The 57671-nt window shown below is 57.7% G+C and carries 52 protein-coding genes, 1 rRNA gene and 1 riboswitch (1 of these 54 running past the window's edge); of the genes, 23 read left to right on the top strand and 30 right to left on the bottom strand.

The genetic code is table 11. From position 1 onward, the window contains the following. Positions 1–24, top strand: partial view of a NosD domain-containing protein gene (locus CWM54_RS25210; protein WP_061156247.1) — the 3' end only. It extends 1350 nt beyond the left edge of the window; the window shows 24 of its 1374 coding nt (coding positions 1351–1374); the start codon falls outside the window, past its left edge; its stop codon occupies positions 22–24. A gap of 90 nt (positions 25–114) precedes the next feature. On the opposite strand, the gene rhaM is transcribed toward CWM54_RS25210, so the two are convergent. From rhaM to rhaB, 9 genes are all read right to left on the bottom strand, one after another. Beyond that, positions 115–429, bottom strand: a complete 315-nt coding sequence (gene rhaM, locus CWM54_RS25205) for an L-rhamnose mutarotase (protein WP_002882870.1) — start codon at positions 427–429, stop codon at positions 115–117. Beyond that, positions 426–1574 carry a lactaldehyde reductase gene (gene fucO, locus CWM54_RS25200; protein WP_061156246.1) on the bottom strand — a complete coding sequence of 383 codons (1149 nt, stop codon included), beginning with the start codon at positions 1572–1574 and terminating at the stop codon, positions 426–428. The genes rhaM and fucO overlap by 4 nt, the downstream gene beginning before the upstream one ends. A 156-nt stretch (positions 1575–1730) precedes the next feature. After that, entirely contained in the window at positions 1731–2735 is a 1005-nt protein-coding gene (locus tag CWM54_RS25195; RefSeq protein ID WP_100682020.1) for an ABC transporter permease, read from the bottom strand. Beyond that, positions 2732–3739: an ABC transporter permease gene (locus tag CWM54_RS25190; protein ID WP_165785847.1), complete on the bottom strand. Its 1008-nt coding sequence runs from the start codon at positions 3737–3739 to the stop codon at positions 2732–2734. The genes CWM54_RS25195 and CWM54_RS25190 overlap by 4 nt, the downstream gene beginning before the upstream one ends. Beyond that, on the bottom strand, positions 3736–5247 hold the full coding sequence (locus tag CWM54_RS25185) for a sugar ABC transporter ATP-binding protein (RefSeq protein ID WP_100698886.1): 1512 nt from the start codon (positions 5245–5247) through the stop codon (positions 3736–3738). Before CWM54_RS25185 ends, CWM54_RS25190 begins: the two co-directional genes overlap by 4 nt. A gap of 146 nt (positions 5248–5393) precedes the next feature. Next, positions 5394–6380 (bottom strand): rhamnose ABC transporter substrate-binding protein, encoded by a 987-nt coding sequence (gene rhaS, locus CWM54_RS25180; protein WP_100682022.1) that lies wholly within the window; start codon positions 6378–6380, stop codon positions 5394–5396. An 81-nt stretch (positions 6381–6461) separates the two neighbouring features. Then, positions 6462–7292, bottom strand: a complete 831-nt coding sequence (rhaD, locus tag CWM54_RS25175; RefSeq protein WP_100698884.1) for a rhamnulose-1-phosphate aldolase — start codon at positions 7290–7292, stop codon at positions 6462–6464. A gap of 151 nt (positions 7293–7443) precedes the next feature. Next, on the bottom strand, positions 7444–8703 hold the full coding sequence (gene rhaA, locus CWM54_RS25170) for an L-rhamnose isomerase (protein ID WP_100698882.1): 1260 nt from the start codon (positions 8701–8703) through the stop codon (positions 7444–7446). Beyond that, positions 8700–10166: a rhamnulokinase gene (gene rhaB, locus CWM54_RS25165; protein WP_100698880.1), complete on the bottom strand. Its 1467-nt coding sequence runs from the start codon at positions 10164–10166 to the stop codon at positions 8700–8702. Before rhaB ends, rhaA begins: the two co-directional genes overlap by 4 nt. Positions 10167–10476: 310 nt before the next feature. Here rhaB and rhaS (CWM54_RS25155) point away from each other — a divergent pair, with 310 nt between their 5' ends. Then, positions 10477–11313: an HTH-type transcriptional activator RhaS gene (rhaS, locus tag CWM54_RS25155; protein ID WP_061156241.1), complete on the top strand. Its 837-nt coding sequence runs from the start codon at positions 10477–10479 to the stop codon at positions 11311–11313. Between the two features lie 73 nt (positions 11314–11386). Continuing rightward, positions 11387–12232, top strand: coding sequence for an HTH-type transcriptional activator RhaR (gene rhaR / locus CWM54_RS25150; protein ID WP_002882891.1), 846 nt, complete (start codon positions 11387–11389; stop codon positions 12230–12232). A 32-nt stretch (positions 12233–12264) separates the two neighbouring features. Here rhaR and rhaT read toward each other — a convergent pair whose 3' ends face one another. Beyond that, a complete protein-coding gene (gene rhaT / locus CWM54_RS25145) occupies positions 12265–13299 on the bottom strand; it encodes an L-rhamnose/proton symporter RhaT (RefSeq protein WP_100698878.1) in 1035 nt (344 codons plus the stop codon). Positions 13300–13588: 289 nt separating this feature from the next. On the opposite strand from rhaT, the gene sodA reads away from it, so the two are divergent. After that, on the top strand, positions 13589–14209 hold the full coding sequence (gene sodA / locus CWM54_RS25140) for a superoxide dismutase [Mn] (RefSeq protein ID WP_004203668.1): 621 nt from the start codon (positions 13589–13591) through the stop codon (positions 14207–14209). Positions 14210–14281: 72 nt separating this feature from the next. Beyond that, the gene (gene yiiM / locus CWM54_RS25135) at positions 14282–14956 is read left to right on the top strand and encodes a 6-hydroxyaminopurine reductase (protein ID WP_100698876.1); all 675 of its coding nucleotides are present in this window, start codon (positions 14282–14284) and stop codon (positions 14954–14956) included. A 63-nt stretch (positions 14957–15019) separates the two neighbouring features. Here the strand turns inward: yiiM and cpxA are convergent, their stop codons facing one another. Continuing rightward, complete coding sequence (gene cpxA, locus CWM54_RS25130; protein ID WP_061156238.1) at positions 15020–16393, bottom strand: envelope stress sensor histidine kinase CpxA; 1374 nt, start codon at positions 16391–16393, stop codon at positions 15020–15022. Beyond that, complete coding sequence (cpxR, locus tag CWM54_RS25125) at positions 16390–17088, bottom strand: envelope stress response regulator transcription factor CpxR (protein WP_002882901.1); 699 nt, start codon at positions 17086–17088, stop codon at positions 16390–16392. The genes cpxA and cpxR overlap by 4 nt, the downstream gene beginning before the upstream one ends. 149 nt (positions 17089–17237) lie before the next feature. Here cpxR and cpxP point away from each other — a divergent pair, with 149 nt between their 5' ends. From cpxP to pfkA, 3 genes are all read left to right on the top strand, one after another. Next, entirely contained in the window at positions 17238–17741 is a 504-nt protein-coding gene (gene cpxP, locus CWM54_RS25120; RefSeq protein WP_004178004.1) for a cell-envelope stress modulator CpxP, read from the top strand. A 158-nt stretch (positions 17742–17899) separates the two neighbouring features. Then, positions 17900–18802, top strand: coding sequence for a CDF family cation-efflux transporter FieF (fieF, locus tag CWM54_RS25115; protein ID WP_008807873.1), 903 nt, complete (start codon positions 17900–17902; stop codon positions 18800–18802). A gap of 196 nt (positions 18803–18998) precedes the next feature. Then, positions 18999–19961: a 6-phosphofructokinase gene (gene pfkA / locus CWM54_RS25110; protein ID WP_061156237.1), complete on the top strand. Its 963-nt coding sequence runs from the start codon at positions 18999–19001 to the stop codon at positions 19959–19961. A gap of 61 nt (positions 19962–20022) precedes the next feature. Here the strand turns inward: pfkA and rraA are convergent, their stop codons facing one another. The 7 genes from rraA to priA all read right to left on the bottom strand — a co-directional run bounded on the left by rraA (position 20023) and on the right by priA (position 27999). Then, entirely contained in the window at positions 20023–20508 is a 486-nt protein-coding gene (gene rraA, locus CWM54_RS25105; RefSeq protein WP_002882913.1) for a ribonuclease E activity regulator RraA, read from the bottom strand. A 92-nt stretch (positions 20509–20600) separates the two neighbouring features. After that, complete coding sequence (gene menA, locus CWM54_RS25100; protein WP_061156236.1) at positions 20601–21521, bottom strand: 1,4-dihydroxy-2-naphthoate polyprenyltransferase; 921 nt, start codon at positions 21519–21521, stop codon at positions 20601–20603. Positions 21522–21590: 69 nt separating this feature from the next. Then, positions 21591–22925: an HslU--HslV peptidase ATPase subunit gene (hslU, locus tag CWM54_RS25095; protein ID WP_061156235.1), complete on the bottom strand. Its 1335-nt coding sequence runs from the start codon at positions 22923–22925 to the stop codon at positions 21591–21593. A gap of 9 nt (positions 22926–22934) precedes the next feature. Continuing rightward, complete coding sequence (gene hslV, locus CWM54_RS25090) at positions 22935–23465, bottom strand: ATP-dependent protease subunit HslV (protein WP_002882918.1); 531 nt, start codon at positions 23463–23465, stop codon at positions 22935–22937. Between the two features lie 91 nt (positions 23466–23556). Further along, positions 23557–24531: a cell division protein FtsN gene (gene ftsN, locus CWM54_RS25085; RefSeq protein ID WP_100682025.1), complete on the bottom strand. Its 975-nt coding sequence runs from the start codon at positions 24529–24531 to the stop codon at positions 23557–23559. A 93-nt stretch (positions 24532–24624) separates the two neighbouring features. Next, on the bottom strand, positions 24625–25653 hold the full coding sequence (gene cytR, locus CWM54_RS25080) for a DNA-binding transcriptional regulator CytR (RefSeq protein WP_061156233.1): 1029 nt from the start codon (positions 25651–25653) through the stop codon (positions 24625–24627). A 150-nt stretch (positions 25654–25803) separates the two neighbouring features. Continuing rightward, entirely contained in the window at positions 25804–27999 is a 2196-nt protein-coding gene (gene priA, locus CWM54_RS25075) for a primosomal protein N' (RefSeq protein WP_061156232.1), read from the bottom strand. A gap of 252 nt (positions 28000–28251) precedes the next feature. Between priA and rpmE the strand changes: the two genes are divergently transcribed. Continuing rightward, entirely contained in the window at positions 28252–28464 is a 213-nt protein-coding gene (gene rpmE, locus CWM54_RS25070) for a 50S ribosomal protein L31 (RefSeq protein WP_008807868.1), read from the top strand. Between the two features lie 102 nt (positions 28465–28566). Here rpmE and metJ read toward each other — a convergent pair whose 3' ends face one another. After that, a complete protein-coding gene (gene metJ, locus CWM54_RS25065; RefSeq protein WP_004107547.1) occupies positions 28567–28884 on the bottom strand; it encodes a met regulon transcriptional regulator MetJ in 318 nt (105 codons plus the stop codon). A 267-nt stretch (positions 28885–29151) separates the two neighbouring features. Here metJ and metB point away from each other — a divergent pair, with 267 nt between their 5' ends. Together metB and CWM54_RS25055 are read left to right on the top strand one after the other, a co-directional pair. After that, the gene (gene metB / locus CWM54_RS25060) at positions 29152–30312 is read left to right on the top strand and encodes a cystathionine gamma-synthase (RefSeq protein WP_061156231.1); all 1161 of its coding nucleotides are present in this window, start codon (positions 29152–29154) and stop codon (positions 30310–30312) included. A 2-nt stretch (positions 30313–30314) separates the two neighbouring features. Then, positions 30315–32747, top strand: a complete 2433-nt coding sequence (locus CWM54_RS25055) for a bifunctional aspartate kinase/homoserine dehydrogenase II (protein ID WP_049008645.1) — start codon at positions 30315–30317, stop codon at positions 32745–32747. Positions 32748–32784: 37 nt separating this feature from the next. Here CWM54_RS25055 and CWM54_RS25050 read toward each other — a convergent pair whose 3' ends face one another. After that, positions 32785–33156 carry a carboxymuconolactone decarboxylase family protein gene (locus CWM54_RS25050; RefSeq protein ID WP_100698874.1) on the bottom strand — a complete coding sequence of 124 codons (372 nt, stop codon included), beginning with the start codon at positions 33154–33156 and terminating at the stop codon, positions 32785–32787. 91 nt (positions 33157–33247) lie between these two features. Between CWM54_RS25050 and CWM54_RS25045 the strand changes: the two genes are divergently transcribed. After that, positions 33248–34156, top strand: a complete 909-nt coding sequence (locus tag CWM54_RS25045) for a LysR family transcriptional regulator (protein WP_100698872.1) — start codon at positions 33248–33250, stop codon at positions 34154–34156. A 2-nt stretch (positions 34157–34158) separates the two neighbouring features. Here CWM54_RS25045 and CWM54_RS25040 read toward each other — a convergent pair whose 3' ends face one another. Further along, positions 34159–35175 carry a substrate-binding domain-containing protein gene (locus tag CWM54_RS25040; RefSeq protein ID WP_032731553.1) on the bottom strand — a complete coding sequence of 339 codons (1017 nt, stop codon included), beginning with the start codon at positions 35173–35175 and terminating at the stop codon, positions 34159–34161. 91 nt (positions 35176–35266) lie between these two features. After that, complete coding sequence (locus tag CWM54_RS25035) at positions 35267–36766, bottom strand: PTS transporter subunit EIIC (protein ID WP_032736927.1); 1500 nt, start codon at positions 36764–36766, stop codon at positions 35267–35269. A 356-nt stretch (positions 36767–37122) separates the two neighbouring features. Here CWM54_RS25035 and metF point away from each other — a divergent pair, with 356 nt between their 5' ends. Beyond that, the gene (metF, locus tag CWM54_RS25030) at positions 37123–38010 is read left to right on the top strand and encodes a methylenetetrahydrofolate reductase (protein WP_002882952.1); all 888 of its coding nucleotides are present in this window, start codon (positions 37123–37125) and stop codon (positions 38008–38010) included. Positions 38011–38099: 89 nt separating this feature from the next. Here metF and gldA read toward each other — a convergent pair whose 3' ends face one another. From gldA to CWM54_RS25015, 3 genes are all read right to left on the bottom strand, one after another. Continuing rightward, positions 38100–39203 (bottom strand): bifunctional L-1,2-propanediol dehydrogenase/glycerol dehydrogenase, encoded by a 1104-nt coding sequence (gene gldA / locus CWM54_RS25025; RefSeq protein WP_016162055.1) that lies wholly within the window; start codon positions 39201–39203, stop codon positions 38100–38102. A gap of 54 nt (positions 39204–39257) precedes the next feature. Further along, positions 39258–39920, bottom strand: coding sequence for a fructose-6-phosphate aldolase (gene fsa / locus CWM54_RS25020; protein ID WP_008807861.1), 663 nt, complete (start codon positions 39918–39920; stop codon positions 39258–39260). A gap of 205 nt (positions 39921–40125) precedes the next feature. Further along, entirely contained in the window at positions 40126–41112 is a 987-nt protein-coding gene (locus tag CWM54_RS25015) for an AraC family transcriptional regulator (protein WP_165785969.1), read from the bottom strand. A gap of 24 nt (positions 41113–41136) precedes the next feature. Between CWM54_RS25015 and zinT the strand changes: the two genes are divergently transcribed. Continuing rightward, a complete protein-coding gene (gene zinT / locus CWM54_RS25010; RefSeq protein ID WP_100682027.1) occupies positions 41137–41787 on the top strand; it encodes a metal-binding protein ZinT in 651 nt (216 codons plus the stop codon). A gap of 48 nt (positions 41788–41835) precedes the next feature. Here the strand turns inward: zinT and ppc are convergent, their stop codons facing one another. Then, a complete protein-coding gene (gene ppc / locus CWM54_RS25005) occupies positions 41836–44487 on the bottom strand; it encodes a phosphoenolpyruvate carboxylase (RefSeq protein ID WP_061156227.1) in 2652 nt (883 codons plus the stop codon). A 258-nt stretch (positions 44488–44745) separates the two neighbouring features. Then, positions 44746–45897: an acetylornithine deacetylase gene (gene argE / locus CWM54_RS25000; protein WP_100632132.1), complete on the bottom strand. Its 1152-nt coding sequence runs from the start codon at positions 45895–45897 to the stop codon at positions 44746–44748. Between the two features lie 113 nt (positions 45898–46010). On the opposite strand from argE, the gene argC reads away from it, so the two are divergent. The 4 genes from argC to oxyR all read left to right on the top strand — a co-directional run bounded on the left by argC (position 46011) and on the right by oxyR (position 50446). After that, entirely contained in the window at positions 46011–47015 is a 1005-nt protein-coding gene (gene argC / locus CWM54_RS24995; protein WP_100698868.1) for an N-acetyl-gamma-glutamyl-phosphate reductase, read from the top strand. 6 nt (positions 47016–47021) lie between these two features. Continuing rightward, positions 47022–47798: an acetylglutamate kinase gene (gene argB, locus CWM54_RS24990; RefSeq protein WP_100682028.1), complete on the top strand. Its 777-nt coding sequence runs from the start codon at positions 47022–47024 to the stop codon at positions 47796–47798. Positions 47799–47896: 98 nt separating this feature from the next. Beyond that, positions 47897–49270 (top strand): argininosuccinate lyase, encoded by a 1374-nt coding sequence (gene argH, locus CWM54_RS24980; RefSeq protein WP_023340882.1) that lies wholly within the window; start codon positions 47897–47899, stop codon positions 49268–49270. Positions 49271–49528: 258 nt separating this feature from the next. After that, positions 49529–50446: a DNA-binding transcriptional regulator OxyR gene (oxyR, locus tag CWM54_RS24970; protein ID WP_008807853.1), complete on the top strand. Its 918-nt coding sequence runs from the start codon at positions 49529–49531 to the stop codon at positions 50444–50446. Here oxyR and sthA read toward each other — a convergent pair. Next, entirely contained in the window at positions 50429–51829 is a 1401-nt protein-coding gene (gene sthA, locus CWM54_RS24965) for a Si-specific NAD(P)(+) transhydrogenase (protein ID WP_032731557.1), read from the bottom strand. The genes oxyR and sthA overlap by 18 nt on opposite strands. 196 nt (positions 51830–52025) lie before the next feature. Here sthA and fabR point away from each other — a divergent pair, with 196 nt between their 5' ends. Together fabR and CWM54_RS24955 are read left to right on the top strand one after the other, a co-directional pair. After that, positions 52026–52661, top strand: a complete 636-nt coding sequence (gene fabR / locus CWM54_RS24960) for an HTH-type transcriptional repressor FabR (RefSeq protein WP_004151856.1) — start codon at positions 52026–52028, stop codon at positions 52659–52661. Between the two features lie 15 nt (positions 52662–52676). Further along, entirely contained in the window at positions 52677–53036 is a 360-nt protein-coding gene (locus tag CWM54_RS24955) for a YijD family membrane protein (RefSeq protein ID WP_061156223.1), read from the top strand. Between the two features lie 50 nt (positions 53037–53086). Here CWM54_RS24955 and trmA read toward each other — a convergent pair whose 3' ends face one another. Beyond that, complete coding sequence (trmA, locus tag CWM54_RS24950) at positions 53087–54187, bottom strand: tRNA (uridine(54)-C5)-methyltransferase TrmA (RefSeq protein WP_100698866.1); 1101 nt, start codon at positions 54185–54187, stop codon at positions 53087–53089. Positions 54188–54301: 114 nt separating this feature from the next. After that, a riboswitch (cobalamin riboswitch) is annotated at positions 54302–54489 on the top strand. Positions 54490–54553: 64 nt separating this feature from the next. Between trmA and btuB the strand changes: the two genes are divergently transcribed. The 3 genes from btuB to CWM54_RS24935 all read left to right on the top strand — a co-directional run. After that, positions 54554–56392, top strand: a complete 1839-nt coding sequence (gene btuB, locus CWM54_RS24945; protein WP_100698864.1) for a TonB-dependent vitamin B12 receptor BtuB — start codon at positions 54554–54556, stop codon at positions 56390–56392. Beyond that, entirely contained in the window at positions 56337–57188 is an 852-nt protein-coding gene (gene murI / locus CWM54_RS24940) for a glutamate racemase (protein ID WP_008807849.1), read from the top strand. Before btuB ends, murI begins: the two co-directional genes overlap by 56 nt. A 396-nt stretch (positions 57189–57584) precedes the next feature. Then, positions 57585–57671, top strand: a 16S ribosomal RNA gene (locus CWM54_RS24935); the annotation flags it as partial.

Here is a 57671-nt window from a genome sequence, read left to right as displayed (position 1 = left end):
CCCGGCAATGTGGAAATGGAATAATCCGGCTGTAGACGCGACGGCGCAGAATAAGTCGTCCTACTCAGCGCTGAAAACGGCTGCCCCACTCAGCACAGCGAGGCAGCCATGATTTCACGCCAGATAAAACACTTCTTTGAGCTCCGCGCTCAGCGGGCTGTTATCCGGGTTGCTGGGCATCACCTCGCGCATGTATTTCCACCAGCGCTGGCACACTTCCGTGCTGGCGACCGCCTCCCAGCGGGCTTCCGACTCAATCTCCACCGTCGCGAACAACAGATGGCGTTCTTTATCGAGATAAATGGCGTAATGGTGCGCGCCGTGGTCCTTCAGCACTGCCTCCAGCTCCGGCCAGATGGGATTATGGCGGCGCTGGTACTCCTCGTGCGCGTCGGGGTTCACCTGCATGACGAAGGCTTTACGGATCATAAGGCCTCCAGATAGAGCTCGCGAACCTCATCGCGGCTGGCGGGGCGCGGGTTACACGGCGCGCACGGGTCGGCCAGCGCTTTATCCAGCCAGCCTTCGATATCGGCTTTGCTGACGCCAAGCTGGCTGAAGCCCTGGGGGATCCCCACACGTTTGCTCAGTGCGCGGATGGCGTTGATGGCCTCCATGCTGGCAGCTTCATCGCTCATGCCGCGGGTATCGACGCCCATCGCCTGCGCCACGCGGGCGAAGCGCGCCACCGCGTTCGGGCGGTTAAAGTTTTCGATGATCGGCAGCAGGATGGCGTTGCACACCCCGTGCGGCAGGTTGTGGGTGGCGCCAGGCTGATGGGCCAGGGCGTGTACCAGCCCGAGACCGGCGCTATTGAACGCCATGCCCGCCAGGTATTGGCCAAACGCCATCTGCTCGCGGGCCTGCAGATCGTGACCATCGTCTACCGCTTTCGGCAGCCACAGGTTGATCAGGCGAATGGCCTCGAGGGCGTTGGCGTCGGTCAGCGGATGGGCACCAACGGAGACAAAGGCCTCGATGGCGTGGGTCAGGGCGTCCATGCCGGTGGCGGCGGTAACGGCTGGCGGGATGTCGAGCATCACGCTGGCGTCGTCGACGGCGATATCCGGGATCAGGTTCGGGTCGATAATCACCTCTTTCACCTGCCGCTCGCTATCGATAATCACTGCGTTGCTGGTCATCTCCGCCGCCGTGCCGGCGGTGGTGTTGATGGCCACCAGCGGCACGCCAGCGTTTTTCACTTTGCCGACGCCGGAGTAGGCTGTGGAGGGGCCAGGGTTGGCGGTGAGGATTTTTATCGCCTTGGCGGTATCAATCGGGCTGCCGCCGCCGAAGGCGATCAGGTAATCGCAGTGTGCCGCCTGGTACGCCGCGTAGCCTTGCTGCACCAGCGCTTCGGTGGGGTTGGGAAACACGTCGTCAAACAGCTGGTAAGCCATCTGCTGTTCATCCAGCGCGGAAAACAGGCTGTCCAGCAGGCCCAGCTTCACCAGCTGGCCGTCGGTAACGATCAGCGCTTTGCCCCACTGTTTACCGGCCACCAGCCTGACCATATCGCCGATAGCGCCTGCCCCGTGGAGGCTGATTTTTGGTAATGCCAACATAAAACTCATGATAATTCTCCTTAATGTTGATTTTGGGAAATCCGTTTCCCCTCACCCCGCCCCTCTCCCGCAGGGAGAGGGGAAAACCGGTCCCGGACTGCAGGCTGTCTGCGTGCGCCGGGCAGTATCCTCTCCCTTGGGGAGAGGGCCAGGGTGAGGGGGAAATTAACATCGTCTTCGCTGCATCATCCGCCGGGTAATAATCGGCAGGGAGATCACCACGATCAGCATGGCGCCGATAATCACCGACATCACGATACCGGGGACGTTTAGCAGGCTCAGGCCGAAGGTCACCAGCCCCATTAGAAAAGCGGCAATGATCACCCCGGGCATGCTGCCGGAGCCGCCGAGAATATTGACGCCGCCGAGCACCGCCATGGTGACAACCGCCAGCTCCCAGCCCATCGCCAGGGTGGGGCGGGTACTGCCGAGCCGTGAGGTCAGCAGGACCGCCGCCAGCCCGGCCATCAGCCCGACCAGCGCGAACAGCACCAGGTTATGACGCTTAACATTGATCCCGGAGAACCAGGCGCCAGTCGGGTTATTGCCGATGGCGTAGGTCCGGCGGCCAAAGTTGGTTTTATGCAGCAGGAAGGTGAAGGCGGCGGCGAGGAGGATAAACAGCGCAAACTCAAAAGAGAGCGCCCCCCATACGTACCCCTGGCCGAACCAGGCAAAGCTCTCCGGGTAGTGGTTGAGTGCCTGATCGCCCAGCAGGATATAGGTGATGCCGCGATACAGGCTCATGGTGCCGATGGTGATCACAATGGACGACAGGTTAAAGCGAGTCACCAGCAAGCCGTTGAACAGGCCGCACAGCAGACCTACGCCCAGGCCGATGACCACCAGCAGCGGGGTATCCATCCCCGCCGCCGCGCAGAAGCCCATCACCGTTGAGCTGAGCGCCATCGTCGAGGCCACCGACAGATCGATTTCCCGGGCGATAATCAGCATCGCCATCGGCAGGACGACGATCGCCTTCTCGGTAAAGGTAAAGGTCGCGTCCGACAGGTTCCAGATATTGAGGAAGTACGGGGAAGCCATCGCGTTGCCGATAAATACCGCCAGGGTGACCGCCAGTAAAAACCCTTCCCAGCACAGCAGGCGGCGCAGCGGCGACGGCGCGACCGGAGTGTTTTTCATCTCTTCAGATACCATCATTTTGCTCATGATTTCACCGCCTGTTTCTGCCGGGCTAACGCCGCATTGCGCAGGATTAACCGCCCGTGACTGCGATTGCCGCGCTCGTTGAGCAGCACCGCCATGACGATCACCGCCCCGGAAATCGCCATTTGCCAGAAGGGCGAGATGCCGATCACCGGCAGGGCGTTATTGATGACCCCGAGGAACAGCGCGCCGCACAGGCAGCCCAGCACCCGTCCGCTTCCGCCCATGGTGCTGATACCGCCGATTACGCAGGCCGCTACCACCTGCAGCTCAAAGCCGTTCGCCACGTCGACATAGGCGACAGCGAAGCGCGAGATCCACAGATAGCCGCAGAAGCCGGCCAGCGCGCCGGAGAGGCAGAAGCTGACGAACTGCATTTTTCCGGCGTTAATGCCGGTGTAGTACGCCGCCGTCGCGTTGCCGCCCGCGGTGTACAAGGCCCGGCCAGTGCGGCTGTAGCGCAGGAAATAACCTACCAGCAGCAGCGCGGCGATGGCGCACCAGCTCAGAAGCGGCAATCCCATGAGCGTGCTGCGCGGCAGGCTGAGAAAATCAGCGCTCATCTGATGTGAGTTAACCCAGCCGCCGTCAGTCAGCAGGAAGATAATGCCGCGATAAATGCTCATGGTGCCGAGGGTTACCACGATGGCGGGAATGCCGAGGCGCCAGACCAGCAGGCCGTTAATCATCCCCATCAGCAGGCCCAGCAGGGTTGCCAGCGCCAGCAGCGCCACCACCGGAATACCCGGATAGTGGGCGTTAAGCAGGGCGACGATCATCCCGGTCAGCGCCAGGTTGGCGGCCATCGACAGATCGATGCCTTTGGTGAGCAACACCATCATCTGGCCGAGGGCGAGGATGATAAGGATGGCGGTATCGTTAAACATCTCCACCAGATTGGCCGGTGAAATGAACGACGGCGCCCGGCTGCCGATGGCGCCGATCATCAAAATGATGACCACCGCCAGCAGCGCTTCGCGATGTTTAAGCCATGCGTGTCCCATCATGCCGCCTCCTGGCCGATGCCGCTGGCGGCGCTAACGATAGTTTCCGCTGTTGCTTCACCGGCCTGGTATTCGGCGACCATCAGCCCTTCGTGCATCACGATAATCCGGTCGGCCATGCCCATCACTTCCGGCAGCTCTGACGACACCATAATCACTGCCAGTCCCTGGCTGACCAGCTCGGACATAAACTGATGCACGGCGGCTTTTGAGCCGATATCGATGCCTTTGGTCGGCTCATCGAGGATGATCACCTCGGGCTGGGTCGCCAGCCATTTGCCGATCACCACTTTCTGCTGGTTGCCGCCGGAGAGGGTCTCCACCGGCTGGCGCCAGCTGAAGGCCTTAACCTGCAGGCGCGAGGCGTACTCGTCCGCCAGCCGCCATTCCCGGGCGTCGTTCAGAATGCCGTTAGGGTTGAGTTTACTGAGCTGCGGCAGACTGATGTTCTGGGCGATGGGCAGGGCGATGATCGCCCCCTGTTTCTGCCGCTCTTCCGGCACGCAGACGATGCCCGCGCGGATGGCATCGGCGGGCTGGTGAAAGCGCATGGTTCTGCCGTTCAGCCGGATCTCGCCGGAGGACGGACGCGACACGCCGGAGAGCGCCTGCATCAGCTCGGTGCGTCCGGCGCCCACCAGGCCGTAAAAGCCGAGAATTTCTCCCTTGCGCAGGCGGAAGCTGATATGAGCAAACTCGGTAGGATGACAGAGATCGGACACCTCCAGCACCGTTTCCCCGGGCGTGCAGTCGACTTTCGGGTAGGTTTGGGTGATCGCCCGGCCCACCATCATCGACACCATCCGCTCTTCGGTGATGTCGCTTATCGCCCCGGAGCTGACGTACACCCCATCACGCAGGATGGTGTAATAATCGGCCAGCTCGAAAATTTCATCGAACTTATGCGAGATAAACAGGATCGCTTTGCCGTCCTGCTTCAGACGCTCAACGATGTGATAAAACTCCAGGATTTCATGCTGGGAGAGGGCGGCGGTCGGCTCATCGAGGATCACCACCTGGGCGTCGAAAGCCAGCGCCCGGGCAATCGCCACCATGTGCCGCTGGGCGATGCTGAGGGTTTTCAGCGTGGCCCGCGGGTCGATCTGGACTTCCAGCCGGGCGAGGATCTCGCTGGCTCTGCGGTGCATCGCTGGCCAGTCGAGTGTTTTTAACAGTCCCTTATACAGATACTGGCCGACGAAAATATTTTCACTGACCGAGAGTTCGTCAAACAGCACGGTTTCCTGGTGAATGGCGGTGATCCCTACCTTATGCGCCGACTCCGGCGTTGGCAGATGAATGGGGATCGCTTTATAGAGGATCTCGCCCTCTTCGGGCTGATAAATACCGGTCATCACTTTGACCAGTGTGGATTTCCCCGCGCCGTTTTCGCCGATTAAGGCGGTCACTTTGCCGGGCCAGAGATCAAGCTGCACGTTCTCAAGGGCGCGCACACCGGGAAAAATCTTGGTGATCCCCTTCAGCGACAGCAGTGGCGTTGATGCTGACATGATAGTTCTCCACAAAAATCACCCCTCACCCTAACCCTCTCCCCAAAGGGGCGAGGGAACGGCCCGGCGTCCGCTGGCCACATCGTGCAGAGGGCCAGCCTTTCCCCCTCTCCCTCCGGGAGAGGGCCGGGGTGAGGGAACAAGGGTTAGAAAATTTTCGAGAACTTATCGATGTTGCTCGCATCGTAGACGAACGGCTCGGCCATCGCACCATTCCCCTCAGCATCCAGCTTCACTTTGCCCAGCTTGCCCATACTGGCTTCGGTTTTGGTCGCCGTGCCTTTGACTAAATCGTCGGCCAGATAGGTGGCGGCGTAGCCCAGGTCAATCGGGTTCCAGATGGCGAAGCTTTTGCTGGCGCCGGACTTGATCGCGCCGGCCATTTCCGACGGCAGCCCCAGCCCGGTGACATAGACTTTGCCGATTTTGCCCTGGTCCTTCACCGCCTGCGCGGCGGCAACAATGCCCACCGATGACGGCGAAACAATGACTTTCAGGTCCGGATATGATTTCAGCAGGCCCACCGCTTCGCGGTAGCTTTTATCCGACAGATCGTCACCGTAGGCGACAGTGACCAGCTGCACGGACGGATACTGCGGCAGCACCTTTTTCATCTCCTCAATCCAGATGTTCTGGTTAGTGGAGGTTGGGGTGGCGCTTAACACGGCCACTTCGCCTTTCTCAACGTTCAGCGCCTTCAGCGCATCGGCGGCGAGCTTGACGTTGGTTTCGCCAATTAAGGCGTTATTCGAGGGGTTAAGATGGATCTGGCGGCCTGCCGGCGCCACGCCGGAGTCCCACGAGACCACCTTGATGCCGCGCTGCATCGCTTTTTTCAGCACCGGCACCACCGCGTCCGGATCGTTGGCGGAAATGGCGATCGCATCCACCCCCTGGGCGATCAACCCGTTCAGCACGTCGATCTGCGCTTCGGCGGTGGTAGTGGTCGGGCCGGTGTAGATCACTTTGACATCACCTAACTCTTTGGCTGCCTGTTGGGCGCCAACGTTGGCGGCTTCGAAGAAGCCATTTCCCAGCGATTTCGCCACAAGGGCGATTTTAACTTCTGCTAAGGTGGAACCGGACAACGCCAGGGCGGCAACGGTGAGGATCAAGCTTGTCTTTGTTTTCATTGCTTTTACTCCACATGAGTTAGTTTTGTAGGGTTTGCAGGTGATGTTTCGCCCCGTCTCGGTGAGCGGGGCGCGATGTTGTTATGGATAAAGATCTAAAGCGGACTGCAGCGGCTGCACGTTGAAGCGTTTGCCAAGGGCGATAAGCTCTTCGCGGGTGATGGTCTGCTTCATCCCTCCCATCGACAAGACTTTCACCAGCACTTCGGCGGACTTCTCGGCGGTGTCGATCAGGCCGAAGGTCTCATCCAGCGTGGGGCCGCTGCCGAAGATGCCGTGGAACGGCCACAGCACCAGCGAGTGCTTTTGCATGGTTTCGGCGGTCGCCTGGCCGATTTCATCGGTGCCCGGCACCATCCACGGCAGAATGCCGACGCCGTCCGGGAAGACCACCAGACATTCGGTGCTACCTTCCCACAGCTTGCGGGTGAACAGATCGCTATGGTTCTCCAGAACATAGGTCAGGGCGATCAGGTTGGTGGCATGGCAGTGCATGATCACCCGGTCTTTGCCGCCGGTCAGTTTGATACGCTCGCTGTGCGACAGGAAGTGTGCCGGCAGCTCGGAGGTCGGTACGGCATCCTCGGTGAGGCCCCACAGGATATGGTATCCCGCGCCATCGCTGTCGACCTTTACCACGCCGAGGTTAGCGGCCGGGTCGAGCTGGACGTTACGGAAGAATTTGCCGGAGCCGGTGACGATAAATGGCTGGTTGGCCAGGATTGGCATCGGCTGGCTGAGGGCGATGTAACGCGGTTTGGCGTGGAAATCCGCCGCATAAGGTTCGATATCCGCTTCATCCAGACGCAGCGTCAGGTTGCCGCCGTTGCGTTCGTCCCAGCCTTTCAGCCAGGCGTCGGAGGTGGCTTTGATCATGCCCTGGACGAACCAGGCGTCGATAATGGTCTGCATAGTCTTGTCTTTCCTGTTGATTCGGTGGGGGTAGCCCCTCACCCTAACCCTCTCCCCACAGGGGAGAGGGAACTGTTCGGTGCGCTCTGGCAACATCGCGCAGTTCGTAGCCCGGGTAAGGCGTCAGCCGCGACCCGGGGGAGCCCGTGCATTACCCGCGCTGGCTCAGAACCGCATTCTCATAAGCCCGTACGTTGTCCAGCCACTGACTGCCCGCCGGCGTGTCGTGACGCTGACAGTACATCTCCCAGATGGCCTGCCATGGCAGCGATTTTTGCTCTTCGAGCAGCGCCAGGCGGGCGGTGTAATCGCCGTCGTTCTCCAACTGACGAAGCTGAGCGGTCGGTTCCAGCAGGGCACGCAGCAGCGCTTTTTTCATATTGCGGGTACCAATCACCCAGGCCGCGATGCGGTTGATGGAGGCATCGAAGAAGTCGAGCCCGATGTGCACGCGGTCAAACAGGTTGTGGCGAATGATTTCGCTGGCGATGGCCTGAGTCTCATCATCCAGCAGCACCACATGGTCGCTGTCCCAGCGCACCGGGCGGCTGACGTGCAGCAGCAGGCGCGGGATGTAGAGCATGGCGGCAGAGATTTTGTCGGAGATCACTTCCGTCGGGTGGAAGTGGCCGGCATCTAGGCACAGCGCGGTCTGGCGGCTGGTGGCGTAGCCCATATAGAACTCGTTGGAGCCGACGGTGTAGCTTTCGGCGCCGATGCCGAACAGCTTGCTCTCCACGGCGTCGATATGATGCGCCGGATCGAATTTCTCGCTGATCACCTCATCAAGGGCATTCAGCAACCGCTGGCGCGGTGCGAAGCGATCAACGGTAATATCCTTCATCCCGTCCGGCACCCAGATATTCATCACCGAGGGGGTGCCCAGCTGTTCGCCGAAATAAGCCGATACACGGCGGCTGGCTTTGCAGTGGTCGATCCAGAACTGGCGGATCTCATCGTTGGCGTGCGACAGGGTAAAGCCGTCGGCGCTCAGCGGATGCGAGAAGCAGGAGGGGTTGAAATCCAGACCCAGTTTGTTGGCTTTCGCCCACGTAACCCAGTTTTTAAAGTGTTCCGGCTTAATCTCATTGCGCGCTACCGGCGCGTCGGATTCCAGGTAAATAGCATGCAGGTTGAGACGCTTTGGTCCCGGGATCAGGCTCAGCGCCTGCTCAAGGTCGGCGCGTAGCTCTTCCGCATTGCGCGCTTTGCCCGGGTAGTTGCCGGTCGCCTGGATGCCGCCGGTCAGGCTTCCCGCCGGGTTTTCGAAACCGGCGACGTCGTCACCCTGCCAGCAGTGCATGGAGACGGGCAGACGGTCCAGCTGGCGCAGGGCCTCCTCGACATCCACGCCGACGGTGGCGTAGCGCTGCTTAGCAATTTCCCAGGCTTGTTCAAGTTGAGTGGTCATGCGCAAAGCTCCTTGGTCTGTTGTGGCTGAAACTGCGCCACGAAACGGGCAATTTCACTATCAGGATTGGGGGTAAAAGCGGTGAGCGCCGCGTTGTCGCGCACCACCTGACGAAACTCATCGACATTGGCCAGCTCGTCGAGGGTCATTAACTGGATGCCGATATTGCCGAGGGTGGAGGCCTCTATCGGTCCGGCCACGACGGCGATCCCGCAGGCGTCAGCGCACAGCTGGTTGAGCAGCGCGTTCTGGCAGCCGCCGCCGACGATATGCAACTGGCTGAAGGGCTGGCCGCGCAGCGTCGCCAGCTCGTTAAGCACCCGGGCGTAGAGCAGCGCCAGGCTGTCGAAAATGCAGCGCGCCAGCTCGGCATCGCTTTCAGGAACCGGCTGCCCGGCATCGCGACAGGCGGACTGGATCTCGGCGCTCATACTGGCCGGATTGATAAAGCGGTCATCGTTGCAGTCAATCATGAAGCGGCACGCCGGTAGCGCGGCGGTGCGGGCGATCAGCCCCTGCAGGTCGCTGACGTTTTGTTCTTTCAGCACCCGCTGCAGCAGCCACAGGCCCATGATATTTTTCAGCACCCGATAGCGGCCTTCGGCTCCGCCTTCGTTGGTGATATTGGCCTGCAGCGCCGCGTCGCAGGTGTATGGGGTCAGGCTTTCAAACCCCATCAGCGACCAGGTGCCGGAGGAGAGATAGGCGGCATGGCGGTCGGCCAGCGGGGAGGCGATCACCGCGCTGGCGGTGTCGTGGCTGGCGACAGCGACCACCGGAATACGGTTGCCCTGCGGGCAGATCCAGTGACCAATCACATTGCCGGGGTGGGTCGGCTTTCCGAACCACGCCAACGGCGCGCCGGTCCAGTTCAGCAGCGTCTCATCCCAGCTATCGCTATTGATGTTAACCAGCTGGGTGGTGGTGGCGTTGGTATATTCCCAGTTCAGATTGCCGGTCAGGCGGAAGCTGAAATAGTCGGGGATCAGCAGGGCATGCGCGGCCTGACTGACCAGCTCCGGCTGCTGCTCCACCAGGGCGCGCAGCTGGTAAAGGGTGTTAAACGGCAGAAACTGAATACCACTGCGGCGATAGATCTCCGCCCGGCCCAGCTGTTCTTCAGCGTGACGTAGCAGGCCCTGGGTGCGGTCGTCACGATAGGAGATCGGCAGTCCGACGCGCTGGCCCTGCTTATCCAGCAGGACATAATCCACCCCCCAGGTATCGATGCCGATACTGTCGATCAGGATGCCCTGCTCACACACTTTCTCCAGCCCGCGACGGATCTCGCCTTCCAGGCTATCCACATCCCAGCAGTCGAAGCCATCCACCTTCTGCAGGCTGTTGGTGAAGCGGTGCATTTCGCGCAGGGTCAGGGCACGCGGCCCGGACTGATAGCTGGCGAGCATCACCCGCCCGCTGGAGGCACCTAAATCGACGGCGACACAATGACGAATACTCATGGAAAGACCCTTCTTAAAATCATTGTCCGCAGTCTAAAAAAGGCCGCTCACTGACACCTTCTCGCTACGGACAGTCAAAACTGGCCGCTGGCAAGAAAGCAAAGGTGACCGTGAGGGAAATCACAATTTGTGGTTTTAGGGGGTGGCGAGGGGGATGTGATGGCGTCCGCAGTTCCGTATCTTTCCGGCTGATTCTTGAAAAAGCGGCAGGATTTACGAATTTCATGGTCAAAAATTGAAGGCCGGATAGCCAACCCTTCATTACTATCAGCCGGTGACTGATAATTTTTCTCATTACGAGGGTGGCATCATGACCATATTGCACAGTACGGATTTCTTTAAGGCCGGGATCTCGACGGTGGCTATTGAACCCCGCCTCCCTCAGTCGGCCTTTCCGGAACATCACCATGATTTCCATGAAATTGTCATCGTGGAGCAGGGCACGGGTATTCACGTCTTCAATGGTCAGCCCTATACCATCGGCGGCGGCTCAGTCTGCTTTATCCGCGATCATGACCGGCATCTTTACGAGCATACGGACAATCTGTGTCTGACCAATGTGCTCTATCGCGCGCCGGATGCGTTTCGTTTTCTCGCCGGGGTCAACCAGCTGCTGCCCCAGGAGCAGGAGGGGAACTACCCGTCGCACTGGCGGGTGAACCAGACGGTCCTGCAGCAGGTTCGGCATATCGTGGCGCAGATGGAGGCCATGGGGAGCGAAACGGATACCCATGCCGTCGCCAGCCGTGAGATCCTGTTTATGCAGCTGCTGGTGCTGTTACGTAAAAGCAGTCTTGCGGAAGAGGCTACCAACAATGATGCGCGGCTGAATCAGCTGCTGGCCTGGCTGGAAGATCATTTTGCCCAGGAGATCTGCTGGGAGGAGGTGGCGGCGCAGTTTTCGCTGTCGCTGCGTACCCTGCACCGCCAGCTGAAGCAGCAGACTGGCCTGACGCCGCAGCGCTATCTTAATCGGGTGCGCCTGATGAAGGCCCGGCACCTGCTGCGCCACAGCGATGAAAGTGTGACTGATATCGCTTTTCGCTGCGGCTTCGGCGACAGTAACCACTTTTCGACGCTTTTTCGCCGCGAATTTGACTGGTCGCCGCGCGATATCCGCCAGGGCCGCGACGCCATTCTTCAGTAACGCGAGAAGAGTCAACGTATTGCGGGTTAAAAACGCGAATAATGCGCCGTTATCCGCGTTTGGAGTGTGAGCCGTGGCCGGTCTGATTCTACGTAAAGAGGAGTTTTTCCCTTCCGCCACACAGGCAGTGGCAGTGGCCGACCGCTACCCGCAAAACGTTTTTGCCGAACATACCCATGAGTTCTGCGAGCTGGTGCTGGTGTGGCGGGGCAACGGGCTGCACGTCCTTAACGATCGCCCCTGGCGCATTACCCGCGGCGATCTGTTCTATATTCGCGCCGAAGATAAACACTCCTATGCTTCGGTCAATGATTTAGTTCTGCAGAACATCATCTATTGCCCGGAGCGGCTGCAACTTAATTTTGACTGGGCGGGAGCGATCCCTGGCCTCTTTGGCACGCCGTGGAAGCCCCACTGGCGCATGGGTAGCACAGGTATGGCTCAGGCGCGCCAGGTGATTAGCCAGCTTGAGCATGAGTGCGCCCGGCGCGACGCGCAGGGAAATGCGATGGCCGAACTGCTGTTTGCCCAGCTGGCGCTGACGTTGCAGCGCCATCGCTACGCGACGGATGATCCCGCGGCGACGCAGCGCGAAGCGCTGCTGGACAAACTGCTGGCCGCGTTGGCGGCCAGCCTCAGCCGCCCCTTTGTTCTGGAGCGTTTCTGCGAGCAGGAGGGCGGCAGCGAGCGGGCGCTACGCCAGCAGTTTCGCCAGCAAACCGGGATGACCATCAATCACTATTTACGCCAGCTGCGGATCTGCCACGCGCAGTACCTGCTGCAGCATACCGAGCGCTTAATCGGCGATATCGCCATGCAGTGCGGCTTTGAGGACAGTAACTACTTTTCGGTGGTTTTTAGCCGGGAAATCGGCATGTCGCCGGGGCAATGGCGGCAGCGCAGTCGCGCCGCCGCCTGAAAACCGTCGTTGTCTGGCTGATGAGCCGGTGGTTAACTGGCCATCCCCAGACCGACGATATTGGCGGCGATGATGATCACCACGCAGCCGAGGCTCAGGACGCTCACCGGACGACGGCCGGCGTTGTTCCACTCCTTCAGCACCAGACCCACCAGACCGCCACACAGCACGTAGAAACTCATGTGCAGCATCCAGCTCATATAGTCATACTGCGCCGGAATGCTGGCATGGCCCCAGGCATAGAAGAAGAACTGGAGATACCACATCAGGCCGCCGAGGGCGGAGAGCAACAGGTTGCTGATGATGAGCGGTTTAGCCAGCGAAAAATCGGCTTTGACTGACAGACTCTTCACTTTCGCCAGACGAATAAAGCAGAAGCCGAGATTGACCAGCGCCCCGCCGCCCATAATGACTACGTAGCTTGGCAGCGCCGCGTACAGCGGGTCGACGCCGAGCGCCGCGGCAGCGTCATGCATCGGTTTGGCGGCGTTCATCGCGAACGACATCCCTGCCGAGAAGATGCCGCACATCACCGCCAGCAGAAGCCCTTTCTTCAGATTGAACTCTTCGGCTTTGATGCCCATTTTGCGCTCTTTCAGCTGGCCCGCGCGGGTGACGATACTGACGCCAACCACCGCCACCAGCACGCCAAGCAGCGTCATTTGACCGCCCTGGGTGTGCATCAGCACCGAAAACTGACCATTAATAATCGGCGTCATCAGCGTGCCGACAATCAGCGTGATGCCAATGGCGATGCCTATTCCCATCGACATGCCGAGATAGCGCATGGTCAGGCCATAGTTGATATTACCGATACCCCACATGGCGCCGAACAGAAAGACCGGCAGCAGCGTGGAAGCGCTAAAAGAGCGGTAGTAGGCCCAGAAATCGGGTAACAGCGTGGCGCTGATGGCCCAGGGCAGGATCAGCCAGGAGACGATCCCTCCAACCGACCACATGGTTTCCCACGACCAGTGTTTTACTTTTTTGAACGGGGCATAGAAACAGGCGGCACTGGCGGCCCCTATCAAATGCCAAAAAATACCCATCGTAATCGCGTGGTTCATTGATTTTATCCTCATCTTTTTTTATCGGAGACGGCGGCTTCCGATGTGATGAGTGTAAAAATTAGCCGCTTTGGCCGCCTTCAAGCCGTTGCCACAGGATGGCGAACCCTGGCAACCATGGGCTTAATTAGTTGTTCTACATCACAAAATGGCGGGTATTTCTTCTGGTTATATCCATATGAAAAATACGGCATTGATAAGCATTTTCAATACCATTTAATTAACTATAATGGACAAACTGCTTACGCGGCGTTAACACTTGAGCCGCTCGACAATAATGGAGATGATTATGAGCTATACCCTGCCATCCCTGCCGTACGCTTACGATGCTCTGGAACCGCACTTCGACAAGCAGACGATGGAGATCCATCACACTAAACACCATCAGACCTACGTGAACAATGCTAACGCCGCGCTGGAAAGCCTGCCGGAGTTCGCTAACCTGTCCGCTGAAGAGCTGATCACCAAGCTGGATCAACTGCCGGCTGACAAAAAAACCGTACTGCGTAACAACGCGGGCGGCCACGCTAACCACAGCCTGTTCTGGAAAGGCCTGAAAACCGGCACCACCCTGCAGGGCGACCTGAAAGCGGCTATTGAGCGCGATTTCGGCTCTGTAGACAATTTCAAAGCGGAATTCGAAAAAGCCGCTGCGACCCGTTTCGGCTCCGGCTGGGCGTGGCTGGTACTGAAAGGTGACAAACTGGCCGTTGTCTCCACCGCCAACCAGGATTCCCCGCTGATGGGCGAAGCCATTTCCGGCGCTTCCGGCTTCCCGATCCTGGGTCTGGACGTGTGGGAACACGCTTACTACCTGAAATTCCAGAACCGTCGCCCGGACTACATCAAAGCCTTCTGGGACGTAGTGAACTGGGACGAAGCTGCAGCGCGTTTTGCCGCTAAAAAATAAGGTTGCATTGCGCTAAGAGAGAAGCGAGTCTGATGACTCGCTTTTTTTATATCTGTAGCAAGGAGAGCAGCCATGCATTATCCGGTGAATGTCTTTGTCGGCAAAATCAGGGACTACGCGGGCAGTCGCCCCAGCGCGATCGGCAAAATCCAGGTTGATGGCGAATTGCAGCTCGACGATCTCGGCCTCGATGGGGACGAGCAGGCGGAGAAGAAAATTCACGGCGGGCCGGACCGCGCGCTGTGCCACTATCCGCGCGAACACTATGCCGACTGGATCCGTGACTTCCCTCAGCAGGCCGAGCGCTTCTGCGCTCCGGCGTTCGGCGAAAACCTCTCCACCACCGGGCTCACCGAGCAAAATGTTTATATCGGCGATATCTTTCGCTGGGGCGAGGCGCTGATCCAGGTCACCCAGCCGCGATCGCCGTGCTTCAAGCTCAATTTTCATTTTGCGATCGGCGATATGGCGCAGCTGGTGCAAAACAGCGGGAAGACCGGCTGGTTGTACCGGGTGATTGCCGGGGGGCAAGTCTCCAGCGATGCGCCGCTCGAGCTGGTTTCCCGGCTGAGCGATGTCAGTGTCCATGAGGCCGGGGCGATTGCCTGGCAGATGCCGTTTGATGATGATCAGTACCACCGCTTATTGTCGGCTGCGGGCCTGTCGGTGAGCTGGAGCCGAACCATGCAGAAGCGGCGTTTAAGCGGCAAGATCGAGGATAGTTCGCGGAGATTGTGGGGGAACTAATCCCCCCCTATTGAGTATTTCCGGGGATACTCCCGGCTTAGCGCAGCGCAAGCCGGGATAGCATCAGGTGCGCTTATACAGTGGTAGCCAAAGGGTTAAGCGCAAACCACCCAGCGGACTGTCGTCGGCCTTCACCCAGCCGCGGTGCTGCTGAATAGCGGTTTCGACAATCGCCAGACCCAGGCCGGTGCCGCCGGACTCGCGGTCGCGCGCCTCGTCGGTCCGGTAGAATGGCCGGAAAATCTGTTCGCGATCTTCCGGGCTGACTCCCGGGCCGTCGTCGTCGACGTTAACCGTAATCCCGTCTTTATCCACCGAGAAGCTGACGGAAATCTTCGTGTGCGAGTAGCGCAGAGCGTTGCGGACGATATTCTCCAGCGCGCTTTCCAGCGCATTGGGGTTACCGTACAGCGGCCACGGGCCCGGCGGATACTCAACGGTGAAAGATTTACCCATCTGCTCGGCTTCAAACGCCGCGTTGTCCAGCACTTCGCCCCACAGCTGATTAGCTTTCACTGTCTCGCTGACCAGGGCATTTTTTGCCTGATTACGCGACATCACCAGCAGGTCGTTGATCATGCTGTCCAGCCGGTGCGCCTCGGTTTCGATACGCTCCAGCTCCTTGCTCTCACCGCTGCGGCGACGCAGCAGGGCGGTACCCAGCTGCAGGCGCGTGAGCGGCGTGCGCAACTCGTGCGAGATATCAGACAGCAACCGCTGTTGGCTGGTCATCATCCGCTCCAGCGCGGTGACCATCTGGTTAAAGCTGGCGCCAGCGGCTAAGAACTCCTGCGGCCCGGCTTCCAGTTCCGGATGCTGGCGCAGGTTGCCCTGGGCGACTTCGTCGGCGGCGTTTTTCAGCTTACGCGCCGGTTTCGCCAGGCTCCACGCCAGCCACAGCAGCAGCGGAGCGCTGACCAGCATCGTGACGATCAGTAGCAGCAGGGGGCGGTCAAACAGCAGGTTGATAAAGTCAGATTGTGAGGTGCTGGCGGGACGAATGAGATAGAGCTGATAGTTATCCTCCCCGTCCCTGACGGAAAACGGCCCCACCATTTCCAGGCGGCCATAGCGTTTTTTCTGCGGATGATCGGCATTATCGGCCTGGCCGATAAAGTTACGAATGATCTGCATCTCGTTGCGTTCTGCGCCGATCACGCGGCCTTCGCTGGTCACCAGCAGCAGGCGTTGTCCCGGAGGCGCCCATTTATCGATGGCGCGAAACAGACGACGCCACCACATCAGGTCGTTTGGCGGGTCGGTCGCCAGCTCGGCCTCGACGTGCTGTTCGATCATAATGCCCTGACGCTGCTCACTTTCCAGCAGCTCGGTCATCTGCCGGGAGTCCAGTTTGGGCAACATCAGCACCAGCATCAACACCAGCGCCAGCGTGAGCCAGAAGATGGCGAAGATGCGTGCAGTCAAACTTCCTATCATGAAGCGGAAACCATCAGATACCCGCGACCACGCAGCGTTTTAAACCATGGATGACCATCTTTGCGCTCCGGCAGCTTACGCCGCAGGTTGGAAATATGCATATCGATGGCGCGGTCGAACGGCGTCAGGCGCTTGCCTAACACTTCCTGGCTTAAATGTTCACGCGACACTACCTGGCCGAGATGCTGCGCTAACAGATAGAGCAGGGTGAACTCGGTACCGGTGAGCTCCAGCGTCTGACCATCGAAATTGGCTTCCTGGCGGCCCGGATTCAAGCTTAAGGCATCCACTTCCAGCGTTGGCGATCCGGCTTCGGTCGTCTGCTGCTGCTCGCTCCAGTGGGAACGGCGCAGAATCGCGCGTATACGGGCCACCAGTTCACGATCGTTGAACGGCTTAGGCAAATAGTCATCCGCGCCCAGCTCAAGGCCGAGAACGCGATCCAGCTCGCTCCCGCGCGCTGTTAGCATGATAACCGGGGTCTGGTGTGTCTGACGCAGCTCTTTCAGCGTATCGATACCGTTTTTCTTCGGCATCATCACGTCGAGCAGCAATAAATCAACGCTGTCGTCCAGAAGGGCCAGCGCCTGTTCCCCATCATGGGCCACCAGCACGTTAAAACCTTCCATATCGAGCAGCTCTTTTAACAGGGAGGTGAGCTCCCGGTCATCATCAACTAACAGGATTTTATTCATCTTTTAAATACCTCCGAGGCAGAAATTACGTCATCAAGGCCCGCTAATCCATGACTTTACGTTGTTTTACACCCCCTGACGCATGTTTGCAGCCTGAATCGTAGACTGTCTCTCGTTGAATCGCGACACAAACGTTTTGGGAGTATGTGATGCGCAATGTTATCGCTGCCGTCATGGCCTCAACGCTGGCGCTAAGTGCATATAGCCAGGCCGCTGAAGTCGTTACCAGCGTTAACTGGCTCCCCGGAGACGAAGGGGGACAGCGCGGTAGCCAGAGCCATATGTTTGACGGCATAAGTTTAACCGAGCAGCAACGTCAGCAGTTACGGGATCTTATGCAACGGGCACGCCATGATAGGCTCCCCGTTAATGTTAGCGAAATGGAGACAATGCATCGCCTTGTCACCGCAGAAAATTTTGATGAAAACGCTGTGCGCGCTCAGGCAGAAAAGATGGCGCAGGAACAGGTTGCTCGCCAGGTCGAAATGGCTAAGGTCCGCAACCAGATGTACCACCTGCTTACGCCAGAGCAGCAAGCGGTTTTAAATGCTAAGCACCAGCAACGTATGGATCAGTTGCGTGAGGTTGCAAGGATGCAGAAAGGCTCAGCAATGATGCTTTCGAGTAGTAGCAACACCCTGCAACCCCAGTAACAAACCCTGTTTTCCTTGCCATAGACACCATCCCTGTCTTCCCCCACATGATGTGGGGGTTTTTTTTGCCCTTTTTTCGGCAAATCAACTTCTTCGCGTATCCCGTGAGCGTCACAAGTTCAGGTTATACTAAGCGCATTGCAGGAGAAGGAGCCTATATGAATCAATCTTATGGCCGGTTGGTCAGCCGCGCCGCTATCGCCGCGACGGCCATGGCCTCCGCGTTACTTTTGATCAAAATTTTTGCGTGGTGGTATACCGGTTCAGTCAGTATTCTGGCTGCGCTGGTGGATTCACTGGTGGATATTGCCGCCTCGCTGACCAACCTGCTGGTGGTTCGCTATTCGCTGCAACCTGCTGATGAAGAACATACCTTTGGCCACGGCAAAGCGGAATCGCTGGCGGCGCTGGCGCAAAGCATGTTTATCTCCGGCTCGGCGCTGTTTCTGTTTCTCACCGGCATTCAGCACCTGGTGCGTCCGGAGCCGCTGCAGGCCGCCGGCGTCGGGGTCGTCGTCACGTTGATCGCCTTGTTCAGCACGCTGGCGCTGGTGACCTTCCAGCGTTGGGTGGTGCGAAAAACCCAGAGCCAGGCGGTGCGGGCAGATATGCTTCATTATCAGTCTGATGTTATGATGAACGGCGCTATTCTGGTGGCGCTGGGCCTTTCCTGGTATGGCTGGCATCGCGCCGATGCGTTGTTTGCATTAGGAATTGGCATCTATATTTTATATAGCGCGCTGCGGATGGGCTATGAGGCGGTTCAGTCACTACTCGACCGCGCCTTGCCTGACGAGGAGCGTCAGGACATTATCACCATCGTGACCGCATGGCCCGGCATCCGCGGGGCGCACGATCTACGAACGCGGCAGTCAGGGCCGACCCGCTTTATTCAGATTCATTTGGAAATGGAAGATAACCTCCCGCTGGTGCAAGCCCACGTGATTGCAGACCAGGTGGAGCAGGCGATTCTGCGCCGTTTCCCGGGTTCCGATGTCATTATCCATCAGGATCCCAGTTCTGTAGTGCCAGCGGCGCAGCAGGGCTTTTTTGAGCGTTAGGTTATAGTCTGTAAACTCGATGTAAAAATGTGGGGCAGATCGGCATTTTTTGTATAAATTACCGCCGTTTGGTCTGACCTGAATCAATTCAGCTTGAGGCGTTTGATATACTATTGTCATTAGCGTCGTGCACTCCTGGTGAGGGAGCGCTTCAGGCAACAGAATTATTTTTTGCTTCCTAAGTTCAGAGGTAGTCATGATTAAGAAAATCGGTGTGTTGACAAGTGGCGGTGATGCGCCGGGCATGAACGCAGCAATTCGTGGCGTTGTGCGCGCGGCATTAACGGAAGGTCTGGAAGTTTTTGGAATCTATGACGGTTACCTCGGATTGTATGAAGACCGTATGGTTCAGCTCGACCGTTACAGCGTTTCCGACATGATCAACCGCGGCGGCACCTTCCTGGGCTCCGCTCGCTTCCCGGAATTCCGCGAAGAACACATTCGCGCTGTGGCTATCGAAAACATGAAGAAGCGCGGCCTGGACGCGCTGGTGGTTATCGGTGGTGACGGGTCCTATATGGGCGCAATGCGCCTGACCGAGATGGGCTTCCCGTGCATCGGCCTGCCTGGCACCATCGACAACGATATCAAAGGCACTGACTACACCATCGGCTTTTTCACCGCCCTGAGCACCGTGGTGGAAGCGATTGACCGTCTGCGCGACACCTCTTCTTCACACCAGCGTATCTCCGTGGTGGAAGTGATGGGCCGTTACTGCGGCGACCTGACCCTGGCGGCGGCGATTGCCGGCGGCTGTGAGTTCATCATGGTGCCGGAAGTGGAATACACCCGTGACGATCTGGTCGCTGAAATCAAAGCCGGTATCGCGAAAGGGAAAAAACACGCTATCGTGGCGATTACCGAGCACATGTGCGACGTTGACGAGCTGGCAAGCTACATCGAGAAAGAAACCGGCCGTGAAACTCGCGCTACCGTTCTTGGCCACATTCAGCGTGGCGGTTCCCCGGTTCCTTACGACCGTATCCTGGCTTCCCGTATGGGCGCTTATGCGATTGAACTGCTGCTGCAGGGACAAGGCGGTCGTTGCGTCGGCATCCAGAACGAGAAGCTGGTGCACCACGATATTATCGATGCCATCGAGAACATGAAGCGTCCGTTCAAGAACGACTGGCTGGATTGCGCGAAGAAACTGTACTAAGTTGCGCGTCGGATAAACAAAAGGCCTTCTCATGGAGAAGGCCTTTTTTATGGCGGAGGGTTTATTCGATATCCAGCGGGTCTTCCGACAGGATCATCCCGGTGTTATCGGCATACAGATGGTCGCCGGAGAAGAAGGTCACCCCGCCGAAATTGACGCGCACGTCGCTTTCGCCGATGCCTTCGCCAGCTGCGCCGACCGGAATTGCCGCCAGCGCCTGGATGCCGATGTCCAGTTCCTCAAGGTCGTCCACCTGGCGCACCGCGCCATAGACCACTAACCCTTCCCATTCATTCTGTACGGCGAGACGCGCCAGGTCGGCGTCAATTAACGCGCGTCGTACTGAGCCGCCGCCGTCGATCAGGAGAATATGACCACGGCCATTCTGCTCGAGCAGATCATAGAGCAACCCGTTATCCTCGAAACATTTTACCGTAATGATTTGTCCACCAAACGACGACCGTCCTCCAAAGTTAGAGAACAGCGGTTCCACGACGTTGACATCTTCCTGGTAGATGTCACAAAGCTCGGAAGTATCGTATTTCATAGGCTTAACGTTCAGTTGCTGCGAGAGTTTTTAGTATATCCCGCGAATCCCATTGTTGGCAAAATCATCAATTGTTAATTGATATTTGTCAGTTAAGCCATCAGCTTACTGGCAATAATTCCGATGACAAACAGCAGGTTGGTCAGTAAGGCCCCTTTAACCGTCTTTTCGAGCATCGGCCGCATCGCTACCGGATCAGGTTCGCGCAGGACGTAGCGCGCCTGTTTGACCAGCAGCGGCGTGGCGAGAATAAACAGCCAGCCCCACACAGAATGCAGCGCCAGCAGATTAAACAGCGCCAGGCACAGCAGGGAGCCGAACAGCAGGCAAGCATGATAGCGACGGGCATTGACCGGCCCCAGGCGCACGGCGAGGGTGTTTTTTCCGTTCTGGCGATCGCTATCAATATCCCGCAGATTATTGATGTTCAGCACGGCAGTCGCCAGCAAACCGCAGGCCGTCGCCGGCAGAAAAATGGCGGCTTCCACATTGTGCGCTTGCAGATACCAGCTGCCAAGGACGCTCAACCAGCCGAAGAAAATGAGTACCGAGATATCACCCAGGCCAATATATCCATACGGGCGGGTGCCCACCGTGTAGGTGATGGCGGCCACGATGGACAGGCCACCCAGCACAAGGAAGCCGATAAAATCGCCGACGCTCTGCCAGGCGGCGCACAGCAGCGCCAGACCAAACAGACAGATGAGTGCGACGGTGACGATGAGGGCGCGCTTCATCTGCTGGGGGGTAATCACCCCTTTCTGCATGCCGCGCAGCGGCCCGATGCGATCGGGTTTATCACTGCCCTTGACCGCGTCGCCGTAGTCATTGGCCAGATTAGAAAGAATTTGCAGCAAGCCGGCGGTGATCAGCGCCAGCAGAGCAACCCAGGGATCAAAATGGCCCTGCTGCCAGGCAAGGGTGGTGCCAACAATAATCGCGGCAAACGCCAGCGGTAACGTTTTAGGACGCAGGCTTTCCAGCCACGCCTGAGAACGGCTGATATCAGTCATAGTTATTTTAGCCAATAAAAATGGGGGCTATAGCCCCCATCAACAGTGATGAAAATGCATTGCACCGGATTATAGGATAAAACGGCTCAGATCTTCATCTGCCACCAGAACATCCAGGTGTTTACTCACATATTCGGCATCGATAATGACGGTCTGGCCGTTCATCTCGCTGGCATCATAGGAAATATCTTCCACCAGACGCTCCAGCACGGTGTGCAGGCGACGCGCACCGATGTTCTCGGTGGTTTCGTTTACCTGCCACGCGGCCTGGGCGATACGCTTGATACCGTCTTCGGTGAAATCGATGCTCACCCCTTCGGTCGCCATCAGCGCTTTGTACTGCACGGTGATGGAGGCGTTCGGCTCGGTCAGGATGCGCTCGAAGTCATGGGTGGTCAGCGCCTTCAGCTCAACGCGGATCGGCAGACGCCCCTGCAGCTCAGGGATCAGATCGGACGGACTGGCCACCTGGAACGCACCGGAGGCGATAAACAGGATGTGGTCGGTCTTAACCATCCCGTGTTTGGTGGAGACGGTGCAGCCTTCAACCAGCGGCAGCAGATCGCGCTGTACGCCTTCACGAGACACGTCCGGGCCGGAGGAGTTGCCGCCGCGCTTACAGATTTTGTCGATTTCGTCGATAAAGACGATACCGTGCTGCTCTACAGCGTCGATGGCTTCCTGCTTCAGCTCTTCCGGGTTGACCAGCTTGGCCGCTTCTTCTTCAATCAGCAGCTTCATCGCGTCTTTGATTTTCAGCTTACGCGGTTTCTGCTTCTGGCCGCCGAGGTTCTGGAACATGGACTGCAGCTGGCTGGTCATCTCTTCCATGCCCGGAGGGGACATGATTTCAACGCCCATCGGCGCCGCAGCGAGATCGATTTCAATCTCTTTATCGTCCAGCTGGCCTTCACGCAGTTTCTTGCGGAACGCCTGGCGCGCAGCAGAGGGTTCCTGCGGCTGTTCAGCCTGGCCCCAGTTGTTTTTCGCCGGTGGGATCAGCACGTCAAGTACGCGCTCTTCCGCCAGCTCTTCCGCGCGGTAACGGTTCTTATCGATGGACTGCATGCGAACCATTTTGATCGCCGCATCGGTCAGATCGCGGATGATCGAGTCCACTTCTTTACCAACATAGCCTACTTCGGTGAACTTGGTCGCTTCAACTTTAATGAACGGCGCGTTGGCCAGTTTCGCCAGACGACGGGCGATCTCGGTTTTACCGACGCCGGTTGGGCCGATCATCAGAATGTTTTTCGGCGTGACTTCATGACGCAGCTCTTCGTTAAGCTGCATCCGGCGCCAGCGGTTACGCAGGGCGATAGCAACAGAACGCTTGGCGGCGTCCTGGCCGATAATGTGTTTGTCCAGTTCGCTGACAATTTCGCGTGGGGTCATTTCAGACATGGGAGATCCTTACGCTTTAGAAGGTAATTCTTCGATGGTGTGGAAATGGTTGGTATAGATGCAGATATCACCTGCAATATCCAACGCTTTCTCGGCGATGTCGCGCGCGCCCATATCGGTGTTTTCCAACAGCGCGCGGGCCGCGGCCTGGGCGTAAGGACCGCCGGAGCCGATAGCAATCAAATCGTTTTCTGGCTGTACCACGTCGCCGTTACCGGTGATGATAAGCGACGCGTTTTCGTCCGCGACGGCCAGCAGCGCTTCCAGCTTGCGCAACATCCGATCGGTTCGCCAGTCTTTGGCCAGCTCAACGGCGGCCTTCACCAGATGGCCCTGGTGCATTTCCAGTTTACGTTCAAACAGTTCGAACAGCGTGAAGGCGTCAGCGGTGCCGCCAGCAAAACCGGCAATCACTTTGTCGTTATACAGACGACGCACTTTCTTCACGTTGCCCTTCATCACGGTGTTGCCCAGCGTGGCCTGGCCATCACCGGCAATAACAACATGGCCGTTACGGCGAACACTTACAATTGTAGTCACGAGCAGACCCCTTGGTTGCAAAAGCGGAACAGGGGCCCCGCGCTGTCCGCGGGGCCGAATGCAATTATAGATGGGGGGGATTTTGAGGGTTTCAACCCCTGGCGGCGAGACGAATGCAGTTCGCGTGTCCGGCCATCTTCAGACGGGTGATCATCTCGTTGGCGCTTTCTTTGCCTTTCAGCGGACCAATGACTACGCGGTTCCAGCCGTTATTAGTGGTGATGTGCGAAGCGAACCCTTCGAAAGCCAACTGAGCGCGGACGGTTTCGGCCTGCTCGGCACCTTTAAAGGAGCCGCACTGGATCATCCAGCTACGATCGTCTTTCTTCTCGGCGGCTGCGGCTTTCGGCGCTTCCTCCACGCGGGTCACCGGCGCAGCGGCCTGCGTACGTGGCTGCGTGGTATTGGTATGCGCCGGCGTCTGCAACAGATCCTGGTACGGCTGCTGGTTCGACGCGGTCTGCTTCGGCTGTTGCTGCTGCACTGGCTTCGGCTGCTGGACGCGCGGCTGCTGCTGCACGGTCTGCGGCTGAGTTTGCGCCCACTGCTGCTGCTGTGCCTGCTGCTGTTGCTGTTGCTGTGCTAAACGCTGACGCTGCAGCGTCTGCTGGCGCTGCGCCGGGGTTTGTTCGTTCCACGGCACTTCGGTCAGCTGGGTTGGCTGCTGGCGCATATCGGCCTGCATCTGAGCGAGCAGCTGGCGCTGCTCGTCGGTCAGCTGTTCCGGTTTCATCACCTCGCCACCGGCAGTCGGTTCGGTCGGCGCGCGAACGCCAGGCTGGCGACTTTCCAGCTCTTTGATATAGCGCCAGCGCTCTTCCGGTTTTGGCGGCAAGCCGTTACCGGCGGCCTGGCGATTTTGCATCGCTTCCGCTTCTTCTTTCTTATGGTGCGTAATGAAATAAAGTCCACCGATAAAGGCCACCAGCACAGCCGCCGCGATCGCCACCATAGCCGGTGAAATCGCCGGAAGGCTGCTTTGCTTATTCCTTGAGCTTCGGGTCGTGCTCTTTTTGCGCCGCGAAGAAGCCGGTTGGCTGCGGCGTACATAATCTCGTTGTGCCACTATCGTTTCGCTGTCTTATATTCGTTCGTCAGCCCGCCATGTTACTTAAGCGGCGGGCCTTTGACCAGAAGAGCAGGCCCGAAAGCCTGATGGTTATCGTCTGATTTTTTGCGTACTGCCGCGAACAATCAGTTCGCAGTCGAGCAGACGCGAGCCGCTGTTCACGTTATGACCCTGCATTTGCTCAAGTAATAGCAGCATTCCTTCACGGCCGATATCAAAACGCGGCTGTGAAACGGTGGTCAACGGCGGATCGCAAAATTCAGACAACGCGATGTTATCGAAGCCGACAATCGACAGGTCGTCCGGCACCTTCAGGCCGCGGCGTTTCGCCAGCGACAAGGCGCCCAGCGCCATCACATCACTATGGCAGAAGACCGCGGTGGGCGGTATCGGCTGTGACAGCAGCTGCTCCAGCGCATTGGCGCCGGCTTCGAAGGTAAAGTTGCCGCGAGCGATATAGTGCGGATCGACGGTGATACCGCTGCGGCGCAGCGCCTGCACATAACCCTGCAGGCGATAATGGCACAGCGGCATATCTTCCGGGCCGGCGATACAGCCGATACGCTGGTGTCCCAGCTCGTGGAGATAGTTCACCGCGTTAAAGGCCGCCGTCAGGTTATCGATATGGACGGTGGGCAGTTCCAGCTCCGGCGCGAATTCGTTCGACATAACCATCGGCGGCAAATTGCGCTGCTCTTCCACGCTGGCGTCGAACGGCAGGCGCGAGCTGAGCAGCACCATGCCGTCGATCTGCTTGGTGATGATAAGGTCGATAAAGGTTTTTTCTTTCTGGTTCTGGTGGGCGCAATCGCCGATTAACACCAGATAACCGTGCTCGGCGGCAGTGACTTCAATTCCGCGGATGACTTCACTAAAAAAGGGATCGCAGATATCCGGCACGATCACGAGGATCGTCCGCGATTCGTTGCGCTTCATATTTCGCCCGAGCGACTGCGGTAAATAGCCGACTTCCAGCGCCGCCTGTTCGACCCGGCTACGGGTGGCTTGCGACACCTTATCAGGGTTCATCAACGCTCGGGACACGGTTGCCGTGGAAACGTTTGCTTTGAGAGCGACGTCTTTCATGGTGGCGGCAACCACTTGTTTTTTGGGCTTCACCTGGTTTCTCCTCGCTGAATGGCGCTGACATTTCCCTTGCGCGCTAACTGCTGCATCATTTTTATCAGATAGTCGCGGCAGTGAGTTACAGAATTTTCATGAAAAACGTGATGCTTGTTGAATTTTTCGATCCGGCTCGCAAGAGAAGCCTTACCCTTCAATAGGATCGACATCCAGCACCCATTTCACTTTTCTCGCCTCCGGTAGCGTATTGATTAACGCCAGCGTACCGCTGACGATGTGCTGCAGGCGCACCCGCGAAGGATGCTGCAGTAATATTTGCCAGCGCCAGCGGCCGCCGCGCTTCGGCGCCAGCGCCGGAACCGGACCGAGCACCCACAGTTTATCGTCGGCCAGCGGGCTGGCCTGCAGTAGATTGCGCAATTGCTGTAAAAACAGCGGCGCCTGCTGGTTGTTATGGTCTTCAGCGCGAATCAACACGTGGCTGGTCCACGGCGGTAGCTGCATTGTCTGCCGCTCTGCCAGCGCCTGCTCGGCAAAAGCGTCGTAGCCTTTATATAGCAGGGTCTGCAGCAGAGGATGCTCCGGATGGTGGGTTTGCAGGATCACTTCGCCCTGTTTTCCTGCCCTGCCCGCTCGTCCGGAGACCTGGGTATAGAGCTGAGCGAAACGCTCTGCGGAGCGGAAATCAGCGGAAAACAGTGCCCCGTCGACGTCCAGCAGGGAGACGAGGGTCACGTCCGGGAAGTGGTGGCCTTTGGCCAGCATTTGGGTGCCGATCAAAATACGCGCGCCGCCGCGATGGACCGCGGCGAGATGTTCCTCAAGCGCCCCTTTACGGCTGGTGGTATCGCGGTCGATACGCGAGATAGGCACGCCAGGGAACAGCGGCGTCAGGGACTGCTCCAGTTGCTCGGTGCCGATACCCACCGGCACCAGATGTGTGGAACCGCAGGAAGGGCACTGGCGCGGGATAGGGCGCTGACTGTCGCAATGGTGGCAGCGCAGATGGTGCTGCGCCTGGTGCAACGTATAGTAGCTGTCGCAGCGCGGGCACTCCGCGATCCAGCCGCAGTCGTGGCACAGCAGCGCCGGCGCAAAGCCGCGGCGGTTAAGAAACAGGATCACCTGGTTATCCGCCTGCAGATGCTGGCGCATGCGGTTGATCAGCGCGGGTGACAGACCCGCCTGCAGCACCTGTCCTTTCAGGTCGAGCACGTGCTGCTGGGCTGGACGCGCATTGCCCGCGCGTTTGCTTAAGGTTAACTGCCGATATTTGCCCTGGCGGACGTTGTGCAGGGTCTCCAGCGCCGGCGTCGCCGAGCCGAGAATAATCGGGATCTGTTCGCTGTGAGCGCGCCATACCGCCAGGTCGCGGGCGTGGTAGCGCCAGCCCTCCTGCTGTTTGTAGGAGCTGTCATGCTCTTCATCGATGACGATGACGCCGAGATCTTTAAACGGGGTAAACAGCGAGGAGCGAGTGCCTATCACAATGGCCGCTTCGCCGTTTTTCGCCTTCAGCCAGGCCGAGAGACGTTCGCTGTCATTGAGTCCGGAGTGCAGCACTTCCACCGGCGCATTAAAGCGCTGGCGAAAACGGGCGATAGTTTGCGGCGTCAGGCCGATCTCCGGCACCATCACCAGCGCCTGGCGCCCCTGCGCCAGTACATTCTCCAGCACGCTCAAGTAGACTTCCGTTTTCCCTGAGCCCGTGATGCCAGCCAGTAGCCAGGCGGAGAAGCGATCGGCAGCGCTGTGGATCGCCCCGACGGCGGTGGCCTGTTCGGTATTCAGACGCAGGCGCTCGCCGGCAACCGAATACGTGCTGCGCCAGTCGGTGAGGACGGGCGCTTCACAGGCCAGCTCCGCCAGCCCTTTGCCACGCAGCGCCTGCAGCGCCGCTTCATTAAATTCCAGTTCGCTAACCTGATGACGCCAGATCTTTCCCTGGCGCAGCGCCGCCAGCGCCTGCTGCTGCTTTGGGGAGCGTTTCAGAGCGTTGAGGTCGACAGCCTGCCCCTGCTCGGTGGCGAACCAGTACCACAGAGGCGTAGCGCTGGCGGGTTTGCCCTGGCGCAGCAGAATGGGCAGCGCATGGAACAGCACATCGCCAATCGGATGATGGTAATACTCAGCCGCCCACATCAGCAGTCGCCAGACGGTGCCGGAGAAGACCGGCTCGTCGTCCAGCGCTTCGGCGACCGGTTTGAGTTCATCCAGCGGCAGCTCGCTGCGCTCGCTCACCGCCGCGACAATGCCGATCCGCTCCTGTTTGCCGAACGGCACCCGCACCCGACAGCCCGCTTTGACCGCCATGCCATCAGGCAGCAGATAGTCAAAGGTGCGCGGTAGCGGAACGGGTAGGGCAACGTGGGCGACGGGCATGTCATCTTCCTGACTTGAAATCTGGCGGGATAGTATACACATTACGATAAGGCGGCGCGGATCAGTTTGCATATGCTGGTCAAATTCTGTATGATTCGCCGCCTTCAATGCACTTTATACCGCATTGGAGATTGACCATTACCGTACGCTTCGCGCTGTCAGCAGCGTGGAAGACGACGGGAAATTATTAATATCGCGTGGTGTCTGGCGTTAGGGCTGGAAGAGCGACGCGGCCTTAACTGAGGTTCTCCCATGAAAAAAGGTATTCACCCAAAATACGAAGAAATTACTGCTACCTGTTCTTGCGGTAATGTCATGAAAATCCGTTCCACCGTTGGTCACGACCTGAACCTCGACGTGTGCGGTAAATGCCACCCGTTCTTCACCGGCAAACAGCGTGATGTTGCTACCGGTGGCCGTGTTGACCGCTTCAACAAGCGCTTCAGCATCCCGGGCAGCAAGTAAGTTGCCAGAAGAAGCCGCCTCAGGGCGGCTTTTTTGTGCCTCTCGCCAGCCTGAGCGGGACACAAAAAAGGGCGGAAGATTGCTTCCGCCCTTTTTATCAACTCAGTATTCCCACGTATCCGGGTCGATCCCCAGTTCACGCATAATCTCTTTCGCCGCTTCCGGGATCTCATCGCTGCGCTCTTTACGCAGGTCTTCATCGTTAGGCAACGGTTGTCCGGTAAAGGCATGCAGGAACGCTTCGCACAGCAGCTCGCTGTTGGTCGCGTGACGCAGGTTGTTCACCTGACGACGCGTGCGTTCATCGGTGAGGATTTTTAACACCTTCAGAGGAATGGAAACCGTAATTTTCTTTACTTGCTCACTCTTCTTACCGTGCTCAGCGTATGGGCTGATATATTCGCCGCTCCATTCAGCCATGAGATACCTTAATCCTCTGTTTATTAGTGAAGGGCCAGAATATTCCGCCCGGGCTATAATTGCGCGTAGTTTACCGTATGAGCGCGCTTTCTAACATGAGATAAGCCGCTACCGACGTGCGCTAATGCATATAATTTTAACGGCTATTTGCACTTTGCTCAATCTATACGCAAAGAAGTTTAGATGTCCAGATGTATTGACGTCTATTGTGACAATGTTTACTCTGGAGCCTGACTTTTCACCGATTCAGCCCAGGAACTTCCCAACATGACGCGTAAACAGGCCACCATCGCAGTGCGTAGCGGTTTAAATGACGACGAGCAGTACGGTTGCGTTGTCCCGCCGATTCACCTTTCCAGTACTTATAACTTCACCGGCTTTAATGAACCTCGCGCTCACGACTACTCCCGCCGCGGCAACCCGACGCGTGATGTGGTGCAGCGCGCCTTAGCGGAGCTGGAAGGTGGCGCCGGCGCGGTGCTGACCAATACCGGTATGTCGGCGATCCTGCTGGTGACGACGGTGTTCCTTAAGCCGGGCGATCTGCTGGTGGCGCCGCACGACTGCTACGGCGGCAGCTACCGTCTGTTCGACAGCCTGGCGAAGCGCGGCTGTTATCGCGTCCAGTTCGTCGATCAAAATGATGAGCAGGCGCTGCGGGCGGCGTTGGCGGAAAAACCGAAGCTGGTGCTGGTCGAAAGCCCAAGTAATCCATTGCTGCGGGTGGTGGATATTGCGAAAATCTGTGGCCTGGCACGTGAGGCAGGCGCGGTGAGCGTGGTGGACAACACCTTCCTGAGCCCGGCGCTGCAAAACCCGCTGGCGCTGGGTGCCGATCTGGTGTTGCATTCCTGTACTAAATACCTGAATGGCCACTCCGATGTGGTTGCCGGGGTGGTGATTGCCAAAGATCCGGCGACTGTCACCGAACTGGCATGGTGGGCGAATAATATTGGCGTCACCGGCGGTGCCTTCGACAGCTATTTGTTGCTGCGCGGTCTGCGGACGCTGTCTCCGCGTATGGAAGTGGCGCAGCGCAATGCCCAGGCGATCGTTGAGTATCTGAAAACCCAGCCACTGGTGAAAAAGCTGTATCATCCGTCGCTGCCGGAAAACCAGGGGCATGAAATTGCGGCGCGTCAGCAAAAAGGTTTTGGCGCAATGTTAAGCTTCGAGCTGGACGGTGACGAGCAGACGCTGCGCCGTTTCCTGAGCGGGCTGTCGCTATTTACACTGGCGGAATCGCTGGGGGGCGTTGAAAGCCTGATTTCCCATGCGGCAACTATGACGCATGCCGGCATGGCGCCTGAAGCGCGTGCCGCCGCCGGAATTTCAGAAACGCTTCTGCGTATTTCAACCGGTATTGAAGATGGTGAAGATTTAATTGCCGACCTGGAAAATGGCTTCCGGGCAGCAAACGAGGAATAAAAATGAGTGTGATTGCGCAGGCAGGGGCGAAGGGTCGTCAGCTGCACAAATTTGGTGGGAGTAGTTTAGCGGATGCGAAATGTTACCTGCGCGTCGCGGGGATCATGAAGGAATATTCGCAGGCGGGCGACATGATGGTCGTCTCCGCCGCTGGTAGCACCACCAACCAGCTGATCAGCTGGCTTAAACTTAGCCAGAGCGATCGCCTTGCTGCGCATCAGGTTCAGCAGTCGCTTCGCCGTTATCAGACCGAGCTGATTGGCGGTCTGGTGGAGCCTGCGGCGGCGGATACGTTAATTGCCGCCTTCATCCATGACCTTGAGCGTCTGGCAGGATTGCTTGATGGCGGGGTTACCGAAGCGGTTTATGCGGAAGTGGTCGGCCATGGTGAAGTTTGGTCCGCGCGCCTGATGGCGGCGGTCCTTAACCAGCTGGGTATGGAAGCGGCCTGGCTGGACGCGCGCGCTTTCCTGCGTGCGGAACGCGCCGCGCAGCCGCAGGTGGATGAAGGTTTATCTTATCCACTGCTGCAACAGCTGATGGCGCAACATCCGAATAAACGTCTGGTGGTGACCGGCTTTATCTCCCGCAACCAGGCCGGGGAAACTGTCCTGCTGGGCCGTAACGGGTCTGACTATTCCGCCACGCAGATCGGCGCGCTGGCGGGTGCCTCCCGCGTCACCATCTGGAGTGATGTCGCCGGGGTGTACAGCGCGGATCCGCGTAAGGTCAAAGATGCCTGTCTGCTGCCGCTGCTGCGTCTGGATGAAGCCAGCGAGCTGGCGCGTCTGGCCGCTCCAGTACTCCACGCCCGAACGCTGCAGCCGGTGTCCGCCAGCGATATCGATCTGCAGTTACGTTGCAGCTATACGCCGGAACAGGGTTCTACGCGCATTGAGCGTGTGCTGGCCTCCGGTACCGGCGCGCGGATTGTCACCAGCCATGACGACGTCTGCCTGGTGGAGTTCCAGGTGCCGGCCAGCCACGATTTCAAACTGGCGCATAAAGAGCTGGACGCCTTGCTCAAACGCGCCCAGCTGCGTCCATTAGCCGTTGGCATCCATGCCGACCGCAAGCTGCTGCAGTTCTGTTATACCTCCGAGGTAGCCGACAGCGCGCTGAAGCTGCTCGATGAAGCGGGTCTGCCGGGCGAGCTGCGTCTGCGTCAGAAGCTGGCGCTGGTGGCGATGGTGGGCGCGGGTGTCACCCGTAACCCACTGCACTGCCATCGTTTCTGGCAGCAACTGAAAGGGCAACCGGTGGAGTTCACCTGGCAGTCCGAAGAGGGGATCAGCCTGGTGGCCGTGTTGCGCGCCGGGCCAACGGAAAGCCTGATCCAGGGTCTGCATCAGACCTTGTTTCGTGCAGAGAAGCGTATTGGCCTGATGCTGTTCGGCAAAGGGAACATTGGCTCCCGCTGGCTGGAGCTGTTTGCCCGCGAACAAACCACCTTGTCGGCGCGTACTGGCTTCGAGTTTGTTCTCGCCGGCGTAGTCGACAGTAAACGCAGCCTGCTGAACTACGACGGGCTGGATGCCAGCCGGGCGCTGGCCTTCTTCAACGATGAAGCGGTGGAGCAGGATGAAGAGTCGCTGTTCCTGTGGATGCGCGCGCATCCGTACGATGATTTAGTGGTGCTGGACGTCACCGCCAGCGAACAGCTGGCCGACCAGTACCTTGATTTCGCCAGCCATGGCTTCCACGTGATCAGCGCCAACAAGCTGGCGGGCGCCAGCAGCAGTGATAAATATCGCCAGATCCACGACGCGTTTGAGAAGACGGGTCGCCACTGGCTGTATAACGCTACCGTTGGCGCGGGTTTGCCGGTGAACCATACGGTGCGCGATCTGATCGACAGCGGCGACACCATCCTCGGCCTGAGCGGTATCTTCTCGGGAACGCTCTCCTGGCTGTTCCTGCAGTTTGATGGCACCGTGCCGTTCACCGACCTGGTGGACCAGGCCTGGCAGCAGGGGCTGACCGAGCCGGATCCGCGCGTCGATCTGTCCGGTAAGGATGTGATGCGTAAGCTGGTGATCCTCGCGCGGGAAGCGGGTTATGACATCGAACCGGATCAGGTCCGTGTGGAATCACTGGTCCCTGCACACTGCGAAGAGGGGTCGGTCGATCACTTCTTTGAAAATGGGGAAGAGCTGAACGAGCAAATGCTGCAGCGTCTGGAAGCGGCCCGCGAGATGGGGCTGGTGCTCCGCTACGTGGCGCGCTTTGATGCTAACGGCAAAGCACGCGTCGGCGTGGAAGCGGTACGCGAAGAGCACCCGCTGGCGGCGCTGCTGCCGTGCGATAACGTGTTCGCCATCGAAAGCCGCTGGTATCGCGATAACCCGCTGGTGATCCGCGGACCCGGCGCCGGGCGCGATGTGACCGCCGGAGCGATCCAGTCGGATATTAACCGTCTGGCGCAGCTGCTGTAGTTCCGAGAAAAGACCAGGCGCTGCCTGGTCTTTTTTGTTAGTGCGCCGCAAAAACCGCTTTAGCGGCAAACAGGCCGTTGAGCGCCGCCGGGAATCCGGCGTAGACCGCCATCTGCATGATCACTTCCGTAATCTCTTCTTGTGTCAGGCCGACATTTAATCCTGCGGCAATGTGTACTTTCAGCTGTGGCGCGGCGTTACCCAGCGCGGTGAGCGCGGCAATAGTGGCGATTTCCCGGCTGCGTAAATCGAGCCCCGGCCTGGCGTAAATATCGCCGAAGGGGAACTCAATCAGATAGCGGGCGAAATCGGGGGCGATATCCTGCAGGCTGTCGACGACGGCTTCCCCGCCGCGGCCATCCACCCGCTGCAGCATTTCCTGACCGGTGATATAACGTTCGCTGGACATCATTTTTTCCTCTCTGTGATGAAGCGTTGAGAGGAAGGGTAGGGAAGTTTGCCGGACTTGAGTAATACCCTTTTCGTGATACCTTTTTAGTATGACAACTTCGCGATTACATTCCCTGGATATTCGCCTGCTGCGCGCCTTTGCCGTGGTGGCGGAAGAAAATAACATCAGCCGGGCGGCGCAGCGGTTATTTATCTCGCAGCCGCCGCTGAGCCGCCATATGCGCCATCTGGAAGCGCAGTTGGGGGTGACGCTGTTTCAGCGCCACAGCAAAGGCTTGATCCTTACCGACGCGGGAAAAGAAGTGCTGGAGATTATTCGGCCGATGCTGGCGCTCCAGGCGCGCACGCTGGCGGCATTGAGCCAGCTCTCCGCTCACTCGCCGCAGACCTTGCGTCTGGGATTGACCACCGCCTTTGAACAGGGCATTTTCGCCGCCGTTGAATCTGCGCTGAGTAAACATACCCGCACGTTGCATATCACTCGCCACGCCTCGCTGGCGCTGGCTCAGCAGGTGCGCAAAGGCAAACTCGATGCGGCGCTGGTTGCGCTGCCGCTGAATACCGAAGGGCTGCACCTGCATCCTTTGCCGTATCATGAGCCGCTCATCGCGGCATTGCCTGCCTCCTGGCCGGAAGCCGCCAGCCCAGCGTTAACGCTACGTGCGCTCAATCACCGACCGCTGTTCTGGTTTAAACGCGAGCGTAATCCCGATTTCTTTGACTACACGCGACGTATTTTCGACCGGGCTGGCTATACCCCCGCTTACGTGGAGGAGCCTGCCGAACATGATGTACTGCTGGCGCGAATTGCGCGTGGCGAAGGCATGATCCTGCTGCCGGCGTCCTTTTCCGCGATCCAGCGTCAGGGGGTGGTGTTCTGTCCTGTCGCTGAAGGCGACAGCATGCCGTTAAGCCTTGGCGTGGTCTATGCGCCTCACCAGGCAGAATCCGTGCAGCAATGGCTTCCTCTGCTGGATGACCATCTGACGACTCGCTAGCCTCAGGCTGACTCTCGAGCCACCAGCTGTCCGGAAAGGGTAATGCGCTGGGTCGGCAGGGCAGGCTCTTTGATTTTGCGGATAATGAGCGAGGCAACCTGACGTCCTGTCTCTTCGCTGGCGGAAGAGACGTAAGTGAAGGATGGCGAGGTTAAATTCACGTGCATCATGTCTTCGAAACCCACCAGCGCCACCTGCTGAGTGAGAAAGACATCTTTTCCCACCGTGCGTCCAACCTGATGAATGCCGCTGAGGCAGCCAATCATTGCATCAGGCGAGTGGCACAGCAGGGCGGTAATGGCATTATTTTTTTCCAGCAACTGGCGGGTGGCGATACTGGCGGCCTGGGTGTTGTCGCTGCAGGCGGGGGCAAATTCTTCCCGCACCGTCATGCCGTTTTTCTCCAGTGTGCTGAATAAGCCAAGCAGCCGCTGCTGACGGATCAGGTCATTATCCTGTCCGCCGATGTAGGCGATGTAGCGATGGCCGCGCTCAATCAGATAACGGGTGGCGATGCTGGCGGCCTGGCGGTTATCGCGGACCACCTGATCATGGTGGCCGGTGAGCAGCGTTTGCGAGACCGCGACCAGCGGCAGCGGACATGCCTGTAAGGCCTCGGGCAGCGCATTGCTGGTGGTGTCGGCATCAAGATATATCACGCCGGCGACGCCCTGCTGTTTAAACGACAGCAGGCAGCGGGCCAGATAGTCATGATCGTCGCGCGGCTGGCCGAGAATGACCATATAGCCCTGCTTTTCGAGCTCCTGGACGATATTCGCCATCACCTTGATGGAAAAGCTGTCGTTGAAGTCGCGCAGGATCAGGCCGATCAGGTTGGTAGTGTTGGCGCGGAGATTAGCGGCGGCAACGTTATGCACATAGCCAAGTTCCTGGATGGCCGCGTTGACTTTTTCGATGGTCGCGTCGGAGATCTTCCCTTTCTGACGTAATACCAGCGAGACCGTCGAAACGGAGACGCCGGCCAGTTTCGCCACATCTATAATGCTGACTTTCTTCAAAATCGCTCCATGACAACGCGTGTATAACCGTCAGATCGCAGACATAGGCTTACCCACGGCAAGCCTATTTCCACACCATAACACCTTCTTGTTATTTGCCAATCATCCCCGACATGGTTTGTGCGATAAATTGCGCTCTGGCGCCAAAAATAATCTGGATGCCGTTATCGCCGACGAAGACCACCCCGCGCGCGCCGATGCCGTTGAGGCCATCTTTATCAACCGCATCGCGCTCAGCTACTTCCAGGCGCAGGCGGGTGATGCAGGCCCCGACGGAATCGATATTTTGTGAACCGCCGAGAAGATTGACGATCTCGGTCGCCAGCTCCGCATCGGTTTTATCGTCGGCAGTGACCGTGATATCGGTGCGGCCCGGCGTTTTCACATCGAAACGGCGGATAACGAAGCGGAAGGTGAAATAATAAATCAGCCCCATCGGCACGCCAACAATCACCGCGTTGAGGAAGTGGGTTTGATAGCCGTTGAGCGACGGCAGAATACCGAAGGAGATATAGTCGATAAGCCCTGCGGAGAAAGATTTAGCGATATGCGCATGCAGGAGATACATCGTCATGTACGAAAGCCCCGCCATGATGGCGTTGAAGACGTACAGGATCGGCGCCACGAAGATAAAGGTAAATTCTACGGGCTCGGTAATGCCGGTCAGGAAACAGGTCAGCGCGGCGGAGAACAGGATACCGGCCGCGATTTTTTTATTCTTAGTATGCGCTTCGTGATACATCGCCAGACAGGCGGCCGGCAGCGCGAACAGCATCAGCGGGAATTCCCCCTGCATAAATTTACCGGCGTTTTGGTAGCTGTCGGAGCTAAAGGATTTCACCCCTTCTTCCAGCATCTTAAACCAGATGGTCTGGTCGCCGTGGATCACCTGGCCTGCCTGGGTGGTGTAATCGCCGAAAGAGTACCAGAAGGATGGATACCAGATGTGGTGCAGCCCCAGCGGGATCAGCGCCCGTTCAACGAGGCCGAAAATAAAGGTCGATGCGGCCTGGTTGTCGCCATTCACCACCATCGACAGTGAGTCGATACCGGCCTGGATATGTTGCCAGACATAAGGCAACAGCAGGCCGAGAATAAACGAGAGAAACGCCGTGGCGATCGCCACGAAGCGCTTACCGGAGAAGAAACCGAGGAATTCAGGCAACTGCATCGCATGGAAGCGGTTATAGCACCACGACGCGAGAATACCGCAGATAAGCCCGCCGAAAACCCCCATCTGCAGCGTCGGGATGCCAACGACCATGGCGTATTTTCCGCCCTGAGAGGCCATCTCCGGGGTAATGCCGAGCACAGTGCTGATGGTGATGTTGGTGATAAAGACGGAAACGGCTGCCGACAGCGCAGCGATGCCCGATTCTGATGCCAGCCCCACAGCGGAACCAATCGCGAACAGCATTGGCAGGTTATCAAAAATGATGCCGCCGGCGTTCATCATTAGCGGCATATGGAATTTATCCCCGAAGGCCAACAGTAAGCCGGCGGCCGGGAGAAGCGAAATCGGCAGCATCAAGGCGCGGCCGATCATCGACAGTTTTGATAATGATTTTATGAACCCTGACCACAGACTCATGGTGATATCCCCGAATAGATTTTATAAGCATTATTGCGTAAGTAGAACGTTCTAGTAGAACGTTCTACTTAATGTGAACCAAGCTATAAGCGGCTGCAATCACAATCGCTCTGGCAATCATGGGGAGATGTTGGTTTTTTGAACTGCTTCAAATTTCATCGGGTCGAATTCTTCCTGCACGGCATCAGTTCAGGTCGGAAGATGAATTTTTTTCATTTTAGAGGCCTATTCCTCACTCTTTACGCAGATTTTTCTATTGACGCCCGCGCGCTTTTCCGTCATTTTTACATCTGGACGTCTAAACGTATAGAAGTTCGCAATATAACAGCCATTACATGCGATTGATGAGGTAAGGTATGAGCTTTTTTCACGCCAATCAGCGGGAAGCCCTGAATCAGAGCCTGGCGGAAGTCCAGGGCCAGATTAATGTGTCTTTTGAATTCTTTCCGCCGCGCACCAGTGAAATGGAGCAAACCCTGTGGAAATCCATCGATCGCCTGAGCAGTCTGAAACCGAAATTTGTTTCGGTAACCTATGGCGCGAACTCTGGCGAGCGCGATCGCACCCACAGCATCATCAAAGGCATTAAAGAGCGAACCGGTCTGGAAGCAGCGCCGCACCTGACCTGTATCGATGCCTCTCGTGATGAGCTGCGTACTATCGCTCAGGATTACTGGAACAACGGTATTCGCCATATCGTCGCCCTGCGCGGCGACCTGCCGCCGGGCAGCGGTAAACCGGATATGTATGCCGCCGATCTGGTGACGCTGCTGAAAGAGGTGGGCGATTTCGATATCTCTGTCGCCGCGTATCCGGAAGTGCATCCGGAAGCGAAAAGCGCACAGGCGGATTTGCTGAACCTGAAGCGTAAAGTCGAGGCGGGCGCCAACCGCGCGATCACCCAGTTCTTCTTCGATGTGGAAAGCTACCTGCGTTTTCGCGATCGCTGCGTTTCGGCGGGCATCGACGTGGAAATCATTCCGGGTATCCTGCCGGTCTCCAACTTTAAACAGGCGAAAAAGTTTGCGGATATGACCAACGTCCGTATCCCGGTGTGGATGTCGAAAATGTTCGAAGGGCTGGATAACGACGCCGAAACCCGTCAGCTGGTGGGGGCGAATATCGCCATGGACATGGTGAAGATTTTAAGCCGGGAAGGGGTAAAAGACTTCCACTTCTATACCCTGAACCGCGCCGAGATGAGCTACGCCATCTGCCATACGCTGGGCGTGCGTCCGGCCTGAGTGCTTGCCGTTTCCGCGGTCAGTAGGCGGCGCGTTCGACAGATAGACATAAAAAAACACCCGGCTGATGCCGGGTGTTTTGCTCTGGGTTATTCCCATTCCTGCAGGAAGCGCTGACCGTATTGGTCGGCCACCAACAGCGCGGCGTAGACCTGGTCTGAGTCGACGCCGCCCGGCATATTGTGAATGGTTTCGCCTTCAGCGCAGGCGGCTTCCGCCACCAGGCGCATTTTGGTTGGGATGTCGCCTTTGATATCGAGCTGCGCCAGGGTGATCGGCAGCCCAACGCTGTGGCACAGCGCGGCGACGGTCTCTATTTCGTCCACCGGCGCATTTTCCAGCACCAGCTGCGTCAGGGTACCGAACGCCACTTTTTCCCCGTGATAATAGTGGTGGGCGTCAGGGATGGCCGTCATGCCGTTATGAATCGCGTGCGCCGCCGCCAGACCGCCGCTTTCGAAACCAACGCCGCTCAGGTAGGTGTTGGCTTCCACCACTCGCTCCAGCGCCGGGGTGACCACGTGCTGTTCGGCGGCCAGCATCGCTTTTTCACCCTCTTCGAGTAAGGTGTTGTAGCACAGCTCGGCCAGTGCCAGCGCCGCCTGGGTGCATTTCCCGCCCGCCATGGTGGTGGCGCCGCTACGGGAGCAGGCGCGGGCTTCGAACCAGGTGGCCAGCGCATCGCCAATCCCGGCGGCCAGCAGGCGCGCCGGTGCGCCGGCAACAATCTGCGTATCGACAATGACCATGTTGGGGTTGTGCGGCAGCATCAGGTAGCTGTCGAACTCCCCTTCGTCGGTGTAAATCACCGAGAGCGCGCTGCACGGCGCATCGGTGGAGGCGATGGTGGGGGCGATCGCCACCGGCACATTCATAAAGTGAGCCAATGCTTTTGCGGTATCCAGCGTTTTACCACCGCCGATCCCCAGCACGGCGGTGCACTTCGCACTGCCGGCGATATCGCGCAGGCGATTGATTTCATTATGCGAACACTCACCGCCAAACGGCGCGATTTCGGCCGCCAGGCCAGCGTCGGCCAGGCTTTTACGCAGCATCTCTTCCGCAAACCCCAGTACGAACTTATCGCCGACTACCAGCCAGCGTTCGGCCAGCGGCTTCAGATAGTCGCCGAGGCGCTTGATGGCGCCTGCGCCCTGAATGTATTTGCCTGGTGATTGAATAATGCGATCCATTTCGATTCCTCCTCGATGACCGTGCTGCCGCCCGCAGGCGGCTCGCGGGTCCGGTTACAGGTTTAGCGTGCCAAAGGCGTTATTCCAGTCCTGTTCAAACTTCTCTATGGCTGACTCTACCGCAGGGGTGCCGAGCATTTGTTGCGCTACATCTAGTGGAAGGGTGATGGCTTCGCAGCCGGCCAGCAGGCAATCCAGCGCCTGACGGGGCGTTTTGAAGCTCGCCGCCAGCACTTTGCTCTCGGGCGCATGCATTTCCAGCAGAGATTGCAGCTCCTGTACCATGCGGATGCCGTCTCCGCCCTGGGCGTCAACGCGGTTAACGTAAGGCGCGACGTACTTTGCGCCGGCTAGTGCGGCCAGCAGGCCTTGCGAAGCGCTGTAGACGGCGGTGCCAAGGGTCGGGATGCCTTCCTTCTTCAGCATTTTGATAGCGGCGAGGCCTTCGGCGGTCACCGGGATTTTAACCACGATGCCCGGCACGGCGTTGCTCAGGCGTTTAGCTTCTTCCACCATGCCCTGCGCATCGCGGCTCATGGTCTGCGCGAAGAGGGTGCCCTCCGGACCGATGGCTTTCTGCAGGCGTGGGAGCACGTCCCATACCGGGGTTTTACCGGCGGCGATAATGCTCGGGTTGGTGGTTACCCCGGCCAGCGGGTAGATGCGGGCCAGGCGTTCCACTTCGGCGACGTTGGCGGTATCCAGATAGAGTTCCATCGTGTTTTCCTCAATGCTTAATTCGATATTGTCGTTGAGGTAAGCATACGGCTTTCGTTCGAAGGACCGCCAGATGACAAATTTGCCAAAAACTGGATAAATGTACGCATCACGATTAAGGATGATTTAGATCACATTTATCGGCGATGGTGGGGTTGGGCAGCAATAAAAGCGCGCACAAAAGTCAGGTTTAACACACAAAAATCTAGTTTTTAGCCGGAGAAGATATTTCCGTTAACTGGCTATGATACTGACGGCGGTATTCAGACGGCGAGCGCTCGGTGGTTTTGCGAAACAGGCGGCAGAAATAATTGCTGTCGGCGAAGCCGCAGGCGTGGGCGATATCTTTCACTTTCATATCGTGGCCCTTCAGCAGCATACGGGCCTGTTCAAGACGAATATGGTTCAGATATTCATTGAAGCCCATTGGCCCGCATTTCTGGAACAGGTGAGAAAGATAGTTGGGGGAGAGATAGAACGCCTGGGCCACCGATTCCCGGCTCAGCGGCTCTGCATAATGGGCGTCCATGTACTGGCGGATTGCCTCAAACAGCGCCTGGCTGCGCGAGGAGGTTTGCGCCTGGCTGCCGAGAAGGTCATGGCAGTGGCTGAGCAGGCTGACGACAATGCTGCGGGCGGTTCGCTGCTCCTGCGGCTGCATCCGGAGCTCATTGAGCGCCTGCAGCAGAAATGAACCGACGCGCGGCCCGCGGCGCAGCGCCTGCCGCTTTTCGACAACGGTTATCGCCTTGCCATTCCAGTGCTGCAGCGAGCACTCCAGTCGCTGCTTATCGAACAGGATACTTAACAGCAGGCAGGGCGCCTGCCACTGCGGGCAGTTCCAGCTATCGCGAGGGATATAGAGCACGTCGTTCGCCTCAAGAGGGCTGGCGTTTTCGCCGAGTGCCCGGTCGGGCAACTGCCCATTGATGATGATGTTCAGACGGGGAAAATCAACCTGCACTACCGGCTCAGCAGGCGAGCGCATCTCGCCGGCAAAATAGACCCGGCCGATACCATTCTGCTTTTTTAGGAATGAATCAATAAGTTGATTGATATCGTTGTCCATCATTCTTCCGTTCAGCGCATCACCTCTTTCATCATACCGGACATTTTTCCAGCGGTAAAAGCGCTTGCCAGTCATGCTTGCTTCCCAGATAAGATATGTTATATCGTAACAATTTGTCGCCATTGATATCAAACTCAGGAGAGAGTAATGACCAGAAAGATCCCCCTGCTGGCCTTTGGATTCGGCATGGTGCTAGCCAGCGCCCAGGTGTTTGCCCACGGCAATCATAACCATGGCCCGGCGTTAACCGACGTCGAGCGTCAGGCCAGTGAAGGCATTTTTGCGGATAAAAATGTGCAGGACCGCGCGCTGAGCGACTGGGAGGGCGTCTGGCAGTCGGTAAACCCGTATCTGCTCAATGGCGACCTCGATCCGGTGCTGGAGCAGAAGGCGAAAAAGCCCGGCGGCAAGAGCGTCGAGGAGTATCGCGCCTATTATAAGAAGGGCTACGCCACCGATGTGGAGCAGATTGGCATTGAAAATGATGTGATTGAGTTCCACGTTGGCGATGTCGTCAACAGCTGCAAATACCGCTATTCAGGCTACAAAATTCTGCATTACGCCTCCGGCAAGAAGGGCGTACGTTACCTGTTTGAGTGCCAGCAGGGCGATGCCAACGCGCCGAAATTTGTGCAGTTCAGCGACCATATCATTGGCCCGCGTAAATCGCAGCATTTCCATATTTTCATGGGCAATGAATCACAGGAGGCGTTGCTGAAAGAGATGGATAACTGGCCGACCTATTATCCGTATGCGCTGCATAAAGAGCAGATTGTTGATGAGATGCTGCACCACTAGAACAGGTGAAAATCCCCCGACCGGGCGGCCGGGGGAGAGAGACTTCGATTAGCCGGTGTTACGCATACCGGCGGCAACGCCGGCGATGGTGACCATCAGCGCTTGTTCAACGCGCGGATCCGGGTCCTTGCCTGCTTCTTCGGCCTGGCGTGAACGGTGCAGCAGTTCCGCCTGCAGGACGTTCAGCGGGTCGGTATAGATATTACGCAGCTGGATAGACTCGGCGATCCACGGCAGGTCGGCCATCAGATGGGAGTCGTTGGCGATGGCCAACACGACGTTGATGTCGGCAGCCAGCAGCTTACGCAGCTCGGTACCCAGCGCCCACAGCTCCGGCTTCACCAGGCGCTGATCGTAATACTCTGCCAGCCACAGGTCAGCCTTCGAGTAAACCATCTCCAGCATGCCGAGGCGGGTAGAGAAGAACGGCCAGTCGCGACACATCGCTTCCAGTTCACTCTGTTTTCCACCTTCGACCACCTTCTGCAGCGCGGCACCAGCGCCCAGCCAGGCTGGTAGCATCAGGCGGTTCTGCGTCCAGGCGAAGATCCACGGAATAGCGCGCAGTGACTCGACGCCGCCGGTTGGGCGACGTTTTGCCGGACGCGAACCCAGCGGCAGTTTGCCCAGCTCCTGCTCCGGGGTCGCGGAGCGGAAATAAGGGACGAAATCTTTGTTTTCACGCACGTAGCCGCGGTACATCTTGCAGGAGACGTCGGAAAGCTCAGCCATGATCTCGCGCCATTCGGCTTTCGGTTCCGGCGGCGGCAGCAGGTTGGCTTCCAGAATGGCGCTGGTATACAGCGACAGACTGCTGATGGTCACTTCCGGCAGGCCGTACTTAAAGCGGATCATCTCGCCCTGCTCGGTGACGCGCAGACCGCCTTTCAGGCTTCCCGGCGGCTGTGAGAGGAGCGCAGCGTGGGCTGGCGCACCGCCGCGGCCGATGGAACCGCCGCGTCCGTGGAACAGCGTCAGTTCGATACCGGCTTTCTCACAGGTTTTGATCAGCGCGTCCTGCGCCTGGTACTGCGCCCAGGAGGCGGCCATCACGCCAGCATCTTTGGCGGAGTCAGAATAGCCAATCATGACCATCTGCTTGCCCTGGATAAAGCCGCGGTACCAGTCGATATTCAGCAGCTGAGTCATGACATCGTTGGCGTTGTTCAGGTCGTCCAGCGTTTCGAACAGCGGGGCCACCGGCAGAGCAAAACCAATCCCGGCCTCTTTCAGCAGCAGATGAACCGCCAGCACGTCGGACGGCGTTTTCGCCATCGAGATCACGTAGGCGGCGATCGATCCGCGCGGCGCCTCGGCGATCACTTTGCAGGTGTCGAGGACTTCACGGGTCTCTTCGCTTGGCTCCCACTGGCGCGGCAGCAGCGGACGTTTGGAATTCAGTTCGCGGATCAGGAAAGCCTGTTTGTCAGCTTCTGACCAGCTTTCGTAATCGCCGATCCCGAGGTAACGGGTCATTTCCCCCAGCGCTTCGGTATGGCGAGTGCTTTCCTGACGGATATCAATACGCACCAGCGGTACGCCGAAAGACTTCACGCGGCGCAGGGTATCGAGCAGCTCGCCGTTGGCGATAATGCCCATGCCGCAGGCCTGCAGCGACTTATAGCAGGCGTACAGCGGCTCCCACAGCTGCTCGTTCTGAGTGATCAGTCCCGCCGGTTTCGGCAGCTTCTGACCTTTCAGGCGCGCTTCCAGCCAGGCCTGGGTCTCCATCAGCTGAGTGCGCAGTTTCTTCATCAGATAACGGTACGGTTCCTGAGCGCCCTCGGCGCCAGCCAGGGCGCGCAGCTCGTCGGTACACTCCACCATCGACAGCTCGGAGATCAGCACCTGCACGTCTTTGAGGAACAGGTCGGTCGCTTTCCAGCGGCTGAGCAGCAGCACGTGGCGGGTGATGTCGGCGGTCACGTTCGGGTTGCCGTCGCGGTCGCCGCCCATCCACGAGGTGAAGCGCACCGGGACGAAGTCCACCGGCAGCTGATAGCCAAGGTTGGCTTCCAGCTGTTCGTTCAGCTCGCGCAGATAGTTAGGCACCCCTTCCCACAGGCTGTTTTCCACCACGGCAAAGCCCCATTTGGCTTCGTCGACCGGAGACGGGCGGTATTTACGGATCTCGTCGGTATGCCAGGACTGGGCGATCAGCTGGCGCAGGCGGCGCATCAGCTGATGGTGTTCGTAGTCGGCGATGTCTTTATTGTCCAGTTGCTTGAGGCAGCTGTTCACTTCCACCATTTTATGGATCAGCGTCCGGCGGGTGATCTCGGTCGGGTGGGCGGTTAATACCAGCTCCAGAGACAGAGATTCCACCGCTTTTTTGATGGTGTCTTCGTTGAGATTGGGTTGGTCTTTGAGCTTTCTCAGGGTACGCGCAATGACTTCCGGATTGCTGGCCGCTTCGCCATTCGGCGAAATGCTGTGGTACTGCTCAGCGGTGTTCGCCAGATTCAGAAACTGGCTGAAGGCACGGGCAACCGGCAGCAGTTCGTCGTTAGACAAATTCTGCAGCGTGGTCAGCAGCTCCTGGCGGTTGGCTTCGTTGCCGGCACGTGAAGACTTGGACAACTTACGGATAGTTTCGACACGATCAAGAATATTTTCTCCCAATGCATCCTTGATGGTATCGCCCAGCACCTTGCCGAGCATACTGACATTACTACGCAATGCGGAATATTGTTCGTTCATGTTACCCCAGACACCCCATCTCATTTTATTTTGTTATATCCGCTGCGCTGGAACGTGAGCAACGGATAAGCAACCCGTCTTTTATAAAGCCACGTAAATACCCCCACGTCAATTACTGCGAAATCGCTTCAGCAAACGAGTAAATCGCCGTAATTTGCGAAATTTAACTCAGGGGTCGCTGGATAAGCATCGCTTATGGAAATGTGACGATCGTCACCGTTCCGCCCCGGGAGAACGGGGCGGAAAAAGAGGGTGATTTTAGTGCCAGCAGAAGTGATGAACCACCTGGCTAATCAGCTCCCGGGTCGGCTTGATAAAGCGCGTCTCCAGATACTCGTCAGGCTGATGGGCCTGATTGATGGAACCCGGGCCGAGAACCAGCGTCGGACACAGCGTCTGGATAAACGGCGCTTCGGTGCAGTAGTTCACCACGTCGGTCTGCGCGCCGAGCAGTTTCTCAACCACCTGTACCAGCTTATGGTCCGGCGGGCATTCGTAGCCGGGGATCGGCGGGTGCAGCTCTGAGACCGTCAGGCGGCCCGGCCAGCGCTCACTGACGGGCGCCAGCGCTTCGTCCAACAGACCATTAAGGTCGTTGAGGGTCATCCCCGGCAGCGGGCGGATATCCATATGCAGTTCGCAGCAGGCGCAGATACGGTTTGAGGCATCGCCGCCATGGATAGCGCCCAGGTTAAGGGTCGGGTAAGGGACCGTGAACGCCTCGAAGTGGTAGCGCTCTTTTAGCAGATCGCGCAGCTGCATAATGCGGCCGATGGCGTCGTGCATCAGCTCAATCGCGTTGACTCCGCGCGCCGGATCGCTGGAGTGGCCGGACTGGCCCTGAATACGGATCGCGTTGGACATATGTCCTTTGTGGGCGCGGATCGGCTGCAGGGAGGTGGGCTCGCCGATAATGGCGCAGTCCGGGCGCAGCTGGGTGGTTTCGGCAAAATAGCGCGCGCCAGCCATGCTGGTCTCTTCGTCGGCGGTGGCCAGAATATACAGCGGTTTTTTCAGCGTGGTGACGTCGACATCGCGCAGGGCGTCGAGAATAAAGGCGAAGAAGCCTTTCATGTCAGCCGTGCCGAGGCCGTAGAGCTTGTTATCGTGTTCGGTGAGGGTGAACGGATCCCGCGTCCAGCGGCCATCATCGAATGGCACGGTATCGGTATGCCCGGCGAGCAGCAGGCCGCCGGCGCCGTGTCCGGTGCTGGCCAGCAGGTTGAATTTATGGCGCGTATCCGGCACCGGCTGTACCTCAACATTGAAGCCGAGATCGCGGAACCAGCCTGCCAGCAAATTGATTAAAGACTCATTGCTTTGATCGAGAGCCTCTTCGGTCGCGCTGATGGACGGTGTGGCGATCAACGCGCGGTAAATCTCGATAAAGGGCGGTAAATTGTTTTTCATTGTTGACACACCTTGGGTCGTGATAGTATCAATATTCATGCATTTATTGTGAATAAAAATACAATATCGTTGAGCGTAAGAAAACCCATCGAATGTAAGGAGATGCGCTTCCAATGTTAAATACGCTGATTGTGGGTGCCAGTGGTTATGCCGGCGCAGAGCTGGTGACCTATATCAATCGTCATCCGCATATGAACATAACCGCTTTGACGGTCTCCGCGCAAAGCAATGATGCGGGAAAATTAATTTCCGACCTGCATCCGCAGCTCAAAGGCATTGTCGATATGCCGCTGCAGCCGATGTCCGATATCAGCGAATTCAGCGCTGGCGTGGACGTGGTGTTTCTCGCCACCGCGCACGAAGTGAGTCACGACCTGGCGCCGCAGTTCCTTGCCGCCGGCTGCGTGGTGTTCGATCTTTCCGGTGCCTTCCGCGTTAACGATGGGGCGTTCTACGAAAAATATTACGGTTTCACTCATCAACATCCCGACCTGCTCAAACAGGCGGTGTATGGTCTGGCGGAGTGGAGCGCGGATGCGCTTAAAGAAGCGCAGTTAATCGCGGTGCCTGGCTGCTATCCGACGGCGGCGCAGCTGTCGCTGAAGCCGCTAATTGATGCCAATCTGCTGGATCTGAACCAGTGGCCGGTGATCAACGCCACCAGCGGGGTGAGCGGCGCGGGTCGTAAAGCCGCGATCAGCAATAGCTTCTGTGAAGTGAGCCTGCAGCCATACGGCATATTTAACCATCGCCATCAGCCGGAGATTGCCAGCCACCTCGGGGCAAAGGTGATTTTTACCCCGCACCTGGGTAATTTTAAGCGCGGCATCCTTGAAACCATTACCTGCCGCCTGAAGCCGGGCGTCGGCCACGCGCAGATCGCAGCGGTTTACCAGCAGGCTTACGCCGATAAACCGCTGGTACGTTTATATGATAAAGGCGTACCCGCATTGAAAAGCGTCGAGGGTCTGCCATTCTGTGATATCGGTTTTGCCGTGCAGGACGACCATCTCATCGTCGTCGCAGCAGAAGATAACCTACTGAAAGGCGCCGCAGCGCAGGCAGTGCAGTGCGCGAATATTCGTTTCGGCTTCGCTGAGACGCAGTCTCTTATTTAAGGTGTGATGATGAACCCATTAATTATCAAACTCGGCGGCGTATTACTCGATAGCGAAGAAGCGCTGGAGCGCCTGTTTACCGCGCTGGTTAACTACCGTGAAGCGCACCAGCGTCCGCTGATTATTGTCCACGGCGGCGGCTGCGTGGTGGATGAGCTGATGAAACAGCTTAATCTGCCGGTGAAAAAGAAAAATGGCCTGCGGGTTACGCCTGCCGATCAGATTGACATTATTACTGGCGCGCTGGCGGGAACGGCCAACAAGACGCTGCTGGCATGGGCGAAAAAGCACGGTCTGGCCTCTGTCGGCCTGTTCCTCGGCGATGGCGATAGCGTGAAGGTCACGCAGCTGGATGCCGAGCTGGGCCATGTCGGGCTGGCGCAGCCGGGCTCCCCGGCGCTGATCAACACCCTGTTGGCGGGCGGTTACCTGCCAGTGGTGAGCTCTATCGGGGTGACCGATGAAGGCCAGCTGATGAACGTCAATGCTGACCAGGCGGCGACAGCGCTGGCGGCCACCCTGGGGGCGGATCTGATCCTGCTGTCTGATGTCAGCGGTATCCTCGACGGTAAAGGACAGCGCATTGCCGAGATGACCGCCGAGAAAGCGGAGCAGCTGATCGAGCAGGGCATTATCACTGACGGCATGATTGTTAAAGTGAATGCGGCCCTTGACGCCGCACGTGCCCTGGGCCGTCCGGTGGATATCGCCTCCTGGCGTCACGCCGAGCAGCTGCCAGCGTTATTTAACGGCACGCCGATCGGCACACGTATTCTGGCTTAAGATTTCATGCCCGGCGGCGCGTCGTCTGCCGGGCTTACAGACTGTAGGCCGGGCGGCACAATGCCGCCGGCAGAACTAACGAATAAAGGAAGCATGTTATGGCACTTTGGGGCGGGCGTTTTACACAGGCAGCAGATCAACGGTTCAAACAGTTCAACGACTCGTTGCGCTTCGACTATCGTCTGGCGGAGCAGGATATCGTTGGCTCTGTCGCCTGGTCGAAAGCGCTGGTAACGGTCGGCGTTCTGAGTGCCGCTGAACAGCAGCAGCTGGAAGAAGCGCTGAATGTGCTGCTGGAAGAGGTGCGCGCCAATCCGCAGCAAATCCTCGCCAGCGATGCCGAAGATATTCACAGCTGGGTGGAAGGCAAGCTGATCGATAAAGTGGGCCAGCTGGGCAAGAAACTGCACACCGGGCGCAGCCGTAACGACCAGGTCGCCACCGATCTTAAACTGTGGTGCAAAGATACCGTTGTCGAACTGCTGTCGGCGAATCGCCAGCTGCAGAGCGCGCTGGTGGAGACCGCCCAGCATAACCAGGACGCGGTGATGCCGGGGTACACTCACCTGCAGCGCGCGCAGCCAGTGACGTTCGCACACTGGTGTCTGGCCTACGTTGAAATGCTGGCGCGTGACGAAAGCCGCCTGCAGGACGCGCTGAAGCGCCTCGACGTTAGCCCGCTGGGCTGCGGCGCGCTGGCGGGGACGGCGTATGAAATCGACCGCGAGCAGCTGGCCGGCTGGCTGGGCTTTGCCTCTGCCACCCGCAACAGCCTCGACAGCGTTTCCGATCGCGACCATGTTCTGGAGCTGCTTTCCGATGCGTCTATTGGCATGGTGCATCTGTCGCGCTTTGCTGAAGATCTGATTTTCTTTAACTCCGGCGAGGCGAACTTCGTCGAGCTTTCTGATCGCGTGACCTCCGGCTCCTCCCTGATGCCGCAGAAGAAAAACCCGGACGCGCTGGAATTAATTCGTGGTAAATGCGGCCGCGTGCAGGGCGCGTTGACCGGCATGATGATGACGCTGAAAGGTCTGCCTCTGGCCTACAACAAAGACATGCAGGAAGATAAAGAGGGGCTTTTCGACGCCCTGGATACCTGGCTCGACTGCCTGCATATGGCGACCCTGGTGCTGGATGGCATCCAGGTGAAACGCCCGCGCTGTGCGGAAGCGGCGCAGCAGGGCTATGCCAACGCTACAGAGCTGGCAGATTATCTGGTGGCGAAAGGCGTTCCGTTCCGTGAAGCGCACCATATTGTTGGTGAGGCGGTAGTGGAAGCCATTGCGCAAGGGAAACCGCTGGAAGCGCTGCCCCTGGCCGATCTGCAGAAATTCAGTCCGGTCATCGCAGACGATGTTTATCCGATTCTGTCTCTGCAGTCCTGCCTCGATAAACGCGCAGCGAAAGGCGGCGTTTCGCCGCAGCAGGTGGCGCAGGCTATCAGCGACGCGAAAGCGCGCCTGAGCTAATTCACTGGCATCCACCTTTCTGAACCCGGCCGAGCCTGACGACGCCGGGTTTTTTATGCAAAAAAAAGCGGACACAAGGTCCGCAAAAGTTCACGTTGGCTTTAGTTGTTCGGGTAGAGAAACAGTGTGACGGGCCAATGATTTTCACAGGTTTACCGTCTCTATGGGCGTATTATTGAACAGAAAGCTTGATAGGGATAATCGTTCGTTGCTATGCTATCTATCGCCATGGACTATCGTGGCGATGGAGGATGAATAATGAATATTCGCGATCTTGAATACCTGGTAGCGCTCGCCGAACACCGCCACTTCCGGCGGGCGGCTGACTCATGCCACGTGAGCCAACCGACGCTCAGCGGACAGATCCGCAAGCTCGAGGATGAACTTGGCGTCATGCTGCTGGAGCGCACCAGCCGTAAGGTTCTGTTTACCCAGGCGGGGCTGTTGCTGGTGGATCAGGCGCGTACCGTGTTACGCGAAGTAAAAGTGCTCAAGGAGATGGCAAGCCAACAAGGGGAAACCATGTCCGGGCCGCTGCACATCGGCTTGATCCCGACAATTGGCCCGTATCTGCTGCCGCAAATCATTCCGATGCTGCACCAAACCTTTCCGAAACTGGAAATGTACCTGCACGAAGCGCAGACCCATCAGCTGCTGGCCCAGCTCGACAGCGGCAAGCTCGACTGCGCCATTCTGGCGCTGGTCAAAGAGAGCGAGGCCTTTATCGAGGTGCCGCTGTTTGATGAGCCGATGATGCTGGCTATCTATGAGGATCACCCGTGGGCGAACCGCGACCGCGTGCCGATGTCGGATCTGGCTGGTGAAAAGCTGCTGATGCTGGAGGATGGCCACTGTCTGCGCGATCAGGCGATGGGCTTTTGCTTTGAAGCGGGAGCGGATGAAGATACCCACTTCCGGGCGACCAGTCTGGAAACGCTACGCAATATGGTGGCGGCAGGCAGCGGCATTACCTTGCTGCCTGCGCTGGCGGTACCGCAGGAAAGAAAACGCGATGGCGTGGTCTATCTGCCATGCATTAAGCCAGAGCCAAGACGAACCATCGGCCTGGTTTACCGTCCGGGCTCACCGCTGCGCAGCCGCTATGAACATCTGGCGGAGGCCATCCGCGGTACGATGGATGGCCATTTCGACAAGGCGTTAAAACAGGCGGTTTAAGCCGTTCAGCGCGGCGACCCGATACGCTTCCGCCATGGTCGGGTAGTTAAAGGTGGTGTTGACGAAGTACTCAATGGTGTTACCACCACCTTTCTGCTCCATGATCGCCTGGCCGATGTGAATGATTTCGGCTGCGCGTTCGCCAAAGCAGTGAATGCCGAGGATCTCCTTGGTCTCCCGATGGAACAGGATCTTCAGGGTTCCCACGCTCATGCCAACGATTTGCGCCCGTGCCAGGTGTTTAAACTGGGCGCGACCCACCTCATACGGCACTTTCATTGCCGTCAGCTGCTGCTCGGTTTTCCCGACGGAGCTGATTTCCGGAATGGTGTAGATCCCGGTGGGGATATCTTCAATCAGATGCGCTGAAGCTTCGCCTTTCACCAGCGCCTGGGCGGCAATGCGCCCTTGATCGTAAGCGGCAGAAGCCAGGCTTGGATAGCCGATGACATCGCCAACCGCATAGACGTGCGGGAGGGCGGTCTGGTACATGCTGTTGACCTTCAGCTGGCCGCGGCTGTCAGTCTGCAGACCGATGTTTTCCAGCGCCAGGGTGTCGGTATTGCCGGTGCGCCCGTTGGCGTACAGCAGGCAATCGGCCTTCAGCTTTTTGCCGGACTTCAGGTGCATGATCACGCCGTCATCCACACCCTCAATTTTCTCATACTCCTCGTTGTGGCGAATGACCACGCCGCTGTTCCAGAAGTGATAAGAGAGCGAGTCTGACATCTCCTGATCGAGGAAGGCCAGCAGACGATCGCGGGTGTTGATCAGATCGACCTTCACCTCCATGCCGCGGAAGATCGACGCATATTCGCAACCGATCACCCCGGCGCCGTAAATGATCACGTGGCGCGGCTCATGCTGCAGGCTGAGAATTGAATCGCTGTCATAGATGCGCGGGTGGTGGAAATCGACATCGGCCGGATGGTAGGGACGTGACCCGCAGGCGATAACGAATTTCTCCGCGGTCACCGTCTCGACCGTGCCGTCATGGCATTCCAGCGCCAGAGTATGTTCATCAACGAAGTGCGCGTTGCCCTGCAGAATTTCACAGTGGTTGCGCTCATAGAATCCCTGGCGCATATGAGTCTGCTGGTTGATGACGCTGTCGGCATGGTTGAGGATGTCGGCGAAAGAAGAGCGAAGAAGGCGGGAGTGGTCGCTGTAGAGGGGGTTTTGGTTAAACTCGATAATACGGCTGACGGCATGGCGGAGGGCTTTCGACGGGATGGTGCCCCAGTGGGTGCAACCGCCGCCGACATTATGGTAGCGCTCAATGACGGCAACGCGTACTCCCTGTTTCACCAGTCCCATGGCGGCGCCTTCGCCGCCAGGACCGGAACCAATCACTATTGCATCATAATCCCAAGAGTGTGACATGGCATTACTCACCTGTTTTATACATAAAATAAACACGATGATAACATTCGCTGCGCTTTAACCCAATTATCGTTGTGCTTTTTTGCGGCATAAAAGCAGAAACGGCTCGTAAACAATCATTCACAATCCAGTGCAAACCGATTAGTTTTAATCTCTGGTATAGTGCCAGCAGGGCTATTGGAAGGATTCATACATCGTGATGGGCGTAAGAGCACAACAAAAAGAAAAAACCCGCCGTTCGCTGGTGGAAGCAGCATTCAGCCAACTTAGCGCTGAGCGGAGTTTCGCCAGCCTGAGCTTGCGCGAAGTGGCGCGGGAAGCTGGGATCGCGCCGACGTCCTTTTATCGTCATTTTCGCGATGTCGATGAGTTAGGCCTGACGATGGTCGATGAGAGCGGACTGATGCTGCGCCAGCTGATGCGCCAGGCGCGCCAGAGAATTGCTAAAGGCGGCAGCGTGATCCGTACCTCGGTCTCCACCTTTATGGAGTTTATCGGTAACAATCCGAACGCCTTCCGCTTGCTGTTGCGAGAGCGCTCGGGAACCTCTGCGGCGTTTCGCGCCGCCGTCGCGCGCGAGATCCAGCACTTTATCGCGGAACTCGCCGACTATTTAGAACTCGAAAACCATATGCCGCGCGCCTTCACCGAAGCGCAGGCTGAAGCTATGGTCACCATCGTCTTTAGCGCTGGCGCGGAAGCGCTGGATGTCGGCCCTGAACAGCGCCGACAGCTGGAAGAACGGTTGGTGCTGCAGCTCAGAATGATCTCGAAAGGCGCGTATTACTGGTATCGCCGTGAACAAGAAAAAATGTCACATCATTCCGAATAACGTGAAGGACGAGCAATGAAACACTCAGTTCAAGATAAAGGTACGCTGCTGCTGGCGCTGATTGCCGGGTTATCCATTAATGGCGCCTTTGCGGCGCTGTTCAGTTCGATAGTTCCGTTTTCCGTCTTCCCGGTTTTATCCCTGCTGCTGACGGTCTACTGTCTGCATCAGCGCTATCAGAATCGCAGTATGCCCGTTGGGCTTCCGGGCCTGGCCGCCGCCTTTTTTATTCTCGGGGTGCTGTTGTACAGCACCGTCGTGCGTGCGGAGTATCCGGATATCGGCTCTAACTTCTTCCCGGCCGTCCTGTCAGTCGCGATGGTCTTCTGGATCGGTTACAAGATGCGTAACCGCAAAGATACGGCAGCCGAGTAAGCCGCCAACGGTAAAAAACCGGCAATATGACATTGCCGGTTTTTTTTGGCCTATTTCCGGGTCAGCAGGACGCCGCACTCCATGTGATGGGTGTACGGGAACTGATCGAACAGCGCCAGTCGGGTGACGTTGTGCGTCTGGCTTAACGTCTCCAGATTGCGGCACAGCGTTTCCGGGTTGCACGAAATGTACAGAATGCGCGGATAGGCCTGCACCATTTTTTCCGTTTCGCTGTCCAGTCCGCTGCGCGGCGGATCGACGAAAATGGTCTCGCACTGATAGCTTTGCAGATCGATACCCTGCAGACGGTTGAACTCCCGCACGCCATTCATCGCCTGAGTAAACTCTTCCGCCGCCATGCGGATAATCTGCACGTTGTCGATATGGTTAGCGGCGATGTTGTACTGCGCCGCAGCCACCGACGGTTTGGCGATTTCGGTGGCCAGCACGCGATCAAAATTACGCGCCAGCGCCAGCGAGAAGTTACCGTTGCCGCAGTACAATTCCAGCAGGTCACCGGTCGCCTCTTTGGTGACATCCAGCGCCCACTCCAGCATCTGAATGTTCATGGCCGCGTTCGGCTGGGTAAAGCTGTTTTCCACCTGACGGTAGATCATCTCTCGACCGCCAACCGCCAGGCGTTCATCTATATAGTCCTGATCGAGCTCGATTTTGGTTTTGGTCGCCCGTCCAATCAGATGCACATTGAGTCCCTGGGCTCGCAGGGCGTCACGCAGCGCCTCCGCTTGCTCACGCCAGGCATCATCGAGTTTTTTATGATACAGCAGCGAAACGACCGCCTGGTTGCTGAGGGTGGTCAGATAGTCAATCTGGAACAATTTATGGCGCAGCACGGGATTGTTGCGTACGCCCTCCAGCATGGCGGTCATCAGCTGATTGATAAGCGCGCTGGCGGCCGGAAAGCTGTCAACGCGAATCCGCGACCGGGTCTGCTGATCGAAAATAATATGGTACAGATCGTCGCCATCGTGCCACAGACGGAACTCGGCGCGCATCCGGTAGTGGCTGACCGGCGAACGAAACACTTCCGGAACCGGCGCGGCAAAAGGCGCCATCATGGTTTGCAAACGGACGACTTTTTCTGCCAGCTGCGCTTCGTATTGTTCGGTAGGAAGGTGTTCGGGGGTCATGATGCATCCTGAATAAAATAAGTACGCGGGGATTGTAGGGAAAGCGCCGGGGATGTCCAGCCTCGAATGTGGCGGGAAATATAATTAGCAGTCTGGACATCTATATGATTCTAATTGTAGCATTCGCCTACCGGTCCTGTGAGTTAAAAGGGAACCCAGTGGAAATCTGGGGCTGACGCGCAGCGGTAAGGAAGGTGAGAAATGAGCGCACTCGGTGCAGACACTGCGGCTAGCCGTGGGAAGTCATTATTTCTTGAAACAGCCTCCAAGCCCGAAGACCTGCCGGAATACGTCGCACTGGGTTTTATCGTCGCGAGCAACTGATAAAACCTGCGGCATCCTTTTTCTGTTTCGGATGCTTTTACAATGATTAAAAAAGCTTCGCTGATGACGGCTTTATCCGTCACGGCATTTTCCGGCTGGGCGCAGGATAGCAATTCAGATACGTTGGTGGTGACAGCAAACCGTTTTCAACAGCCGGTCAATACCGTGCTGGCGCCGACTGATATAGTGACGCGCGATGACATCGACCGCTGGCAGTCCAAAGATTTAAACGATGTTATGCGTCGTCTTCCCGGGGTCGATATTGCCCGCAACGGCGGCATGGGGCAGAGCGCTTCGCTGTATGTTCGGGGGACGGAGACTCGCCACGTGCTGGTGCTGATCGACGGTGTGCCGATGGCGCGTCCGGGGATCTCCAATGGCGTGGATATCAGTCAGATCCCTATCTCACTGGTCCAGCGGGTGGAATACATCCGTGGGCCGCGCTCCGCAGTCTACGGCTCCGGAGCGATCGGCGGGGTGGTGAACATTATCACCATGACCGACGCTGAGCGTTCGCAAATTAACGCCGGCGCGGGGACGAACGGCTATCAGTCCTACGATGGCGCCTTTAACAAGCGGTTTGGCGATACGCTGGTTACCGCTGCCGGCGCCTATCAGACCACCAAAGGGTTTAACGTTCAGCCAAACTCCTCTTATAGTGGCGACAGCGATCGCGACGGCTACCGCAATAAAATGCTGTGGGGCGGGGTACAGCATCAGTTCGATGACAACTTCTCAGGTTTTTTCCGCGGCTATGGTTATTCCGCCAACGCTGATTATGACCAGGGCAACTGGGGCTATGCAGGCGGAAACGATGAAGACCAGTCTTATACCCAGTCCTGGGATACCGGTCTGCACTACCACTCCGGGATTTACTCCTCTCAGCTGATTGCTAACTATCAGCGCATCAAAGATTACAACTACAGCAGCGATGCTGGCCGCTATGCCGCGGGCACCACCCTGGATGATATGGAACAGCGCTATATCCAGTGGGGAAATAATGTTGTGGTGGGCCATGGGGCAGTGAGCGGCGGCGTTGACTGGAAACAAGAGAAGCTGAAATCCAGCGGAACGACCAGTACCGACGTATATAAGCGTGATACCACCGGTCTCTATCTGACGGGCCAGCAGCAGATTGATAGCGTGACGCTGGAAGCTTCCGGCCGTGAGGATCATGACGAGCAGTTTGGCTGGCACGGAACCTGGCAGACGGCGGCAGGCTGGGAGTTTATCGACGGTTATCGGACAACGTTTTCGTACGGCACAGGATTCCTCGCCCCCTCCCTCGGGCAGCAGTACGGTGCAGAACGCTTTGGCATCGCCTCTAACCCGAACCTGAAACCCGAGGAGTCGAAGCAATGGGAAGCGGGCCTCGAAGGGTTAACGGGGCCGCTCGACTGGCGCCTCTCCGCGTATCGCTATGAGATTCAGAACCTCATCGATTACGACAACAACGCCTATTACAACGTCAAGTCTGCGACGATCAAGGGGCTGGAGTGGACGGGGAATGTCACCACCGGGCCGGTGGAGCACCATCTGACGCTGCAGTATGTTGACCCTCGCGATGATGAAACCAACAAGATCCTCTATCGCCGGGCGAAGCAGCAGGTGAAATACGAGCTGAACGGTCAGGTCTACGATCTGGGGTGGGATGTGACGTATCACTACATCGGCAAGCGTTACGATTATGACTACGACAACTCGCGTACCGTCAATATGGGTGGGTTGAGTCTCTGGGATGTCGGTTTATCGTATCCCGTCACCTCACACCTGACAGTTCGTGGTAAAATAGCCAACCTGTTCGATAAAGATTACGAGACAGTTTATGGCTACCAATCTGCAGGACGGGAATACACCTTGTCTGGCAGCTACACCTTCTGATCCACGTCCCACCGTGCTGGTGTTTGATTCCGGCGTCGGTGGGTTGTCGGTTTATAATGAGATTCGGCAGCTGCTGCCGAATCTGCATTACATCTATGCTTTCGATAACGTCGCTTTCCCATACGGTGAGAAGAGCGAGGAGTTTATCGTTGAGCGCGTTGTTGAAATCGTGACTGCCGTTCAGCAACGCTATCCACTGGCGCTGGCGGTGATCGCCTGCAACACCGCCAGTACCGTCTCGCTACCCGCCCTGCGTGAAAAGTTCGCCTTCCCTGTCGTTGGCGTGGTGCCGGCGATTAAGCCCGCCGCCCGCTTAACGGCGAACGGCATTGTTGGCCTGCTGGCGACCCGCGGTACCGTTAAGCGTCCTTATACCCGTGAGCTGATCGACCGCTTTGCCAATGAATGTCGGATTGAAATGCTGGGGTCGGCGGAGCTGGTGGAACTGGCGGAAGCGAAACTGCACGGCGAGCCTGTGCCGTTAGAAGAGCTGCGCCGTATCCTGCGCCCGTGGCTGCGGATGCAGGAGCCGCCGGATACGGTGGTGCTGGGCTGTACCCACTTTCCTCTTTTACAGGAGGAGCTGCAGCGCGTTCTGCCGGAGGGCACGCGGCTTATCGATTCTGGCGCGGCGATTGCCCGCCGCACCGCCTGGCTGTTAGAGCATGAAGCGCCGGACGCGAAATCCAGTGACGAGAATAAGGCATTCTGCATGGCGCTGACGGCAGAAACGGAACAACTTTTACCCGTTCTGCATCGCTATGGTTTCCCAACGCTGGAAAAATTACCGCTTTAAGGGTGTTTTGCACAAAAAAGAGACGGTTGAATAATTTTTTGAAAACAGGGCTTGTCAACGTCTCAGAACTCCCTATAATGCGCCTCCACTGACACGGAACAACGGCAAGCAAGCCGCCGGGTCAGCAGGGTTTCGGCGGTGAAGTTCAACGCTGAAAACCGACAGAGAAAAGCAAAATAAGCGCTTGACTCTGCATGAGGAAAACGTATTATACGGGACCTCGCAACGGTGAGCTGAAAGCCGCGTTGCAACTGCTCTTTAACAATTTATCAGACAATCTGTGTGGGCACTCAAAGTGACATGGATTCTTAACGTCCTCGGACGAAAAATGAATACCAAGTCTCTGAGTGAACATACGTAATTCATTACGAAGTTTAATTCACGAGCATCAAACTTAAATTGAAGAGTTTGATCATGGCTCAGATTGAACGCTGGCGGCAGGCCTAACACATGCAAGTCGAGCGGTAGCACAGAGAGCTTGCT

It is taken from the genome of Klebsiella sp. D-Nf1, from assembly GCF_002810515.1.
Lineage (GTDB): Bacteria > Pseudomonadota > Gammaproteobacteria > Enterobacterales > Enterobacteriaceae > Klebsiella > Klebsiella variicola.
Note: the sequence above shows the minus strand (reverse complement) of the source record. Positions and strands in the feature narration are given on the sequence as shown.

What these genes read in the sequence shown, in the direction of transcription:
- fucO (WP_061156246.1), bottom strand. Translation starts at nt 1,574, where the DNA reads ATGAGTTTTATGTTGGCATTACCAAAAATCAGCCTCCACGGGGCAGGC.
- gldA (WP_016162055.1), bottom strand. Translation starts at nt 39,203, where the DNA reads ATGGATCGCATTATTCAATCACCAGGCAAATACATTCAGGGCGCAGGC.
- priA (WP_061156232.1), bottom strand. Translation starts at nt 27,999, where the DNA reads ATGCCCGTCGCCCACGTTGCCCTACCCGTTCCGCTACCGCGCACCTTT.
- CWM54_RS25195 (WP_100682020.1), bottom strand. Translation starts at nt 2,735, where the DNA reads ATGAGCAAAATGATGGTATCTGAAGAGATGAAAAACACTCCGGTCGCG.
- rpmE (WP_008807868.1), top strand. Translation starts at nt 28,252, where the DNA reads ATGAAAAAAGGTATTCACCCAAAATACGAAGAAATTACTGCTACCTGT.
- fieF (WP_008807873.1), top strand. Translation starts at nt 17,900, where the DNA reads ATGAATCAATCTTATGGCCGGTTGGTCAGCCGCGCCGCTATCGCCGCG.
- argB (WP_100682028.1), top strand. Translation starts at nt 47,022, where the DNA reads ATGATGAACCCATTAATTATCAAACTCGGCGGCGTATTACTCGATAGC.
- argC (WP_100698868.1), top strand. Translation starts at nt 46,011, where the DNA reads ATGTTAAATACGCTGATTGTGGGTGCCAGTGGTTATGCCGGCGCAGAG.
- rhaS (WP_061156241.1), top strand. Translation starts at nt 10,477, where the DNA reads ATGACCATATTGCACAGTACGGATTTCTTTAAGGCCGGGATCTCGACG.
- trmA (WP_100698866.1), bottom strand. Translation starts at nt 54,187, where the DNA reads ATGACCCCCGAACACCTTCCTACCGAACAATACGAAGCGCAGCTGGCA.
- rhaM (WP_002882870.1), bottom strand. Translation starts at nt 429, where the DNA reads ATGATCCGTAAAGCCTTCGTCATGCAGGTGAACCCCGACGCGCACGAG.
- rraA (WP_002882913.1), bottom strand. Translation starts at nt 20,508, where the DNA reads ATGAAATACGATACTTCCGAGCTTTGTGACATCTACCAGGAAGATGTC.
- btuB (WP_100698864.1), top strand. Translation starts at nt 54,554, where the DNA reads ATGATTAAAAAAGCTTCGCTGATGACGGCTTTATCCGTCACGGCATTT.
- metF (WP_002882952.1), top strand. Translation starts at nt 37,123, where the DNA reads ATGAGCTTTTTTCACGCCAATCAGCGGGAAGCCCTGAATCAGAGCCTG.
- CWM54_RS25035 (WP_032736927.1), bottom strand. Translation starts at nt 36,766, where the DNA reads ATGAGTCTGTGGTCAGGGTTCATAAAATCATTATCAAAACTGTCGATG.
- cpxR (WP_002882901.1), bottom strand. Translation starts at nt 17,088, where the DNA reads ATGAATAAAATCCTGTTAGTTGATGATGACCGGGAGCTCACCTCCCTG.
- CWM54_RS24955 (WP_061156223.1), top strand. Translation starts at nt 52,677, where the DNA reads ATGAAACACTCAGTTCAAGATAAAGGTACGCTGCTGCTGGCGCTGATT.
- rhaD (WP_100698884.1), bottom strand. Translation starts at nt 7,292, where the DNA reads ATGCAGACCATTATCGACGCCTGGTTCGTCCAGGGCATGATCAAAGCC.
- argH (WP_023340882.1), top strand. Translation starts at nt 47,897, where the DNA reads ATGGCACTTTGGGGCGGGCGTTTTACACAGGCAGCAGATCAACGGTTC.
- sthA (WP_032731557.1), bottom strand. Translation starts at nt 51,829, where the DNA reads ATGTCACACTCTTGGGATTATGATGCAATAGTGATTGGTTCCGGTCCT.
- CWM54_RS25050 (WP_100698874.1), bottom strand. Translation starts at nt 33,156, where the DNA reads ATGTCCAGCGAACGTTATATCACCGGTCAGGAAATGCTGCAGCGGGTG.
- zinT (WP_100682027.1), top strand. Translation starts at nt 41,137, where the DNA reads ATGACCAGAAAGATCCCCCTGCTGGCCTTTGGATTCGGCATGGTGCTA.
- rhaS (WP_100682022.1), bottom strand. Translation starts at nt 6,380, where the DNA reads ATGAAAACAAAGACAAGCTTGATCCTCACCGTTGCCGCCCTGGCGTTG.
- oxyR (WP_008807853.1), top strand. Translation starts at nt 49,529, where the DNA reads ATGAATATTCGCGATCTTGAATACCTGGTAGCGCTCGCCGAACACCGC.
- CWM54_RS25055 (WP_049008645.1), top strand. Translation starts at nt 30,315, where the DNA reads ATGAGTGTGATTGCGCAGGCAGGGGCGAAGGGTCGTCAGCTGCACAAA.
- argE (WP_100632132.1), bottom strand. Translation starts at nt 45,897, where the DNA reads ATGAAAAACAATTTACCGCCCTTTATCGAGATTTACCGCGCGTTGATC.
- rhaA (WP_100698882.1), bottom strand. Translation starts at nt 8,703, where the DNA reads ATGACCACTCAACTTGAACAAGCCTGGGAAATTGCTAAGCAGCGCTAC.
- sodA (WP_004203668.1), top strand. Translation starts at nt 13,589, where the DNA reads ATGAGCTATACCCTGCCATCCCTGCCGTACGCTTACGATGCTCTGGAA.
- menA (WP_061156236.1), bottom strand. Translation starts at nt 21,521, where the DNA reads ATGACTGATATCAGCCGTTCTCAGGCGTGGCTGGAAAGCCTGCGTCCT.
- CWM54_RS25190 (WP_165785847.1), bottom strand. Translation starts at nt 3,739, where the DNA reads ATGATGGGACACGCATGGCTTAAACATCGCGAAGCGCTGCTGGCGGTG.
- fsa (WP_008807861.1), bottom strand. Translation starts at nt 39,920, where the DNA reads ATGGAACTCTATCTGGATACCGCCAACGTCGCCGAAGTGGAACGCCTG.
- cpxP (WP_004178004.1), top strand. Translation starts at nt 17,238, where the DNA reads ATGCGCAATGTTATCGCTGCCGTCATGGCCTCAACGCTGGCGCTAAGT.
- yiiM (WP_100698876.1), top strand. Translation starts at nt 14,282, where the DNA reads ATGCATTATCCGGTGAATGTCTTTGTCGGCAAAATCAGGGACTACGCG.
- murI (WP_008807849.1), top strand. Translation starts at nt 56,337, where the DNA reads ATGGCTACCAATCTGCAGGACGGGAATACACCTTGTCTGGCAGCTACA.
- CWM54_RS25045 (WP_100698872.1), top strand. Translation starts at nt 33,248, where the DNA reads ATGACAACTTCGCGATTACATTCCCTGGATATTCGCCTGCTGCGCGCC.
- CWM54_RS25015 (WP_165785969.1), bottom strand. Translation starts at nt 41,112, where the DNA reads ATGGCGACAAATTGTTACGATATAACATATCTTATCTGGGAAGCAAGC.
- hslU (WP_061156235.1), bottom strand. Translation starts at nt 22,925, where the DNA reads ATGTCTGAAATGACCCCACGCGAAATTGTCAGCGAACTGGACAAACAC.
- metB (WP_061156231.1), top strand. Translation starts at nt 29,152, where the DNA reads ATGACGCGTAAACAGGCCACCATCGCAGTGCGTAGCGGTTTAAATGAC.
- CWM54_RS25185 (WP_100698886.1), bottom strand. Translation starts at nt 5,247, where the DNA reads ATGTCAGCATCAACGCCACTGCTGTCGCTGAAGGGGATCACCAAGATT.
- rhaT (WP_100698878.1), bottom strand. Translation starts at nt 13,299, where the DNA reads ATGAACCACGCGATTACGATGGGTATTTTTTGGCATTTGATAGGGGCC.
- cpxA (WP_061156238.1), bottom strand. Translation starts at nt 16,393, where the DNA reads ATGATAGGAAGTTTGACTGCACGCATCTTCGCCATCTTCTGGCTCACG.
- metJ (WP_004107547.1), bottom strand. Translation starts at nt 28,884, where the DNA reads ATGGCTGAATGGAGCGGCGAATATATCAGCCCATACGCTGAGCACGGT.
- rhaB (WP_100698880.1), bottom strand. Translation starts at nt 10,166, where the DNA reads ATGAGTATTCGTCATTGTGTCGCCGTCGATTTAGGTGCCTCCAGCGGG.
- ppc (WP_061156227.1), bottom strand. Translation starts at nt 44,487, where the DNA reads ATGAACGAACAATATTCCGCATTGCGTAGTAATGTCAGTATGCTCGGC.
- pfkA (WP_061156237.1), top strand. Translation starts at nt 18,999, where the DNA reads ATGATTAAGAAAATCGGTGTGTTGACAAGTGGCGGTGATGCGCCGGGC.